At 40.3% G+C, this 57,671-nt stretch carries 48 protein-coding genes and 6 pseudogenes (1 of these 54 running past the window's edge); 22 read left to right on the top strand and 32 right to left on the bottom strand.

Annotated elements, in window-relative coordinates; translation table 11 throughout:
* Both TOL9009_RS37965 and TOL9009_RS0104095 read left to right on the top strand, forming a co-directional pair.
* Positions 1 to 516 (top strand): annotated as a pseudogene (locus TOL9009_RS37965) (IS481 family transposase); the annotation flags it as partial.
* Positions 506 to 1,477, top strand: coding sequence for an ExeA family protein (locus tag TOL9009_RS0104095; RefSeq protein WP_029631376.1), 972 nt, complete (start codon positions 506 to 508; stop codon positions 1,475 to 1,477). The pseudogene TOL9009_RS37965 and the gene TOL9009_RS0104095, both read left to right, overlap by 11 nt.
* 106 nt (positions 1,478 to 1,583) lie before the next feature.
* Here TOL9009_RS0104095 and TOL9009_RS0104100 read toward each other — a convergent pair whose 3' ends face one another.
* Positions 1,584 to 2,039 carry a hypothetical protein gene (locus tag TOL9009_RS0104100; protein ID WP_029631378.1) on the bottom strand — a complete coding sequence of 152 codons (456 nt, stop codon included), beginning with the start codon at positions 2,037 to 2,039 and terminating at the stop codon, positions 1,584 to 1,586.
* 410 nt (positions 2,040 to 2,449) lie between these two features.
* Here TOL9009_RS0104100 and TOL9009_RS0104105 point away from each other — a divergent pair.
* Positions 2,450 to 3,521, top strand: a pseudogene (locus TOL9009_RS0104105) (transposase); the annotation flags it as partial.
* An 84-nt stretch (positions 3,522 to 3,605) separates the two neighbouring features.
* Positions 3,606 to 3,989, top strand: a complete 384-nt coding sequence (locus tag TOL9009_RS45095; protein WP_144238145.1) for a VOC family protein — start codon at positions 3,606 to 3,608, stop codon at positions 3,987 to 3,989.
* A 161-nt stretch (positions 3,990 to 4,150) separates the two neighbouring features.
* On the opposite strand, the gene TOL9009_RS0104125 is transcribed toward TOL9009_RS45095, so the two are convergent.
* Positions 4,151 to 5,338, bottom strand: coding sequence for an RNA-guided endonuclease InsQ/TnpB family protein (locus TOL9009_RS0104125; RefSeq protein WP_029631384.1), 1,188 nt, complete (start codon positions 5,336 to 5,338; stop codon positions 4,151 to 4,153).
* A 194-nt stretch (positions 5,339 to 5,532) separates the two neighbouring features.
* On the opposite strand from TOL9009_RS0104125, the gene TOL9009_RS0104130 reads away from it, so the two are divergent.
* The gene (locus TOL9009_RS0104130; RefSeq protein WP_029631386.1) at positions 5,533 to 6,165 is read left to right on the top strand and encodes a glutathione S-transferase family protein; all 633 of its coding nucleotides are present in this window, start codon (positions 5,533 to 5,535) and stop codon (positions 6,163 to 6,165) included.
* Positions 6,166 to 6,350: 185 nt separating this feature from the next.
* Here the strand turns inward: TOL9009_RS0104130 and TOL9009_RS0104140 are convergent, their stop codons facing one another.
* From TOL9009_RS0104140 to TOL9009_RS46850, 7 genes are all read right to left on the bottom strand, one after another.
* Complete coding sequence (locus TOL9009_RS0104140; protein ID WP_029631388.1) at positions 6,351 to 6,989, bottom strand: hypothetical protein; 639 nt, start codon at positions 6,987 to 6,989, stop codon at positions 6,351 to 6,353.
* A gap of 169 nt (positions 6,990 to 7,158) precedes the next feature.
* Positions 7,159 to 7,419: a hypothetical protein gene (locus TOL9009_RS0104145; protein ID WP_029631390.1), complete on the bottom strand. Its 261-nt coding sequence runs from the start codon at positions 7,417 to 7,419 to the stop codon at positions 7,159 to 7,161.
* A gap of 475 nt (positions 7,420 to 7,894) precedes the next feature.
* Positions 7,895 to 8,710: a DISARM system phospholipase D-like protein DrmC gene (drmC, locus tag TOL9009_RS37970; RefSeq protein WP_051502786.1), complete on the bottom strand. Its 816-nt coding sequence runs from the start codon at positions 8,708 to 8,710 to the stop codon at positions 7,895 to 7,897.
* Positions 8,707 to 10,596, bottom strand: coding sequence for a DUF1998 domain-containing protein (gene drmB / locus TOL9009_RS0104155; RefSeq protein ID WP_029631392.1), 1,890 nt, complete (start codon positions 10,594 to 10,596; stop codon positions 8,707 to 8,709). The genes drmC and drmB overlap by 4 nt, the downstream gene beginning before the upstream one ends.
* Before the next feature lie 79 nt (positions 10,597 to 10,675).
* The gene (gene drmA, locus TOL9009_RS0104160) at positions 10,676 to 14,704 is read right to left on the bottom strand and encodes a DISARM system helicase DrmA (RefSeq protein ID WP_029631394.1); all 4,029 of its coding nucleotides are present in this window, start codon (positions 14,702 to 14,704) and stop codon (positions 10,676 to 10,678) included.
* 130 nt (positions 14,705 to 14,834) lie between these two features.
* Positions 14,835 to 16,835, bottom strand: coding sequence for a UvrD-helicase domain-containing protein (locus TOL9009_RS37975; protein WP_242055189.1), 2,001 nt, complete (start codon positions 16,833 to 16,835; stop codon positions 14,835 to 14,837).
* A gap of 216 nt (positions 16,836 to 17,051) precedes the next feature.
* On the bottom strand, positions 17,052 to 17,225 hold the full coding sequence (locus tag TOL9009_RS46850; protein ID WP_186227471.1) for a type II toxin-antitoxin system RelE family toxin: 174 nt from the start codon (positions 17,223 to 17,225) through the stop codon (positions 17,052 to 17,054).
* Between the two features lie 280 nt (positions 17,226 to 17,505).
* On the opposite strand from TOL9009_RS46850, the gene TOL9009_RS0104170 reads away from it, so the two are divergent.
* Both TOL9009_RS0104170 and TOL9009_RS0104175 read left to right on the top strand, forming a co-directional pair.
* Positions 17,506 to 18,330 (top strand): DUF4351 domain-containing protein, encoded by an 825-nt coding sequence (locus TOL9009_RS0104170; RefSeq protein ID WP_029631396.1) that lies wholly within the window; start codon positions 17,506 to 17,508, stop codon positions 18,328 to 18,330.
* Positions 18,331 to 18,507: 177 nt separating this feature from the next.
* Positions 18,508 to 18,786, top strand: a complete 279-nt coding sequence (locus TOL9009_RS0104175) for a DUF4351 domain-containing protein (protein WP_029631398.1) — start codon at positions 18,508 to 18,510, stop codon at positions 18,784 to 18,786.
* A gap of 28 nt (positions 18,787 to 18,814) precedes the next feature.
* On the opposite strand, the gene TOL9009_RS0104180 is transcribed toward TOL9009_RS0104175, so the two are convergent.
* The 4 genes from TOL9009_RS0104180 to drmD all read right to left on the bottom strand — a co-directional run bounded on the left by TOL9009_RS0104180 (position 18,815) and on the right by drmD (position 27,276).
* On the bottom strand, positions 18,815 to 22,924 hold the full coding sequence (locus TOL9009_RS0104180; protein WP_029631400.1) for an Eco57I restriction-modification methylase domain-containing protein: 4,110 nt from the start codon (positions 22,922 to 22,924) through the stop codon (positions 18,815 to 18,817).
* Positions 22,925 to 22,998: 74 nt separating this feature from the next.
* Positions 22,999 to 23,529 carry a hypothetical protein gene (locus tag TOL9009_RS0104185; protein ID WP_029631402.1) on the bottom strand — a complete coding sequence of 177 codons (531 nt, stop codon included), beginning with the start codon at positions 23,527 to 23,529 and terminating at the stop codon, positions 22,999 to 23,001.
* Positions 23,530 to 23,605: 76 nt separating this feature from the next.
* Positions 23,606 to 24,088 (bottom strand): hypothetical protein, encoded by a 483-nt coding sequence (locus TOL9009_RS0104190; protein ID WP_029631404.1) that lies wholly within the window; start codon positions 24,086 to 24,088, stop codon positions 23,606 to 23,608.
* Positions 24,089 to 24,129: 41 nt separating this feature from the next.
* Complete coding sequence (gene drmD, locus TOL9009_RS0104195) at positions 24,130 to 27,276, bottom strand: DISARM system SNF2-like helicase DrmD (protein ID WP_029631406.1); 3,147 nt, start codon at positions 27,274 to 27,276, stop codon at positions 24,130 to 24,132.
* Positions 27,277 to 27,876: 600 nt separating this feature from the next.
* On the opposite strand from drmD, the gene TOL9009_RS42005 reads away from it, so the two are divergent.
* Complete coding sequence (locus TOL9009_RS42005; RefSeq protein ID WP_144238146.1) at positions 27,877 to 28,230, top strand: hypothetical protein; 354 nt, start codon at positions 27,877 to 27,879, stop codon at positions 28,228 to 28,230.
* Positions 28,205 to 28,381 (top strand): hypothetical protein, encoded by a 177-nt coding sequence (locus TOL9009_RS46855; protein ID WP_157162752.1) that lies wholly within the window; start codon positions 28,205 to 28,207, stop codon positions 28,379 to 28,381. The genes TOL9009_RS42005 and TOL9009_RS46855 overlap by 26 nt, the downstream gene beginning before the upstream one ends.
* 198 nt (positions 28,382 to 28,579) lie before the next feature.
* Here TOL9009_RS46855 and TOL9009_RS0104205 read toward each other — a convergent pair whose 3' ends face one another.
* From TOL9009_RS0104205 to TOL9009_RS0104235, 8 genes are all read right to left on the bottom strand, one after another.
* A complete protein-coding gene (locus tag TOL9009_RS0104205) occupies positions 28,580 to 29,269 on the bottom strand; it encodes a macro domain-containing protein (RefSeq protein WP_029631408.1) in 690 nt (229 codons plus the stop codon).
* Complete coding sequence (locus tag TOL9009_RS0104210) at positions 29,250 to 35,123, bottom strand: DUF4433 domain-containing protein (protein WP_029631409.1); 5,874 nt, start codon at positions 35,121 to 35,123, stop codon at positions 29,250 to 29,252. The genes TOL9009_RS0104205 and TOL9009_RS0104210 overlap by 20 nt, the downstream gene beginning before the upstream one ends.
* A complete protein-coding gene (locus tag TOL9009_RS37985) occupies positions 35,116 to 37,131 on the bottom strand; it encodes a hypothetical protein (RefSeq protein ID WP_242055491.1) in 2,016 nt (671 codons plus the stop codon). Before TOL9009_RS37985 ends, TOL9009_RS0104210 begins: the two co-directional genes overlap by 8 nt.
* Before the next feature lie 329 nt (positions 37,132 to 37,460).
* Complete coding sequence (locus TOL9009_RS48820; protein WP_242055493.1) at positions 37,461 to 37,784, bottom strand: hypothetical protein; 324 nt, start codon at positions 37,782 to 37,784, stop codon at positions 37,461 to 37,463.
* A gap of 164 nt (positions 37,785 to 37,948) precedes the next feature.
* On the bottom strand, positions 37,949 to 38,197 hold the full coding sequence (locus TOL9009_RS0104220; protein ID WP_029631411.1) for a helix-turn-helix domain-containing protein: 249 nt from the start codon (positions 38,195 to 38,197) through the stop codon (positions 37,949 to 37,951).
* Positions 38,198 to 38,474: 277 nt separating this feature from the next.
* A complete protein-coding gene (locus tag TOL9009_RS0104225; RefSeq protein WP_029631412.1) occupies positions 38,475 to 39,326 on the bottom strand; it encodes a hypothetical protein in 852 nt (283 codons plus the stop codon).
* Positions 39,327 to 39,366: 40 nt separating this feature from the next.
* Positions 39,367 to 39,528 carry a hypothetical protein gene (locus tag TOL9009_RS45100; protein WP_186227472.1) on the bottom strand — a complete coding sequence of 54 codons (162 nt, stop codon included), beginning with the start codon at positions 39,526 to 39,528 and terminating at the stop codon, positions 39,367 to 39,369.
* A 36-nt stretch (positions 39,529 to 39,564) separates the two neighbouring features.
* Positions 39,565 to 40,788 carry an RNA-guided endonuclease InsQ/TnpB family protein gene (locus tag TOL9009_RS0104235; protein ID WP_029631414.1) on the bottom strand — a complete coding sequence of 408 codons (1,224 nt, stop codon included), beginning with the start codon at positions 40,786 to 40,788 and terminating at the stop codon, positions 39,565 to 39,567.
* A 61-nt stretch (positions 40,789 to 40,849) separates the two neighbouring features.
* On the opposite strand from TOL9009_RS0104235, the gene TOL9009_RS0104240 reads away from it, so the two are divergent.
* Positions 40,850 to 41,032 carry a hypothetical protein gene (locus TOL9009_RS0104240; RefSeq protein WP_029631416.1) on the top strand — a complete coding sequence of 61 codons (183 nt, stop codon included), beginning with the start codon at positions 40,850 to 40,852 and terminating at the stop codon, positions 41,030 to 41,032.
* Between the two features lie 24 nt (positions 41,033 to 41,056).
* On the opposite strand, the gene TOL9009_RS37990 is transcribed toward TOL9009_RS0104240, so the two are convergent.
* From TOL9009_RS37990 to TOL9009_RS45105, 3 genes are read right to left on the bottom strand one after another with little or no spacing between them, the layout of a single operon-like run.
* Positions 41,057 to 41,689, bottom strand: coding sequence for a hypothetical protein (locus TOL9009_RS37990; RefSeq protein ID WP_242055494.1), 633 nt, complete (start codon positions 41,687 to 41,689; stop codon positions 41,057 to 41,059).
* Between the two features lie 20 nt (positions 41,690 to 41,709).
* Complete coding sequence (locus TOL9009_RS37995) at positions 41,710 to 42,960, bottom strand: GIY-YIG nuclease family protein (protein ID WP_144238147.1); 1,251 nt, start codon at positions 42,958 to 42,960, stop codon at positions 41,710 to 41,712.
* Positions 42,957 to 43,133 (bottom strand): plasmid partition protein ParG, encoded by a 177-nt coding sequence (locus tag TOL9009_RS45105; protein ID WP_144238148.1) that lies wholly within the window; start codon positions 43,131 to 43,133, stop codon positions 42,957 to 42,959. Before TOL9009_RS45105 ends, TOL9009_RS37995 begins: the two co-directional genes overlap by 4 nt.
* Before the next feature lie 138 nt (positions 43,134 to 43,271).
* On the opposite strand from TOL9009_RS45105, the gene TOL9009_RS0104260 reads away from it, so the two are divergent.
* The 4 genes from TOL9009_RS0104260 (at position 43,272) to TOL9009_RS0104275 (ending at position 45,871) form a co-directional block, all read left to right on the top strand.
* Positions 43,272 to 43,859, top strand: a complete 588-nt coding sequence (locus TOL9009_RS0104260) for a hypothetical protein (protein WP_029631418.1) — start codon at positions 43,272 to 43,274, stop codon at positions 43,857 to 43,859.
* Positions 43,860 to 43,921: 62 nt separating this feature from the next.
* A complete protein-coding gene (locus tag TOL9009_RS0104265) occupies positions 43,922 to 45,133 on the top strand; it encodes a hypothetical protein (RefSeq protein ID WP_029631420.1) in 1,212 nt (403 codons plus the stop codon).
* Between the two features lie 46 nt (positions 45,134 to 45,179).
* Positions 45,180 to 45,608: a DNA cytosine methyltransferase gene (locus tag TOL9009_RS44300; protein ID WP_242055497.1), complete on the top strand. Its 429-nt coding sequence runs from the start codon at positions 45,180 to 45,182 to the stop codon at positions 45,606 to 45,608.
* A gap of 56 nt (positions 45,609 to 45,664) precedes the next feature.
* The gene (locus tag TOL9009_RS0104275) at positions 45,665 to 45,871 is read left to right on the top strand and encodes an MOSC domain-containing protein (protein WP_029631423.1); all 207 of its coding nucleotides are present in this window, start codon (positions 45,665 to 45,667) and stop codon (positions 45,869 to 45,871) included.
* On the opposite strand, the pseudogene TOL9009_RS38000 reads toward TOL9009_RS0104275, so the two are convergent.
* The 3 genes and pseudogenes from TOL9009_RS38000 to TOL9009_RS0104290 all read right to left on the bottom strand — a co-directional run.
* Positions 45,870 to 46,569 (bottom strand): annotated as a pseudogene (locus tag TOL9009_RS38000) (IS701 family transposase); the annotation flags it as partial. The gene TOL9009_RS0104275 and the pseudogene TOL9009_RS38000 overlap by 2 nt on opposite strands.
* 240 nt (positions 46,570 to 46,809) lie before the next feature.
* Complete coding sequence (locus tag TOL9009_RS0104285; protein WP_029631425.1) at positions 46,810 to 47,235, bottom strand: hypothetical protein; 426 nt, start codon at positions 47,233 to 47,235, stop codon at positions 46,810 to 46,812.
* Positions 47,236 to 47,333: 98 nt separating this feature from the next.
* Positions 47,334 to 48,158: a hypothetical protein gene (locus tag TOL9009_RS0104290; protein WP_029631426.1), complete on the bottom strand. Its 825-nt coding sequence runs from the start codon at positions 48,156 to 48,158 to the stop codon at positions 47,334 to 47,336.
* Positions 48,159 to 48,578: 420 nt separating this feature from the next.
* Between TOL9009_RS0104290 and TOL9009_RS43010 the strand changes: the two are divergent.
* The 3 genes and pseudogenes from TOL9009_RS43010 to TOL9009_RS48830 all read left to right on the top strand — a co-directional run.
* Positions 48,579 to 48,820 (top strand): annotated as a pseudogene (locus TOL9009_RS43010) (hypothetical protein); the annotation flags it as partial.
* 82 nt (positions 48,821 to 48,902) lie between these two features.
* Positions 48,903 to 49,205, top strand: coding sequence for a peptide-methionine (S)-S-oxide reductase (locus tag TOL9009_RS48825; RefSeq protein ID WP_260675836.1), 303 nt, complete (start codon positions 48,903 to 48,905; stop codon positions 49,203 to 49,205).
* Between the two features lie 49 nt (positions 49,206 to 49,254).
* On the top strand, positions 49,255 to 49,581 hold the full coding sequence (locus TOL9009_RS48830; protein WP_260675845.1) for a peptide-methionine (S)-S-oxide reductase: 327 nt from the start codon (positions 49,255 to 49,257) through the stop codon (positions 49,579 to 49,581).
* Between the two features lie 49 nt (positions 49,582 to 49,630).
* Here the strand turns inward: TOL9009_RS48830 and msrA are convergent, their stop codons facing one another.
* The 3 genes and pseudogenes from msrA to TOL9009_RS44305 form a co-directional block, all read right to left on the bottom strand.
* Positions 49,631 to 49,981, bottom strand: a complete 351-nt coding sequence (msrA, locus tag TOL9009_RS38010) for a peptide-methionine (S)-S-oxide reductase MsrA (protein ID WP_313770043.1) — start codon at positions 49,979 to 49,981, stop codon at positions 49,631 to 49,633.
* Positions 49,950 to 50,123, bottom strand: a complete 174-nt coding sequence (locus TOL9009_RS49985) for a peptide-methionine (S)-S-oxide reductase (RefSeq protein ID WP_313770044.1) — start codon at positions 50,121 to 50,123, stop codon at positions 49,950 to 49,952. Before TOL9009_RS49985 ends, msrA begins: the two co-directional genes overlap by 32 nt.
* Before the next feature lie 579 nt (positions 50,124 to 50,702).
* Positions 50,703 to 51,670: pseudogene (locus TOL9009_RS44305) on the bottom strand (IS701 family transposase).
* Positions 51,671 to 51,846: 176 nt separating this feature from the next.
* On the opposite strand from TOL9009_RS44305, the gene TOL9009_RS48835 reads away from it, so the two are divergent.
* The 3 genes from TOL9009_RS48835 to TOL9009_RS48840 all read left to right on the top strand — a co-directional run bounded on the left by TOL9009_RS48835 (position 51,847) and on the right by TOL9009_RS48840 (position 53,548).
* Complete coding sequence (locus TOL9009_RS48835) at positions 51,847 to 51,969, top strand: hypothetical protein (protein WP_260675837.1); 123 nt, start codon at positions 51,847 to 51,849, stop codon at positions 51,967 to 51,969.
* A gap of 127 nt (positions 51,970 to 52,096) precedes the next feature.
* Positions 52,097 to 53,302, top strand: coding sequence for an AIPR family protein (locus TOL9009_RS0104315; RefSeq protein ID WP_029631430.1), 1,206 nt, complete (start codon positions 52,097 to 52,099; stop codon positions 53,300 to 53,302).
* A gap of 120 nt (positions 53,303 to 53,422) precedes the next feature.
* On the top strand, positions 53,423 to 53,548 hold the full coding sequence (locus tag TOL9009_RS48840; RefSeq protein ID WP_260675838.1) for a hypothetical protein: 126 nt from the start codon (positions 53,423 to 53,425) through the stop codon (positions 53,546 to 53,548).
* Between the two features lie 35 nt (positions 53,549 to 53,583).
* Here TOL9009_RS48840 and recD2 read toward each other — a convergent pair whose 3' ends face one another.
* Both recD2 and TOL9009_RS46860 read right to left on the bottom strand, forming a co-directional pair.
* Complete coding sequence (recD2, locus tag TOL9009_RS0104320; RefSeq protein WP_029631431.1) at positions 53,584 to 55,896, bottom strand: SF1B family DNA helicase RecD2; 2,313 nt, start codon at positions 55,894 to 55,896, stop codon at positions 53,584 to 53,586.
* 101 nt (positions 55,897 to 55,997) lie between these two features.
* A complete protein-coding gene (locus tag TOL9009_RS46860; RefSeq protein ID WP_186227473.1) occupies positions 55,998 to 56,162 on the bottom strand; it encodes a hypothetical protein in 165 nt (54 codons plus the stop codon).
* Positions 56,163 to 56,223: 61 nt separating this feature from the next.
* Between TOL9009_RS46860 and TOL9009_RS0104330 the strand changes: the two genes are divergently transcribed.
* Together TOL9009_RS0104330 and TOL9009_RS43025 are read left to right on the top strand one after the other, a co-directional pair.
* The gene (locus tag TOL9009_RS0104330; protein ID WP_029631433.1) at positions 56,224 to 57,447 is read left to right on the top strand and encodes an RNA-guided endonuclease InsQ/TnpB family protein; all 1,224 of its coding nucleotides are present in this window, start codon (positions 56,224 to 56,226) and stop codon (positions 57,445 to 57,447) included.
* A gap of 222 nt (positions 57,448 to 57,669) precedes the next feature.
* Positions 57,670 to 57,671, top strand: a pseudogene (locus TOL9009_RS43025) (ParA family protein); its annotated part runs 124 nt beyond the window's last position; the annotation flags it as partial.

Here is a 57,671-nt window from a genome sequence, read left to right on the forward strand (position 1 = left end):
TACGAGGTAGAGCCAGACTTGGCAGGTGAAACCGTCGTCCTTTGGTGGGGTTTATTTGACAACGAGCTATACGTTGAGTTTAGCGATCGCCGCTACGGGCCATTTTACCCGGTTGATGGGCCCATCCCACTACATCGCTATCGCAAACACAAGAAAACTAAAACCGAAGAAAGGGCAGATAAAATTGCCGATTTGGCTAAAAAGTTGGGCTTGCCACGGACAGCCTTAGACAAAAACGCGGACTTACAATTTCTAGTAGATAAGTACAAGGAACTTACGCCAACTGCCACACCTTTTAACGACCCCGACCCATATCAAGAATTTACTTATCCCACTGTATTGTTTGCGAAGAGGGCGATTTCGGATTATCTAGCTAAACCTTTAGCGAAATTGTCTACCGAACAGTTGGCATTTATTGATGCACTGCTAGCTGAAACTTTGACTAAAAAAGTGATTATTGAACGAGTACGGCAATATTTCCACTCACATAAAGGAGGGGAACAAAATGCTCACTGAGGTTATGGAACATTTTCGCTTAGTTCGGGAGTTCTCCAAGTCTGGGTACTATGAGACGGAACATCAAAAGCAAATGTTTAAGGACATTAAAGTCGCAATCCATTCAGGGAAGTTGGTTGCTATCACGGGAATTATCGGGTGTGGCAAAACAACGACTTTACGACGTTTGTTTGAAGTTTTAGAAAAAGAAGGCAAGATTTTAGTCTCGAAATCCCTTTCTGTTGATAAAGACCGAGCGACCCTACCAACACTGATTGCTGCCTTATTTTACGATTTATCAACAGATAAAGAAATTAAAATCCCTGTACTTGGAGAAAAACGGGAACGGGAACTACGCGACCTAATTAGAAAAGGTAAAAAGCCCGTTGCACTGTTTGTGGATGAAGCGCACGACCTTCACTACAGTACTTTGACGGGACTCAAACGTTTAATTGAAGTAGTTGAAGACGGTGGTGGCACACTTTCGGTAGTGTTGGCTGGCCATCCTAAGCTAAAAAATGATTTGCGCCGTCCAACTATGGAAGAAATCGGTTATCGGGCAACGGTCTTCTCCTTGGAGGGTATTGTTGGTAGCCAACGAGAATATATTGAATGGTTGGTATCTAAATGCATCACTGAAGATACTCAAATAAGTGACATATTGTCGGTGGAAGCCATTGATTTACTCGCCATGCGCTTGAGGACACCACTACAAATCGAGCAACATTTGACACTTGCTTTTGAGGCAGCGTACCTCTTTGGGGAAAAACCTGTTACCACGGCGATTGTTGAGTCCGTTTTATCTAAGCAAATTGACGATTTGGAACCCACCCTAACCCGGCATGGCTACGATGTAAGGGGCTTGGCGGAACAGTTCAATGCCAAACCGGCTGAAATTAAATTACTGTTTCGCGGGCAACTTGACCCAGCGCGTTCGCGTGAATTACAGGAACAAATGCTGGCGGCGGGACTGCCACTTTGAGCGGATTGAAAATGCAATAAAAATGGAAGTATTTTGTTCGTATTTATAGTTGCAAATAATCCTGGTTGAAACCGATGATTGCAGGTTGGTTGCAGTTAATCCTGGCTCAGTTGCAATTAATCCTGGTTGAAGTGTAATTATAGTTGCAAATAATCCTGGTTTGGAAATGCGTTGATTGCAGGTTTGAGTGATTAGTATTGCAGGTTATTACACCTACCGATTGAATTTCTTCCTTATAAACAAAGGTGCGAACATCCAAACTGATAGAGGTGGGTCTAAATTTGTGGATTTGTTTAACAGCCTTAGCGTTACCAATAACTCTTCTGATAGCCTGACAAACATGGTTAGCTTTCAATCCAGTCGCTTCACGCACAGGCTTATAAACCAAATGGTGAAGCTTAGTAGTATTCCAGCAATTCTCACGTTTTGCTACTTCCAAAATCTGATTACAAGCATCAGCAAACCCCTCCATTGTGCGGTCGATTTCGCCGACAAAGTTAGATGGGACTATAAGCTTGCATTTAACAGATATGGATTGAGTCATAATAGTATTGTAACTCATCCACTTAAATTATTAATGACAACTCGCTCACCCCGCGCATTGTCTGAACGTAGTTCAAAGTTATTTGGGGATGAAGCTCATTGCCGTTCCTCCATTCTTCTCACCGCCAACTGTTCCAGTGTGGCGGGAGTCTCCTGGAGGTTTAGATGAGTACTCAAATTTTCGTCAACTTATATCTTGCACCTCTGAGGATAAACCACTAATAGGCAAATAGGAGTGTAAAAAAAGTGGCTTCAACAGCGAGCAAGTGTTTAAGTAGACAAAATAAATTTATATAACCAAACAAAGGGTGAGATTACGTAAATTACTAAGGAGCAAGCGATCGCTAACTTGAAAGAGTAGATGGATTTGCACTTAATAGCAGAAATATGAGAAAAAGGGCGTGAAAAGCATATATCAAAGCAAGAAAAATGGTTTTAATTCTTGCCCACGCCCAAAAGCTAGTCTACACTCTGCTGTCGTTGATGCCCTCTAGATATCAGCAACAGAACTTAGAAGCAATGTTGGGATTGTTCCTACAGGCACAAGGACATCCTTTACCTGAACACTCCCAAAGTAAGTCTGCCAGTGCATTAAGCCGATTTCTGAATATTTATCATTGGTCAACCCGTAGTGTAATTCGTACTACGCGCGCTCGTATTCTTGAGGAGATTTTGTCCTACTGCCCAAAAGGACGCAAACCTTGTCTGCAAGTCATCATTGACCTGACAACTTTAGAAAAATGCGGCAAATTTCCGCAATTTAAAGATTTAATCCCTGTCTACAACGGAAAACGAGGCTTGCATTTGGTTGTGGTGTATTTGGTTGTTGGTCAGTGGAGAATTCCCTGGAGTTTTCGTGTATGGAGGGGAAAAGGTACTTCCTCTCCTGCACAGTTGGGATTAAAGCAGATTTTCTGTTTGCCGAAAAAGTTAACCCAGCACTTCCAGGTGATGATTCTCGTAGATACTGCATTCGGCAGTGTGGAATTTCTACATGCTGTGCGAAAGCTGAAGTATCACGTCATTGTTGGTATCGCAAGGACGCGGCAATTAACTTCGGGATACAGCGTTTCTCAACTACATAAACGCGGACAACACCTGCGCCTGAAAGGTTTAAAGTTTCCTGTTTATGTGTCTTGGTATTATTTTAAACGTGATGATGGTAAGTACGAAAAACGATTTGTTGTTTCCACCAAAGCTCTTAAAGCCAGCACTATTTCTTGGTGGGGTAAACGCCGATGGCTTTCTAGTGGGCTGGTTTAAAACTGCCAAGCATCGTTTTGGCTTACACCGCTTTGGGCAAGGAACACTTTTAGGTGTTTACCGTTGGTTGATACTGTCTTTAATCTCCTATATCTTGGCCCATTGGGCTTACTTATCTACAACCAGAGCATCAACAAGTTTACCCAATTGGGGACAAGCCGCTGAAATTGCATTCCAAACTATCTTTCCACAATTATTGCTGTTATTTCTTTTACAAGATATTGAACGCCTGAGAAACTTGGCACTTAGTCAGGGAATTGACATCCAAGTTTCCAGGTGCAAGATATGAGTCAACCTACCCGTCAAAGATCTCCAGCAATCGATCGAGTTTTTCACAAAACTTGGCTTTCAGTTCAACCCCCAATTTACCGATGAAACGGCCACCTGCATGATTGTGTCCGAAACCATCTTTGTGATGCTTTTGACGCATGAGAAATTCAAAACATTCACGCCAAACCCGATTTGCGATGCCACAAAAAGTACCGAAGTGTTGACGTGCTTATCAGTTGAGAGCCGAGAAAAAGTGGATCAGCTGGTTCGTGAAGCCGTTGCTGCTGGTGGCACAACCTACAACGAACCTCAAGACCACGGATTTATGTACGCGCATGGATTTCAGGATTTAGATGGTCACATTTGGGAACTAATTTATATGGAACCCGAAGCAACCCATCCAGTTGAGGCCCAAAGGGAAGGAGCAGGAGTTTGAACCACAACAGAACAACCAGTGGAACACAAAGAAAGCGAACTCATCGAAACATTAGCACACCCATTCATACAAGAAGATGAAAGATATTTGCACATCACTGAGGTTGATTCTTGACATCCTCTCCCGCTAACAAAAGCGGTGTAGCGGGAGATTCCCAAAACTCACGATTTGGGTTTCTGTTTCTTTCCATTACTGGATTTTCGCAACTGCCCTTTAGACTTATGCCTATCAGGTCTTATGTTCGCTCCACAGACTGCAACGGTGTGTCCCACCGCCAAGATATTCCGGCTGGCGTTGATATCACGGTCGTGGTGTGTTCCGCAGTTTGGACAATCCCACTCTCTGATACTCAACGGCAATTTATCAACGATATGTCCGCAGCTACCACAGCGTTTAGAACTGGGAAACCATCGGTCAATCTTCACCAAGGTTCGACCGTACCACTTGGCTTTATATTCCAGTTGCCTCACCATCTCGCCCCATGCAGCATCACTAATAACACGGGCAAGTTTGGGATTTTTGACCATGTTTTTAACTGCCAAATCCTCAACTACTATCGTTTGGTTTTCACGAATCAGTCGGATTGTCAGTTTATGCAGATGGTCTTTACGTCCGTCAGAAATTTTAGCTTGAATCCGAGCAACTTTGAGTCTAGCTTTATCACGATTGCGAGAAGTTTTTTGTTTGCGACTCAAAGACTTTTGGACTTTCCTCAACTTTTGATAGTGCTTGTCAAACGCTTTTGGATTCGCAATCTTTTCACCCGTACTCAGGGTGACAAGGCTACTAATGCCAACATCCAAGCCTACAGCACTATCAACTGGTTGCATGGCTTGGTCGGTCAGATCGTCAATCCGCAAACTAACAAACCAGCGTCCAGAAGGTTCAAGTCTAACTGTGATGGTGCTAGGTTCACATCCTTCGGGAAGCTGCCTAGACCATTTAATTGGCAAACTTTGAGAGCATTTAGCCAAGTAAACCTGTCCATCTTTCCACCGGAAAGCAGACTTGGTAAATTCCGCGCTGCCACCACTTTGCTTCTTTTTGAAGTTGGGGTATCTTGCTCTACCAGCAAAAAAGTTAGTGAAAGCCGTTTGCAGATGTCTCAGACCTTGTTGCAGTGGTACACAGCTAACCTCATTCAGAAATTGGAGATCATCAAGTTTTTTCCAAGAAGTCAACATAGCAGAAGACTGAACATAATCAACTTTCTGCTGTCTCTCGTACCAAGCCTCGGTTCGGGAAGCCAAAGCTTTGTTGAAAACCAACCGCACACAACCAATTGTCCGGCGCAATATCTGTTCTTGCTCGGTGGTTGGGTAAAAACGGTAGCGGTAGGCTTTTTCCATACCTCACATTTTACCATTAAATTTGTGAAATACGTACAACCCCCCATGCACCAAAGTTTAATTACTCACTCGTCGTTCACCCCGTCGCCTAATGTCGCAAAGCGACAATTCGTCTCAGGGGTGAAACTTCTCGCTCGTCCCCATTCCTCTCGCCGCCAAACTGCGTTGTGGCGGGAGTCTCCTGGGGGTGTTAGATGAAACTCTATGAATTTGCTCCCACACGATCAATTCGGGTTCGTTGGGTTCTCCAGGAACTTGGGGTGGAATTTGAAGCAATCTCTATCAACATGCGGGCAGGTGAACACCGTACACCCGATTTTCTCACCATTAATCCCACTGGCAAGCTCCCTGTGCTCGTCGATGGCGAACATATCATCACTGAATCCGTAGCCATTGCTTTGTACCTCGGTGAGAAGTACCCAGAATCTAACTTGGTACCTACAGACTTGCTTCTGCGAGCACAGCTTTATCGTTGGCTCCTCTTTACTGCCACCGAATTGGAACAGCCGCTATGGCGTATCGCTCGCCACACGTTTATATACCCAGAACAGTTGAGATTGCCTGCTGAAATACCTCTCGCTCGGCAAGACTTCACCAGTATGGCTGTCGTTTTAGAGAACCATCTGTTGGATCGGCAGTTTGTAGTGGGTGAACACGTCACAGTGGCTGATTTTGTGCTTGCTTACACACTGGATTGGGCGAACGAAGTTCAGCTACTCGCCACTTTCCCCACGCTGGTGGACTACATGGAACGAATGTACAAACGACCAAAGGCATCTGGGCGAATCGCAGCTGCACTTGCAAGTCTCAATCAGACCTCACAATGATTCGCGATCTGATCAGCCGTTTGGGTATCAGCCAGAGTGAAGTCTGGTAGATATTGTTTTACAGAGACATCCAGGACATCCAGGTTAATTTTTCCAGCTTCTACGAATTGCAGCGCTGCGATCGCTTCTAGACGCAATCATTGTCTAGCAAAAGCCAAGTCACTTCAACGATATCATCAAAGCTGTCAATCTCCTGAACAGTCTTCTTCATCTACCCAATCTTCATCCCAGAGAAGTTCATTGTAAACCTTAGTTGCTTGAGATATTTTTAGGTTGTGAGCTGCTGTCACACAATTTCTTGGTTGCCAGCCAATGAGGGCATATCTTCCATGTAAATGTCTGACAGCATCTTTGCAGTCATTAATTACTGGAATATCTTCTTTGATGTATTTCCGCAATTGGACTCCTAAACGAATTGCCTCCATTTCATAATTTTGAAAGTAGGGTTCTTCAACATCAGGTGTAGAAATCAGCAATGCTCTCACCCAGGCATGATTTTTATAGATAGCCTTCGCTACAACTAAATTGACTTGTTTTGGTGTCCAGTTGCTCCTTTGTAAAAAGTTATCTATTGCTGATTCATCATCTAAATCTATATCTACGTTAGATTCTGAAAGTATTTCCGAGATATCTGTATTTTCTAGGAACAGTTCGTACCATTCTTGAAATGTTTCGGGACTAAATAGTTTTCGCGCTTCTTCAAATGAAATTTTCTCCCATCCAGCATCTGTAACTATTTCGTTACCAGTCTTTGCAATGAACAGATTTTCTTCTACCATCCAAGGGAAGGATTTTTTCTGATGTTTTCTCTTTCGTTTACCCATTGAGCCATTGCAATGTCTATCGCCTTGCCGCCTAAACGTCTACGCACTCAACTTTAATGCTATCGTCGATTATTTGGTAGGCTTCTTTACCAAAGAGCAACTCCTGTTTGTGACAGTACGTACACCACAGGAGTAATGTATTCTTTTTTACCTATGCTTAACAGGAGTATCACCCACAAAAATCATCCACCCGGATATCCCGCCAAATGTCAGAAATCTGCCAACCAGAGTTGCCAACAGACTGTACTGGAGGATTGTCAAGGAATGGAATATAGTCAGGTTCTCTTGGAAGAAGAATTGCTGCTGGTTGCTCATCAACTACAGGGGCTGAAGAATTGACGGTATCAGCTTGAAGATTTTGGTCTTCAGCGTGTTGGATTTCCATCATTTTCTTCAGAGTCAGCTTGTCGGATTTTTTGATGATCTTCATATCTATCTATTAAAAGTTTTCATTCACTGCTCCCCAAAGGCATCGGCTGAAAATCTGGATGACAGCAAAGTTGTGAGAAATTGGGTGTTAATAATTGCACGGAATAAACAAGATACAGCAAATCTATAGAAAATACGAGTCCCTTGCTGAGGAATTTATCAATTAGATACAAATTTCTTTTTCGCGCAGATGCCACAATATTTTACACAGATGTTTTGGGCACTCGCTAGCCTCATAAAAACCATTAATTCTCAAAATCAAACTGGCATATATCAGTTCAGTAGGAACTATTCAGTTTCACATCTATGTTTGTATTACCTAACCTGCACACTTGCCAAGTTACAAACGTACTTGTTGAGAATGCAAGCACCTTTGTATATATGAGTAGAAGAAATAGAAAAATAACTTTTTAGGTAAAAAACTGCTTTAACAGAAATGTATAGCCAAAAATTAGTTGCCTACTGAATACTTATGCCTACAGCGAGTTTAAAGATACGAGAAACTCTTCCTGAATTAAACGGTCGATATGTTCTGCCACTTGATGAGCTATATCTTCACCGTGAACTAGTAGTCCCATTTCCATATTTAATGTCAGAGCGTACTCAGTGAGGTTAGCACTGGAAATAAACAAGTGCTTTCTATCAGCGATCGCACATTTAACGTGTAAGGAACCATACCTTCCTTCTGAATCTGTAAGCCGCTTATTTCGTGGCCAAATAAAAATGTGTGCTTGTTGGGCAATTTCCAGTCCCAATGCTGCACTGACTCCAAAAGGTATTTTACCCTTGCTAGATTCGGGGGTTTCAGCAATAATTCGCACAGTGACTTCTCGTTTCATTGCTGTTAATAATGCTTTTGCAATCTCTGGAATCTTATAAACAGCAAAACTGACAAGAATTATTTCCCGTTGTGCTTCGTGAATTAATTGTAGTAACACTTGTTCTGTTCTGCGAAGTGGTATTCCCTCACTTGTGGGGCCAGTCCAAACTAACTCAACAGACAACTCATTCTTTGCTGCCACCTCACAGTAAATTGCTGTGGCTAATGCAGACGCGATCGCACTACTGTCCAAATAAATAGCTTCCCGACACCAAGTTTCTAACAATTCCCCTACTAGTCGGCGAAAATTAGTATTGGGCAGTTGTTTCAAGATTGATGCTTTCAACGCAAAATCACAATATCTTGCTGGAGTAGCTATCAACAAATTAATTACAGCATCTAAAACAGGAGATGGAAGTTGTTTGGCACAGGTACGAATTTGAGCCAATAAAAGCGGTGGTAAAAAGCTCACGTTTTCTCCTCTCTTAAGAACGCTAAGTCTGCGGATAGTACAGTGGGAATAAGTACCGCGCGATCCAGATACTTATTGCCGCGTTCACAGGAGGTTTCTGGGCTAAACAGACAAGCATGGCAAGCTGCCCAATGTAGTGATGTAGCTCCTTTAAAGGGAGTATGTTCTGCACACAAGGGATCAGAAGCACATAACCGCATTTGTTCTAAAGCTTGGTCTATATGGTATCCAAGTATTTTAGGCTCTCCCAAACTGACTAAACCACCCAAGGTACCTTCACTATCAGGCGCGGCGGTATAAATTAGTATGCCTGCCATTGGGCCGCCTTCTTCTTCTGGTCGTTTGGAGTAAATTCGCTCCTTTAAACTGGCAGCATTGTAACCACACTCAAGGGCCATTTGCCGCATCAGGGCGTGAGCAAAGGAGTGTAGTAAAATGTACCGTACACCGGGAAATTTAACTTTGTCTGGATCGAGAGAACGAACATTACACCACTTTTTATGAGCATCGAATGCTTGACGCTCATAATCTCGCAACAGTTGATTTTGCTCCCATTGATGAAGTGTCGTTTCTTTGAACTGGATAAAGATACCCTCGCCTTTGACTTCACTTGCCGGTACCCATTTAGGTTTGCTGCGACTCAATGGAACCCGATGCTCTGTGAGAATTTCTCCAGAGTCGATAAAATCACCTGGGGATTGAATGCGTGTAAAGCCAATTAAGGCACGAACTTCTCGCAATCTTTCTACCAACACCACCTGCGAAAAGTAATTTTTATACCCAGATGGTGGGTTTACAGTCCGCAGTTGAAAATCTGGGGTATTAAGATTTTGGTCTGCTGCTGAGAAAATTTGCCATTCAGGTGTTTTCAAGTCCCTGACGCTTTCATCATCAAAATTGTTTTGCTGCTGAAGTTGTTTTTGTTCAACTAGCGACCAAATTTTGTCTGTTGTGTATTTAGATAATTCCTGAAGTTGCCCCATAGCGAAGAAAGCTTGCAGCACAGCATCTAAGGCACTAAAGTTACTCGCTTTTCCCAAAATAGTCCAGTTTTGATTGACCAACTGCTCTAATTGATTGGAGGTGATGGGAATTGATAAGGCTGAGAGTGTAATTGGAAACCAACTATTGGATGCTCCCAACAAGATGGTTTTCATCTGTTCGTCGCAGCTATCATCGAAGTTACGTAGATGCGGGTGACGAGCGCGACAACGCGGCATATTTTTTTTGCCTAATTCACCAAAAGCATCGGATAATCGACGTTCGGTGTTGCAGCCATTGCATTTGACTACAATATCTGTAGGTGAACCAGATACACCGTATTCCTCCAGCCTGAGTGATCCCTTGCAGGCTGTATTACCACGATGGACAAAATATAACCAAGGAAAGTCATCTAAATGTCCGCGTTCGCAGGAAACGAGGAACCGCGATGGTATTGCTGTTGGGTCTTTCTTTTGACTTTTGGGACAGTTTAGATGAACGTAACGGATTTGATCTGGACGAGAATAATTTTCTTTTTTAAGTTGGAAATAAGGATATAAAGGGGCTAGCAACCGACATCTCGGACATACCATCCATCCAGGAAAGGGAGCGACGGGAATTCCTATTCTGGCATATTCGTCAAAAGGACTAGATGAAGAGGCATCTTCAGCAGGTATTGGAGGTGCAAGTAGTTTTTTAACTTGTTGACCCAATTCACGACGAATGGCTGCAAGGAGACGCTGTTCCCCTAATTCAACTACTCCCTGTTGGGTGTTCCAGTCCTCCAAACCCATAACCATAACTGAAAGGTTTGGCAAGTCGAGTACAGCACCTACACCGAAGGAAAATAAAATCTGGCTGGGTCGCAGTTCGCCTACTCTGTATTTATAGTTAGATTGGCTCATTTTGGGGAATTGATTGAGAATTGGGGATTGGGCATTGGGAATTGGGAATTGGGAATTGTGGACTATTAAACTGTATTTTTTACATATTCCCCATTCCCTCTTCTTTCATTGCTTGAGGTAAGCGACTAAAGTCATCATCAGGTACTTGATCTTGAAAAATTAACCCTACTGTCGGTTCGACGTTTCGCAGGGAGTTCAAACAAGTAAATTCTTGCCAAATTCCTTGACCTGCTGATTCTAATAGTTCAATGGTTAAACCATCACGCTTGTCTGTCTGATATTTGAGAGTACCGCCTCCAATCAAGTTTTGTGCTTTACTCAACCAAATATCTAATTTGGCTTCCAGTGCTTGTTTAACGAGTTTTTGGGCTTCTGTACCCGCAACTAAATTAGCGCGATCGCAAATTGTATTAATGGCAGATTGTATATAAGGATGGTTGCGTTCAATTCGTCCTGCTTGGTTGTTACCGTTAAATTCTCTACCCGCCAACCGCACCAGTGATATAAATAACGCGGCTAAACCCCTGTCAATCGCACGGGGCGCAAAGGGAGTTAAAGATAGCGCTTCTACGTGTTGATAAAATGTAGCGTGGTAATGCTCAAATCTTTCGTAGTGGGATAAATCTCTAGGACGCGCCCAATTATAAACTGTAAATACGATACCAGGAAATGTCCGCCCGACACGGCTGGTAGCTTGAATATACTCGGCGGTATTTTTGGGCTGACCTGTAACAGCCATCACACCCAGGCGTTTCACGTCTACACCCACGGAAATCATATTAGTAGCAAGTAAAACATCGAGCGGTTCAAGCTGATCGACTTTTTCCCCAGCTTTGCGTTTGGCTTTGATTTGTGCTTCTCGCACTGGATCGAAGGATGTTTCTAGCCTATCTAGAACTACAGGAATATCTGTAGAATCCTTACGGGATGTAAGTTCCTCCAAGTTAATCCGCAGACGCTTTGCTAGTCCCCGACTATCCATTTTCCCAAGGCGGATGCGAATATCATCATCCACTAAGCGTCGCATACCCCCTAATTCCCGCATAGAATTGAAGTAACCGACCAACGTCATCCAGGGGTCAGCACGATTTCCGTATTGTTTGTTTTCATACAAATCTTGAGAAGCAGCAAGAATAGCAACATAAACTCGAATTAATGCAGCTTTTAGCCGTCGCCCTGTGGCACAAATACCGACATAGCGCCGCCCTGGATTAGTCTCATTTGGTTTCCTCTGGCGTGAGAAGAAATTATCCTCTACATCTAAGCCCTGGGGTGGAAAAACCTGTACTTTCCGCAGAAATAGGTTATGCATCTGAGTTTCTGCTTGACGTATTGTTGCAGTAGAAGCTATGACTTTGGGGCGAACCTTTTTACCATCGACTTCCCAAGAGGAGAGTTGATCTACTGCGGTTTCATAAAGTCCTACTAACGTACCGAGGGGGCCACTAATCAAGTGCAACTCATCTTGGATGATTAAGTCAGGTGGGCGTAGGGGGTTGCTGTGAATTGTTTTAGCACCGGGTAAATACGCAGTTTTTTTATGTGAATTAGTATCTTCAATATCTGATGTCCGAAAACCATGCCGTTCACAGTAACCATCTACTTGCCCAAATAGCATTTGAATTTCCCCTTTCCAAGGCATTTGGGCAAATTTATCTACGGTAGCAATCAACAGCGTGGGTAAACGACGGTAGATTTCTTCGTCAACTACAAGGATGGGTAAACCTTCAGTTGAAGATTGTTTTTTACTAAACAGACAACGCCCCAAAGAGTCGCCGCAGTAAATTAGAGTACGGGCGCGACCTTTACTAAAAGATTCGACTTCAATGTTTTTACCTGGATCGATTTTAGAACCACACCACGGGCAATTTGTGAGTTGGTGAGGGGAACCGCTAGCACTTTGCTGGTACTGCCCTCGCGCTTGTTTGCAAAATTCTTCGCTTTGGTCGGTGTGGTTGGGGGTAGTGCGCTGACCTACCCACAACCCAATACGGAATGGTTCTTTTCCCCATTTAGTTGGGTTGTCTCTACGAATAGATTCGCAAGCACAAATTAAGGTAGTAGCACGTTGAAATTGTTGTAGGGTAAGCAGGCGTAGGGTGTAGCGCATGAGGACTGCAACGCCATATTCTCCAGAACGTCCCGCAATTACCCCTTGTAACCTCCGCAAGCCGATGGTGTAAGCGGTTAATCCCAGGTAAGCTTCAGTTTTACCACCACCAGTGGGGAACCAGAGTAAGTCTGCAACAGCATCGGTTTCGTGACTCCGATCGCAATGGTGTAAGTCGGTTATGCTGGGTAAGTTCAACAAAATAAAGGCTAATTGGAAGGGAAACCAAGTAGGATTAGGGATTTTGTCTAATTCTGGCGCTTTGCCTTGGCGTGCTTCTTCTGAGTAAATAGAACGAAGACGCTGCAAGTGCATGGCTTGATTCATAAATCGGAAAGCTTCGGCTGCTTCAGGGTTGGTTTGCAGCAGCGTTAAACCTGACTGAATGCGTTGAAGAGTGCGATCGCAATTTTTAATTGCATCCTCAGCTACATCTTGGTAATCTGTCAATCCTTCATTAGGATTAGAAATCCGTTGTGCTTGTTCTTTAATCCAGGTTTCGTAAGCTGTTACCAAAGGATTTAGCTTACTGATAAAATCTGCGGTTGGAGTTTGTGCAAGTTCTTTCATATCCAAAACCAATCCCGCCAATTCAGGAATTTCATCTGCTTGAGGTGGAGAGGTTTTGGGAACTTCGTAGACAGGTACAACGTTGGTAGATAATTTAACAGCACATTCTGTAGTATTTTGTGCTGTTTCGGCATGGACGCTTACCCCATGACCAATGGCGAACTCTACCTGTTTACGATAAAGCATTGCCATTGCTTTTTCTTCAGCATAAATCACCGGGTCAAGCTTACCAGCCTGACGCGGTTTGTGTCGCTTTAGAAAAATATCAAGATGTTGAGAATCTGCTGATTGTACGCTTAATTCTGGTTGAAATAACCACGATTCATCACGTAATTTTGCGGGTTCTTTTTGCCCATTAATTAAAAACAAGCTAACAATCCAATCCCCGTTACTTTGTTGGCGAATTTTGCCTTGTACTTGCACCTGGGGATATTCTGAATGCACCGTCCATTTAGGAATTTCTCCTTCGATTAGAGGAATAGGAGGTGAATTTCCTAGAATTTGTTGGCGCTTCCACACCATTTTTGGTGTATCATCTTTTTTGGTAATAGTTTCGCTTTTAGTGCGTTTATATTGTCCCCAACCTGCATTAATTTGCAATATTTTGGCTGCACCACTAACGCAAAAAGTCATCCCAAAAGATGAGGGAAACATCGTTTCAGCAGGTGGTACACTAACCTCAGTTGTGCCTTCCTCGACAGTACCTTTACCAACTACAGCCAATTCATCAAGAAGTTCTGGTTGTTGATAGTCAACTTCTCTAAATAATTCGTCTTGCACTTCGTCAGCCACAACCGATTTATTTACAGTCTCAGCAGTGATGCGGCGTTGTTGCGGTGCAAGTAACCCTACAAGATAGCGATCGCTTACACTATCCTCATCTACTTCTTCTTCCTCACCACCCGCAGGCCCAAGTAAATCTGCCAGTACTGCTTTTTCTAATTCATCACGGATTTTATAAGGTGTGGGTAACTGCGATTCCAGAATTTTACTAGTTTCATCTGCTTTTACTTCTAGCTTTTCCTCAACAACCGGATCAATCGCAAGTATAAATTTCTCTTCTAATAATTGACCTTCATTTGTTGAAGGTATAAATTGCGTTTCTAATAGTTTTCTCTGTTCCCAAAGTTGAGGAGTTACTTTAGTTTCTAGCGGCTTTTTCTTAGAACGCGATTTTTTAACTTTCGGCTTCTGCTTGTTAAAGAAATTGATGATATCAGTGGCAATTTTCTCTGCAATATCTCCATTTATCAAGCAATCAGCATCTTCTACTTGATCGATTCCGTCCAGCAAAACCACAAGCTGAGATTCTGGTGCAGACACAACCGCACTCCAATCAAGCTGAATTTGATGTTCCCGCAGTTGTTTATTGATATTTAGTAAATCTAATTCACCTGGAAGTACAGAAGGAAGCTTAATAATTTCCATATTGCTGATAAAAGTATATATATTTAGCCTAAATTATGCGTGTAAACTTCTTTCTTACTCCCTTATCCTTGGGGGAGAAGGGTTGGGGATGAGGGCAAATTTCGCAATTCAGCAATGCCATTTTTCTTTCTTATTCCCTATTACCCAGATTCCACAATTGAAAATCAAATTTTTCCAAGAGGAGAGAAGAGTTGCTTGCAGGAACAATAACCAACAATGCCCGCATAGCGCGAGTCATACCAACAAACAAAGTCCGGCGATCGCGTGCTAAAATTTCTGTAATTTCATCCTCCGGTGTACCTTTGGGAATTGTTGGATAGGTTGCATCCAAAAATCCGGCGATCGCTACAATGGGAAATTCTAACCCTTTCGCAGCTTTAAGCGTAATAACTTTAACACCTTGTTTATTTAAGTCCAAGTCTTTGCTAGACATGAAATGCGCTTCTAAACCTAAGTATGAAAGTTGACCAGCTATTTTTGTACCAGCATTTTCTGTCGGCACAATTACGGCACAAGCGTTAATACCCAACCGAAATTCACGGGCAGCACTTTTGCAAAATCGTACCAGTAATTCTGCTTCATCCCCTGGATTATTTACGGCACGGACAGCCGGTGGTGGGCCATTGTGGATATAGTCTCTAGTTGGAGAACGAGAAATTTCTCCGATTCCCAATTCCCAATTCCCCATTTCCTCATCATCTAAAATCGAATTTGCCAAGTAAGATATTGCAGCTTCGTTAATTTCGCGGGTGGTGCGGTGATTAACGCGCAGTACTCCTGTGCGTCCGACAAATTTCAAGTCTTGGCTAACGTCACTCCATCGGAAGCTACTACCATATATGGATTGATTGGCATCGGCGGTAATAAACAGGCGGTTAGGGTGACGGCAGACTTGAGTCAAAATACGTAAAGTATTGGGGTCTAAATCTTGGGCTTCGTCAATTACCACTGCATCATAAATCGGCGGGTTATCCATCTCCCGTAATGTTTCTAAGGCACGGGTACGGACTTGCTGCCAAGTTTCGAGTTCTTGTTTTTCTAGCAGCTGGTAAAATTGTTGACGCAAGTGCCAGATTGCTTGACGTTGCGTTTTGTTAAGGGAAATTGCCCTACCGCTTCGTGGCGTTGCTTGATATGCTTCGAGAGTTTTGATTTCGCGTGCTTCGATAACTGTAGCAATTTCATCGATGAGATAATCGATACTCAGACGTTTTAACGTTTGTTCTTGCGCTTGACGTTGTAGTAAATTGCCTTCTAGAGAATCAATTGCGTAGATTAGCGCTTGCTTAATGGTTTTTCGCAGGACATCACCAGAAGCAATATTGGGTTTTCCGGTACTTTGGGAAATGACTGACGCAATTATTGTATCGGCAGTTTTGACATTAACATACTGTATATCTTTGCCTAACAGACTTGCTAAAAGTTGTTGAGAAAACGCAACCAGTGCATTTGTATAGGTTGTAAATAGGATTTTAGGTTTTTCGATTCCGTTGGCTTGGAGGATTTCTACCAACGCACGAACACGGTAAAGTGCAACGGTACTTTTTCCTGTACCGGGGCCACCTTTTAGCAGTGTAGGGCCAGAAGCGTTGATTGCCCAACTGACGAACTTTTCTTGTTCGGGATTGAGTTTGAGTAAAAATCCCAGCAACTCACCTTCAGTGAAGCGCAATAAATCATCAGTGCTACCCGTAACAAAGCTGGGTTGGTTCAGAACTTGGTCAAAATTGGGTTCAGCGATACAATCAAAAATGCGTTCGATAATCGACTCCGTAGGAGTATCGCACCACTTACCTGGTAAATTGACTGCCATTAAATCATCTAATGTCCGACACGCGGTTAATGTTGTCCAATATTCTTCCGGTAGTCGCAACCGATGAAGCAAATCTTCGGTAATTTTCACGGGTAGCGGGCTTTCTGTGTTGGAGGTATCAGGCAAAACCAAGTTTGGGGTATAAGTTGGTTTTACAGCCAGTAATGCTTCTACATCTGGCAGAGTGCTGATATCAATATTGGTTGTTTCCGCAACTAGCTTATCGCCTTTGTATACATCTTTACGGGCATCTACACCCAGCAACGCTACCCATTGATCGCCAAAAGTATAAATTATGCGATAGTCGCCTGAACGCAAGCGATACACATCACCCTTATAGCCATGTAATTTTTTCTTTAAATTACCGAAGAAAGGCAGAGGGCAGGAGGCAGAAGGCAGAAGGAAGAAAATGCAATTTTTGCCCTCAGCAAGCGTGGGTTTAAAGCCCCTAAATTTATTTATGAACAAATGTAAAAAGATTTTTTTGAGACGCAAGGCGCGAGAAAAAAGGTGTCCTTATTGAAACCCCTCAATTTATTTATGGGGTTTCCCTTCTGCCCTCTGCCCTCTGCCTTCTGCCTTTTCATCGTGAGGTTTGGGATCATCCCGCAATACTTCGATTTTTTCTAAAATTTGCACTACGTACTCTTTAGGAATAGCCAAGAGTTGGTTAGTGAAGGTAGGTTTATGGATGATCTCGAAAGTCATTGTGCATAAGTATTTATACGTATAAAATATAAGTGTGTTTAAACACTATTAAAAATTATACTCCATCTTCAATGAGGAATGGGAAATTGGTAATGGGTAATGAGATAAAAAATCTTTTTATCTGCTTTCTGCAAATGATTTAAATGCCAGCAAGTTAAAGTTTTACTCATTTTTAAAATGTAATATTTAGTTGATAACTATAGTAATTTATTATTATAAAATTTTTATTTATTAGCCAGAAAATTATAAAATTGTAGTGGATAAAATTTGGGTATAATTAGTGCCATTTGACAATGTTTGTAAAATATTAGCAGAGAAATATCCAACGGATTTTGCCCGATGGCTGCTACCTGATGAACCGCGACAAATCAAAGTATTAAAGACTGAATTAAGCATCGAACCAATTCGAGCAGATTCTGTTACATTTTTACAAACAGAGAATCGGATTTTACATTTGGAATTTCAGACAGGAGCAAAATCTGATACTCCCATTCCCTTACGAATGTTGGATTATTTTGTTAGATTAGTGCGAAAATATGATGTTCCAATAACGCAAGTAGTGATTTTCTTACAAGAGACAAGTAACGAAATCGCTTTTACTGAAGAATATGTAAATGAGATGACACATCACCGCTATCGTGTTGTCAGAATGTGGGAACAAGATTCGGCGTTATTTCTGGATAATCCTGCATTATTACCGTTAGCACCTTTAACACAGACAGATTCACCCCAAAGGTTATTATCGCAGGTTGCCCAAAGTGTTGCTAGAATCTCAGATAGGGAAACTCGGCAGAATATCGCCGCTTACACAGAGATATTAGCAGGTTTGAAGTTTGAGAAGGATTTAATTCAGCAATTTTTAGGAGAGGAAATTATGCAAGAATCTGTAATTTATCAGGATATTTTGCAGAAGGGGAAACAACAAGAAGCGTTTTCATTTTGTTTGCGGTTACTCAATCAACGTTTTGGGGAGCTTAATTCATTCATAATTGAGAGAGTTCAAGTTTTATCTGTTGAGAAGCTCGAAGCTTTAGGTGCTGCATTGTTCAACATTTCAGAAGTATCTGATTTAGTTACTTGGTTAGATCAGCAGGAAAGTAATTAGTTTTAGGTTTTGATAAACTATAAAGTCGGAGGTAAAAACTCCGGTCTTTTATATGGTGATTGTTCATAATTATTAAAGTAAATTTAACTTAATTCATATTTTTACAACAATAGGCTATTTATTTTATAGTAAAAATGTACTATATTGATATCCAATCAATTATGGAGTGAGGATTTTATGCAAGAGTCAGTCAATGATGAAGATATTTTATATCCAGGTGTATATCATTTATTTAATTGTTTAGTTCGTAGTCGTTTTTGTGATATTGATGAACTTGAGGAAGAAATACCTGGAATATCCGAACGCATTCGCGGATTGAATCTGCAACAGTTAGAAGGTTTTGCAATAGCTTTTATGGAATTTAATGATGCAATTGATTTAAAGGTTTGGTTAGATGAATATGAACATGAAAGGGATTGGGAAAATCGGTTTGTAAAAAAGGTATTTAATTGGTGAAAGAGGATTCATCTTCCATATTCTCAACCTAAAACAAACTCAACTGCCCATTATCATTATCTTGCTTTTTAGATTCCGCTTGCGCCTTCTTCTTACCTCCAGATTTACCTTTTTTCTTGCCTTTATCATGTAAACCCTGTGCTACCTCTTCAGCATAGCGTTGGTGATTTAATTCTAATAATCTATCTAGTACTTCTCGCCGTGCAGTTTCGCTGATGGTGAAGCGTAAGCCTTGTTTGGTTTGGTGGAAACCATGAGATAATTCTAAATCTTGCCAACCGTAAGCAGCAGCTACAGCATTATCCATTTCTATGTGCAATTCGCGCAATTGTTGAATATCGGCGGCGGTTTCGTCGGGGTTGTGGAAGCGGTTGTAGGTTTTGGTTAATCCTTCTTGGCGTGTTTGCATGATATTTTGGCGATGGTTGTAGTAGCGATCGCCTATTTCTTCTAGGTTTGCGGTTGATGTGGGGAAAGGGAAGGTTTCAAAGCAGTCTGAGGGAGAATAATTCAGTCGTGTTTCAAGACTTGATGAATATTGTCTAGCCCAACATTCATGAATTGTAGATTGCAATATTGCATATTCATACCAATTATTTAAAGAAAAAACACAACATCTATGAGCATAAACCCATCCTGTAGGGCAGAATGCAGGTGCAAAATATTGAGTTACTATACATAGGACTAATACTCGTTTTTGGTTTGCGATCGCATTTTCTAAACCAACTGCATAATCTCCATAAATCCACCAACGTTCTGAACGAGCTTTACGTTTATTTTGAATTCGCTCAGGTTTAACCCTTTCCTCAACTATTGATAAAGCATTAGGATACTTTGATGCTTCCTCAAAAGACCAGTTCCGAAAATTAACTATCCATCGACTTGGTGACTGGTCTGGTCTAGAATTTACATCTTCACCAACTAGGTAAGGAAATAAAACATCTGTGTTATTATAATTTTTATCAATTAATGTTTGAGCTTCTTCTTCAGAAATGACAAATCCTATCCCATAAACATTATGACCTTTAAATGCTTTACTTTGATTAGCCACTAACTTATGAGGATTTCCTAGCGCTTTCCCTGGATTTGTCAAAAACGCTGTAATTCCATCAACAACCTTATCATCTAAAACAAACTCACCCAACCAATTATTTTGTCGCAACCACACATAAGCAACTTCTAAATTAGCAATACCCGACCATTTTCTACTCGGTACAGCACGAGTAATTACACATTTATCAGCAACTAATTGGTCTAATCCTACTTCTCGCGTATCACCCTGCGCTATCGTATTCGTAGCAATTAAACCAAATCCACCATTTACATTTAATAACTGCTTGGCGTGTAAGAAAAAGTAAGCACAAAGGTCAGCACTACCACGTTTATTATTCGCAATCCATTTAACAATAAAATCTCGATAATCCGTACCCAAAGCATCCGATATTTTTCCCCCACCCATAAACGGCGGATTTCCCACGATCGCATCAAATCCAACCCTCACCCCCGTCCCCTCTCCCTCTGGGCGAGGGGTGACTTTACTCCCTTTACTCTCTTTACTCCCTCTCCCCGTGGGAGAGGGCTGGGGTGAGGGCAAAAACACCTCTGGAAATTCCAACTCCCAATGAAAAGGACGCAACTTTTCAAAATCAGGTAAAGCCTTACCCATCCCATCAGGAATATCTGCACCATCCCGAAAAGTAGTTAACAAAGTCTTCCTTAAACCTTCCCTTTCCTTCTCCGACCAATCATTAAAATAACTCCCAACCAATAAATCGCAACCTCTGCGTAAATCAAAACTTCTCGCATTCGCTTCCGTCAATAAATACACCTTGCGATTTTGGTCTTCCCTCGTCAACACCGGAAGCGATGCAATCTCTCGCCGTAACTCAATCACCTTATCAACTTCCCGCCGAATCTCCTCAGCAAATAATTCCGGTGTCCCAGTTGTGTCTAAATTCCAATAACGCAACTGTTCCAAACTCACCCCAATCAGCGAATCCCCACACTTCAGGGCATGATCCACAAAGGTAAACGGACGATTCTTTTGCAACGTTATCAACCACAGCGATAACTTTGCCATTTCCACCGCCAAGGGGTTTTTATCCACCCCATACAAACACCTGTCCGCAATTATCCGCCGCGCCACCATCAACCGTTCATCCGCATCCTTGGGAATTACACACTCCTCTGGACGCGATTTAGATAAAGTTCCCTCCGGTGCAGTCACCACCTTCCCCGGATTCGCCTTTTCCGCATTTTCCCACGCTTCCACCAACCGTTCCGCCAAATAGCGACAAGTCTGCACCAAAAACGCCCCCGAACCCATCGCCATATCGCAGATTTTCAATTTTAATAATTCTGCTGCTGACTTGAGTTTCCACTGTTCCTTCGGCTTCCCCTCAGCCACACCCTCATACACCAACGGTTCCAAGGTGTACTGCACAATTTCTTCCGTCAAACTGCGCGGCGTGTAGTGTGTCCCCGTCTCCCGGCGATCGCTTCCCTGCGTCACATACACGCTTCCCGTAGGAATCACCACCGGATAACCTAAAGTATCTAATCTGACTAACCCAGCAAAAGGCAACACGCGGTTAAATAATTCCTGGTCATTATTACACGCCGTCAACAAACGTTGTTCTTCATACGCCGTCAACTCTTGCTTTAAAGCCTTCTGCAAAGCAGACTGCGATCGCCCAGCCTCCGCTTTCAGAAATTTAATTAATTCCCCATCCCCAATTCCCTCCAACCTCTCCAAAGAAACTTCTGGTTCCTGATACCGCGTTCCCATCAACCCCAAAACAGGCGCAATTGCCCTTACTGCTGTATGGTCGAGTAAACCTTCATAAACATGACCAATTTGTTCAATATCCAATGCCCGGAAAGATAGCCTACGTGGTTCTACAGTACCAGCCACCTTAACTTGTAATATTTGTAAAGCTTCCAATAGGTGCAGCACAATCCGGTTATTCACTGGAATCGGGTCGGCAGAAATTTCTTCCCAGCGTGTCCCGGACATTCGACCTTCTAAAAATGGGAACCTGTCAGGGTCAAATAAACTACCACCATAGGCGGGAAGCTGCAAAGTATCATGCTGAACACCGCCATAAACTGCCCGAAATGTCGCCAACAGCCGACACCAAGCATCATAACGCCGTTCTAATACTTCCTCACCTTCTTTATCAGCCCGTTGCTGCAACTGTTCCCGCAGGGTGGAAACAGCATAATACTGGTCGTAAAGGGGGTCGCCCAGTAGCAACAAACCCCGTTCCTCCGCCGAAAACAAAAACACCAGCCGCATCATCACCGTCAACGCAGCTTCGTAAAGGTCTGTTTCAGAAATACCTTCAAGGAGAGTGCGGTTTCTATCTTGGTCGATGCGGTCTAACGCCTCTACCAACACTTCCACCGCCTTGCGGACTTGATAGCCAAGTTGGTCGGTAACTTCTTGCTGGTCGGTAACACTTGCTTGCAGCAAAGCCTCCAAGCTTTCCGAGTCATCTACCCCAAAAAAGCGCTGTACACCCAGCAAACTCCGAAATGCCCGCAGTGTGATGTGTTCTTCCAGCCACAGCGCCCCATACCAGGAAATAAAACCAGTCGTTTCCCCCCGTGGGGCGTTTACCAGCAGCCAATGTTCTCCATTCGTCACCAATCCCAACCGCACATTACAAGCGTGCAGCAACTCCATCATCCGCGTCGCTGGACTTGCTTTCCAACGGCGGTCTTTAAGGGGTTTTTCTAAATTCTGCTGAGGCGATACAATCTGCACTAATAAGCGAGGTTTGTTCCCATCCGGTTCAACTACCACCCAGTCGGGACGCAAAGTTTCACCCTGTTCAGCAATTGTGGCAACTAGCCCCGTGAGAATGCGTTGACCTGTTAATAAAACTTCATCCGGCAATTCTAAAGTCTGCCGCAGCACAAAATCTACCCATGCCCGATGAATTGCTGGTTCAGGTTTTGCCCCTAATTGATTATCTTGCCATTCTTCGTATGCTAATCGTAACAGCTTTAAGTGTTCTGGATCGTGGGCATCTAAGCCATTAGGAAATACTTTGAGGAGTACAGGTAGACTGAGAAAGGGGCCAGAAGCTTCAACTAGCGATAACCATTCGGCGTGGTGACGGGCTGTAGACATGGGAATTGGGAATGGGGAATGGGGGATGGGGGATGGGCTGATGTTTTGAAAGTTAAAATTTAGCTAATAGAGATTTATTGTTTAGGTAAGAAAATAGAATAATTCAAAAAATTAACACACCAATCATTGAAACTTTCCCATAAGTCATCATCATCTTCTAAATACACAATAATATAATTTGCTTTTGATATTTTTAATCTTTTTATCATTTCTTCTGGTGTGATAACTTCGTAGTCTTCCATACTAGCGCAACAAAAACAATCTCCCGGTTCAGGGATTTCAAAAGCTTCATCGGTAGCAGGTAAATCCACTCCTGGGTTTTTTACAGTTCCTGGATAACCTCTATCTTCCCATTCTTGTGCTGTTGAAATTGATGACGAGAAAGTTACGTATGTGCATTGACAAGCTTCGTAAGCAACAGCCATTAAAGCTAAATCCCGATCTTCTGTTTCAACATAAACAGGAAGATAAGCTAAATTCTCATCTTCATCCGCTTCTAAAAAATCTTCATTTTCTTCATCGTCTCCATTTTCATAATCATATTCGGAGTAAAATTCTTGTCCTGTCTTGTAAGGTACTAAAACAATAAGTCCATTTTTGCTCATGTTTTTATTCTTTTTAAGATTATGTGTTAGGAACTTGAGATGAACTATTAATAAATATTTATCTAGTTAAAAAATCTCAGGGATATTCAATTAACAATGGCCCTTCAGGAATAAAGCGAGAATTATAACAAGACTTTTTACCTAAACCTTTCAAAGAGCCAATTTTTCTAGGAGAAGTTAGTGGTTTCAAATCTTGCACTTCCCAAAAACTAGCCCAAGTCGGCTTATCAGTAGCAGTAGATGGCGGACGAAATTGAGCTTTACCTGGATATCTGCCATTGCGAGAATTGACATGACCAATGTACAAACCATGCCAAGATGCTTCTGAGTCTAAAGGTTGATCTGCATCTGAATGGGAAGCATAAATTAATACTTCCACACTTTTATCTCCCCGCAACTCATCAACTTTACGAAATAGCTCAAAATCCATACTTCCGAAAGCTGTTTTAACCGTTTCATCACTTAATTCATGCTCTAAGTTAGCTATTGTCTCCATCGCTGAAAGCAAGTGCATTTCTGGAACAGGTGCAAGCATTGCAAACGAATGTGTTTTAACCATATTTCCACAAGTTAATTTTGTAATTATATTTACAGTTATACTCACCGTGCTAGCTTTTGGGGAATTAAGTAAGTAACCGCTAAGGGAAACAGTCGCGGTGTCGGATTTGCAAACCTAGCTTGAATTGCAGCCACTTCACGCTCAATTTCTGCTGGAATTTGCTCTACTCTCACCTTAAGACTGTTGACATTGCGCTCAAACTGTTCTCTTTCTGCGGTATTAAACAATTCCAACTGCTTAAACTCAGGTTCATCCAGTTCATTGAGAATGCTTTGACGCAATTCCGTTAAAATTGCTGTAATATCAGCCGCTTCTTTTTGAGCGCGATCGCTTAAGTCTCGTTGTAAACTTTTACTACGGTCTTGAAGCCGTGCCTCCAAAGCTTGCATCAAAGCTGATGCGTGACTATCCCATAACTGGGCTAATTTCTCTGTGATATTTTCTGGTGCTAATTCTGGTAAAGCCACTGAAACAGCTTCTTGAATTTTCATTACACCCAAACGGCTAAATTTCCCTTCTTTAAGCAACCCACCCGCCATGATTACTTCCTCATGTAACCGTTGCTGGTCACTTCCTAAAATCACCAATCGACCGTAAGCTATAACCGCAGGTGTATCCAAAACCGAATTAGGAACCAAACGCGCCGTCACCCGATGCAAAGCTTTTCTACCTTCCTTTGACCAAACTTCAGCGCGTAACAAGCGCAAGCACATTTGCACTAAACGATGATTCAAGTGGGCTAAGACTACATCATCTCTACCATGCGCCAATTCCGGGTCAAAAACAATCGGACGAATTTCTTTGGTGTGGGGATGGGCTAAACCTTCGCTGCAAACTGCCCAACTGCTTTTTAATGGTGGTAGGTAAAACACCTTCCCAGCAACTCCCTCTACTTTCCCTGCAATCAAAAGTGGTTGTTGAGCTAATTCCAAACCAATTTTGACCACCGCCTCAATATTATCCGGTGTCAATCGCAAATGCTGGCGCGTCTCATTCAACTGTTCTCGCAGCTTTTCAATTTGCTCCCGCACTTGGCGTTCAAATTTCAACATTCGCCGCACAACTTCAGACTCTCTCTCTGCGACTGAAGTATCCAAAACGCTGCGATACCCCATCATTGCTTCTTCCACCTGCGCCGCAATCACTGGCCCCACCTTACCTAAATCTTCGCGGATGTTGTTAATTTTCAACGCCGCCCGCATAAGAAATTCTAAATCGCCTTCTAATTCACCAGGACGTAGCCCAGTTGTATTATGTTGATAATCTTTGCCGACAAAGTGGTAAATCCTCACTAAAGAGGCTTTTTGCCCATGACGGTCAATTCTACCGTTACGCTGTTCCATCCGGTTCGGGTTCCAGGGAATTTCATAGTGGATAAGGCGCGAACAAAAATTCTGCAAATCCAAACCCTCACTCGCCGCATCCGTCGCCAGCAAAATCCGCACTGGGGAAATATCAGGAGACGCTTGAAACGCCGCTTTTACCTGTTCTCGGTCTTCCGACTTCATCCCGCCGTAAAGTGTCATTAGGCGATCGCCTTCTACTAACCCTTCTGTGGCAAATAAGTTATATAACCATTTCTGGGTAGCTCGATATTCTGTAAAAATTATCACCCTTTCATTTGACCATCTACCATCAGGTTTAATGTGAGTATGAATCCAGTTAAGTAGTTCTTTGGCTTTGGCATCAGACACTCTCGATGTCGTTTCTGCCCATTCCCGCATCTGTCGCAGCAAAGCCTGTTCTTCTGCACTCAGTTCTCGAAATAACCTAGTTGTATTAGTAATTGCCTCATCTGTCGATTCTTCATAAACTTCATCATCTGCAAAATCTTCTTCAATTTGTGCCAATTGGCGGCGCAAAATACCTTCTGTCGGTCGAGATAAACTGCTATAAGTGCGGCGACGGGCATTTTTTAGCGATTCTTCGTGCTGTGCCAAAGTAGTTGCAAACGCTTGAGGAGACGAAAACAACCGTTTTTTTAACAACTTGAGGACAAATTCAGTCGCATATTTTTCTGTATTATCTGCCACTCCCTTGCAGCGCAATTCAGTATATCTTTTCAGGTTACTGTGTGCTTGTCGTTCTGCTTCAGGATAGTCTACAGGTATAGCTTCTAACTGACGCTGTGGAAATAAGTCAGAACCATCCCAACCTTTCATCTCCGATTTGAGACGGCGAACCATGATTACTTGTAACTGCTTGCGATCGGGTGATACCCCCCGTGCAAACCGTTGGCTATCAAGTAATTCCAATAGGGCTGTAAAACTTTCGGGGTAGCCGTTGTGTGGTGTCGCCGTCAAGAATAGTTTGTGTTCAAAATGCGGTACTAAAAGCCGGATAGCCGCAGTCCTCAAAGAATCAACAGCATAGTTTCCACCGCCAGAGGGAGCAACATTGTGCGCTTCATCCACAATCAGCAAATCAAACCGCCGGGGATACATCGGTTCGCCTTCTCCTGGTAAGATTTCGCGGAATAAGCGCAGAGGGCGATCGCGTTTGAGAAAATCTATTGAGGTAATCAACCTGGGAAAATGCTGCCAAGGGTTGACGTGAATTCCCCGCTTCCTTCGCAGTTCCTTCATTAAGGTACTGTCCACGACGCGGAAATCTAAACCAAACTTATCGCGCATTTGGTCTCGCCACTGAATTTGCAGTGAAGATGGACAAACTATCAAAATCCGCCGACAGCGATGACGGATAATTAATTCTTGAGCAACTAACCCCGCCTCAATGGTTTTACCTAATCCGACATCATCTGCAATCAATAAATTAACGCGAGGCATTTGAATTGCTCGCACTACTGGATCAAGCTGATAATCTTCAATATCAATGCCACTGCGAAAGGGGGATTGTAAAGTGCGAATATCAGCTATTGATGCTGCACCCCAGCGCACAGCATCGAGAAATGCATCTAACCTTGCGGGTGCGTCAAAACCCGTGGGTTTGGGCAACTCCATCTTTTCATAAACTAAAGCCCCAGGCTCTAATTCCCAAATTACTTGTAGTTCTTCACCCAAACCATCATCTTCAACGGAGGATAGACTGACCAAATGCTGAGTTTTTTCCACTGCACTCAGCATTGGATTGGTGGGTAAAGTCGTATTACGCACATCCGTGACGACGAATTGCCGGGAGCGAACGTTAACCAGTTGACCTTGTTCTGGGATAGCTCTGACTATAGCCATGATTTGGGGAATTGGGGATTGGGAATAGGGAATGGGGAATTATCAAAAACAGGTTTGTGTTGTTATTATTGTTACTTCTCTTTTCCTATACAGTCAAAATTATCAGTGATGTGTTCTCAAGATAGTGGTGCAAAGCATCTGTCGTGAAAACACACTCAGTATCTCAAACTGTGAAATGTATGATAAATTTTTTAATTGGAATTTTTGTAGTTTGCGTAGGCGCAGCCCGCACTTCTCTACGAGAGGCTGCGCCAACGACAAGCTCAGTGACCATCGTAGACATCGCTGTGTACGTCAGGAGGGCAGGTTGCTGAACTGTGCTGTTTCTCGCTTTTAGCAGAGGCCAATAAACCAGACCTTTGTTGATCTGTAGATACCTGTAGGCGAAGCTTTCGCTGCGATCGCTTATCCAGCCACAAAGTAAAACTTAGAACATAAAAAAAATCTAGAGAATGGCGTATTCTTCCAAAAAGTGTAAATAAATACGCTAAATATAGAATAATTAACCAGTACTAATGTACTTGCCTTAGTTCAGATAACCAAGGGCACTGAGGTACAAACTGCATCAAAATTTTCACAGATATAAAGTAAGTGCTAGATATGTCCATTTGCTTCAACGGGTTTAAGGTAGAACTTTCCGCTAATATGTTCACCGCCTATGTTCAAGACATGCCAGATAATAGAGGGCTACGAGAATTACGAGAAAAACTCCAGTCGGACTGGTTTCTTCATTGGCGCTCTGGCAAAGTCTACGGAATTCCTAAAGTTAACGTATCTCAACTAACACAAAGTTTTGGCAAACCCGTTGAACTGAAGTGTGACGAACACTTGCAACTCCTAGCAGATCGCATCAACAGTGTCTTGCCAGATACAGCAGCTTCTGCAACAGCTAGAGCAGACTTACCCCACCAACACCACAACAGGGCAGATGGTAGTAGCAACAAAAGTTATTGAGCGTATAGAAAGTGACCAAATTTGGAAACAACGGGTTGTAAACGCAGTTAAAGAAGGTGGTCTTCAAGCGTTCGAGAAAGCCATTGATAACCCTGTAGGTGCTTTTATTGTAGGAGCGATTAAAGGTTGGCAGGAAGCTGAAATTGAGTGATGTCTACTGCTAATTTAACAAACACTCCCAGGTTTTGAGCATTTGGTCAAGTTGCTCCTTTGTCGCGCGATTCCCTTCGGGATAGCTGACGCTCGTTCCTCGCTATCGCTAATGTCGTTTGTATTGCAATCTGTCTCGTCAACTAACAAAACCCAACTCGAACGCTCATATTTCCGCACCTAGATTTTGAATGAGAATTTATTGGTCAGTGTTAGGTAAGATAGTTGGGTAAAATTTTTGGAGTAGGAGTAAAGTTTTTTGTACTGTGGTAATCCCTATTCCTTTCGTTGATAAAAATTTAGATAGATTACATATACTTTCCTCTTGCATTGCTTGCTTGACTTTTTTAATGTATGTTTTCCCCAAGCCAGTTACCTCTACAATTTCTCTATCTGATAGTGAAAGAAAAACAGTTTTTAATTCATTAAATATATCATCAGGTGCATGAGGATCGTATATATATATTTCTATAGGTAATTCACATTGACCTAAATACCTATTCATAATTTCTAGAGATTGCTCTTGGGGAATTCCTCCATTTTGTGTTCCAAGCAGAGGAAAAGCGATAGAAGTTATCTTTTTTTCTATGTAGGTATCGACGAATTTTTGCAAACCCAATTCCAGATATTCTAACTTTGATGGTTTCTTCCAGTGCTTTTTAGTTGGGAAGTTAAGAACCCAATGTTTGTCACATTTATACAGCCACAGCTTACCAATATCCATCAAATTTTGATTACATATTTCTACATAATATGTATACATTTCTTTATATCTTAAGCGAAATTCCAATGCAATACCAGCACCCATCACCCCCACACAGTTAACAGTGTTGACTAGTGTTTGACAATTTGAAGTAAATAAATTGCCTTTAATAACTTTGAGACTCATTTGTATAAATTAACCATCCTTGACCATTTTCTTGAAACCTAACACTCATAGGAGTATTAGGCTTATATTGTAGCTGGATAAAACGAGATGAACTAACATTAATAGATTGTCCAAAGTTAATTTTTGAAATATCTTTAAACGGCGAAATAATTTCTCTATTAAATGGAAGCTGCTCTGTAAAGCTAAGAATTAATTCTCCATTAATGTTTCCATATTTATCGTAGTTATCAATTTGGATATCAATAAAATTCCCCCGATCGTTAATTGTTACATAAGGATTATTATGATAGAACAAACTCCCTTCACGAACAACTTCCAATTCTTGAAATACGCGATTAGCATATTTTGATTCTGTACCAATGAGCTTTAGTAAAGTATCTTTATCCTGGGTTGTACGACAAATAATACTTATATCCTCTAAATTAAACTCAGTAAAATCGAGGTAATTATGAACGATAAATTCTTGTTGGGATGCTCTCAGAAAAGTCTCTTTGCCAACTTCCGTAGAATAGACATGATCAAAATCAAAACACTGCTCCAAGAAAGTTGTACTGTTACCATAATGAGAGCCTGAAGCTGCAAGATTCCCACTACTTATACCACATTTGCTGCCATGAGTTTCCAGCACTCGCTTTATATCGAAGCGGAAGAAAATTGGTACAGGACAAAGAGCATAAATATTTCCTCTACGTTTGCCTAATCCTTCATTATGCCACTGAGTTGGAGTTTTTGGTCGGCAATAGAAACGTGCAAAATCTTTTACATCGCTTCTAGTACGGTCGATAAGGTTTGCGCCGGCTGAATTGCTGAAGTTCCCACAAAGATTTCTGGCTAGTAGTTTCTCACCTGTGAGAATTGAAACAGCATTTTCAACATGGGTAAAGTGGTAGATGTATCCTTTCCAAGAGGAATTTTGACGATTTAGCCCCGCTTGAAGTTTACGTGCAAATTCTTCTATTTGTTCTGATGTTCTCTGTAAAGAAAAATCATCCTTGGTACAATTAGTATGAATTTCAAAGAAAGGATTATAGTCATCTGTTTCTGATATAGGTACTGGAACATCTATATTTATCGGTGGTAAAGTTTCTCCTCTTTCAATGAGAATCAGTACCATAAGCTCAAGTATGTCTATTATCTGTTTATCATTGGCAAACCAATAAAGCTGTCGATTAGCATATAAGCTAGATGCTATTTCTTCTCGTTGCTCTCCCTGCAAGAGATAGATATATACAGCTTTACGCTGCTCTTCAGTTGTTGCCTGTAGCGCCCACCTAATAATTTCGTCTTTGGAAATACTGTCTCTTCGGGAACGACAAGCATAGAAGAAATTTAAAGCAGTATCTTTATATTCAGTGTGGAGGATGCGGCTATCTGGTGCAAAATCAACTAACAATTTTTCCTCAATAGCATTGGAATTACTGATTAATAGTTGCTGACAAGGCAAATAACTACCAGCTTTAGACATAAAGTAAACTGTCTCTAAAAAATTCTGAAGTTCATTAAATTCATAAGCTGCACTGAAGTTATTAAGAAAATCTTTGGAAATCAGACTACCAAGATATATAGCTTGGGATGCTCCCACTCTTGGCTGACTCTTTCCTATTTCATTTTTTAATATATCAACTAACCGTAAATCATTAACAACATAACGTGTTTGAACCAAATCTTCTCCTAATAGTTTCTTAACTTCTTGCCATTTATCATGGGCGATGAGATTATTTTGATACTGTTGCTGAAAACCTGTCCAATTTGCAACTTGTAAAAAAGTGTTTTGCTCTGAGATTTTACCTGTTAATTTATAGTTCACATTATCAAGTGAGACGAGTTGACGGTAGCGACCATACAAACCACTGGGTAAAGACTGACAGCGAGTGATGAGATAACCCATAGCGCGATCGCCCGCCAACATATTACTGATAATATCAATTCCTTCACTGGGGTCTTTTTGCTGCCAACGAACTGCCAACTCCTTCCATAAGAAGTTCCAAAACTCATATTCATCAATATTCGTAAAACCAAAAGTTTTTGCCAAAGCCTGCCAGTTACCCTCACTAGCACAAAAAAGGCTATAAAGAACTTCTCCTAAATTCTCTCCTATAAGTTGCGCTAACTCACGGTTACGAACCGAAGACTTCACTAAACTTTCTCGACCTGTAGTAATGTCAAAGTTAGCATTTAATATAAAACCTAGAAATAGCTCTTCCCTTGTGGGCGCTGTCACCCAAAAAGTTGGTATCTTTTCTGGTAAAGCATTATAAAGGCAACCATTCTTCTCAAAAAGACCTAAAACTAAACTGGCTTTTGTTTCTTCGCCAGTTTTTAGGCATAGTAGTATAGAATCTTGAATATTACTTGCAGCTTGATATTTACCTGTTTCCACTCTCGAAAGATTCAGAACAGTAGAAGGATTCCAATATAAAGTAATTTCTTGACGATAGTGATCAACAAATGTACAGGTTTTGATAGCTTTAGAAAAAACTAACAGAATATTAGCTACAGATTGGAAATCTTGAAGTACATTTTGCCAAGATAGATTCTCTTCAAGATTCAATTCGATAATTGTTGCATCAGATAAACCGATATAGCGTTTAAAATCGCCTCGAAGTTCACTAGCTTTTAGTGCATTTAATCGTGATGGTATCAGCCCACCTTCAACGGTAAAACCTAAATTTTTGCTTAGTACATAAGGTTTTCTGCAAGCAAGATAAATACTCTTAAATCCTAAGCCAAATTTCCCTGTGACTCCTTCTCCTTTATCAGAAATATTAAAAGTTAACATTTTTTCTAAGTCGCGCTCAAATCCCTTATCTCTATATTGTTTCTCTGGGTGGTCAGGATGTTGAAAACAACCAATTGGTCTACCTGCGTGAATGAATTGAATTTTATTGTCCTCAAATTTAATAATAAATTGCTTTCTGCTATCATTCAGTTTTTGTTGGGATGACATAAACTGCCATTCAACTACTGCATCATCAGCATTTTGAAATAACTCAAATGGAATACTTTGACATCTATAGCCGTGTAAATTTATCTTTGCTCGCACAGCTTCTAATAATTGCTCTCTTATCTCTTCACTTTCTGAAGATTCATCTTCTAGTAAATGAGATAATTCAGAAATCAGATTTTCAATTTTTTTATCGATATTATCTACGGAGCGATTTTGCTGCTTTAATTCTGCTCTCTGATGACGGCAGTTATCCCAATTTGTTAAAAGCGTTTTAATCAGAGGAATATGTTGATGTGCGCCTAGCATTCTCATTACATAAGGCGCACCTTCTAGTAAAAAGTTTTTTGCTACTTGGATATCTAGTTGATCGGACTCTAATAAATCTTCCCAAATCTGATTTAGTGATGAGGGAGTTACTTCATAAACTTCTTTGAGTAAGATTTTTGTAGAGTTCTTTAAAATATTTATTAACTCTGTTGGAAGAAAGTGTTGAGCTTGAATAGGTAATAATTCAATTTCTGTAACATCAGGTGCAAGTTTGTTAACAAAAAGATGAGGAGGATTTTTAGTATTTACAAGACTTGCTTTAAAAGTAAAGCCCATTATAGATTGTACTTCTCTAGTGCGATCGCTTGCCTGACCTACATAGATACGAAAGGTGCGATTTGCTACGGGTTGAAACTCAAATAATCTTTGGCGTAAGATGCCTAAATTTCGTTTACCTAAATAGAGATGAGCAAGGTTTTTAACACTGCCTTCATTACCATATAATAAAGTTAAAAATGCACCTATTGGTTCTGTAGGACAATATTGTTCCCAAGCCCGAAAGTAATTTTGCAGAACATTAGAGTTTGTTTCATCTGTTGCTGTTACAGAAATTTGTAAAGCATTTGAGGAATTATTTTTCTGCATATCTTTTAAATAAGGGTGCAGAATTGCTGTTTGCTCCTTATTGAGAAGATAAGCACCATCAATATTTTCTCTATTTCCCCAAGTTAAGCTATCAGGTGTTTGCCACTGATTGTGATGGTTAAGTAAACGAATTTGACCTATAATTTGTGAAAAGCTATTATATTGGACTGCTAATTTTAGGTAACAATTAAAAACTTTAATCGTAATTGCTTCAGGTTCATTATTTAAGTCAACAAGATTTTGAAGAATTTTAATTAATTTTTCTTCATCTATTTTACCTAATAAATTAGGAAGTAGATATTTTTCAAATTCTTCTGAGCTAACTCTTTGAACGAAGTTCCAAGCTGGCAGAAAACTAACATTAATGGTGTTAAATACTTGCAAAACTTCATCTAACGGGAATTCATCTTTTTCAAATTGTCCCAGTTGATACTCATCTGCTTGTTTCAAAAGTGTCCCAATTTCTGACAATACTTGCTCTTGAGTTAAAAATAATTCTTTAGATAACCATTGCCAACAAGTTTCATAATTACGTATTTGTTGATTTAATTGTGAAGATGCTATGTAAGAGCTAGAAATTTTTAATAGTAACTCTTCAATTTCTATTTTTATATCTGGATAATGTAGAATATTTTCGGGATAAACAGCATTTCCATCTATATCTACAAGCCACGGTGCTATTTTCAGCTGTTCATGATTCTCTTTAAAGAGCCTTTGATTTGCATTATTAAATAAACTACTTAAAGCATCCAGAATAATATCAAAATATAAGTAAGGTTGAGACTGACTCAGAATAAACTCAATTACATGATTTTCATTCCACCGAGAAAACAGCTTTTTGACTATTTTCAAGCTATCGTGATTTTGGACATCTGGCGATAGAAGTGATAGTTCTGCATATTCACCTTCACTGATCTCAACCAATGTAAATAAATGTTTACTAATTTCTTTAGATACAATCTCAATTACCTGTTGAGGAGCAATTAGCTTATCAGTAGAAACTAGCCATCTTTCTATTGTAAGCAATCTTTCTAATGCTGGGATTTTAGAAATATCTATATCTTGCAATGCGTCTAAAATTACTGGAGAAAAATCACGCCAGTAATCTAATGTTTTTTTGGAACGAGCAAAAAATTTTTCCAGGATAGTTTCTGTCTTCCAAAAGGTAAATAGGTTTTTGACATAACTATATGCTGGATGATTTTTTATCCTGGCATTTAAAGAGATTTCACTATATTTGGTATTATCTAAAGTACAGATCATCTGTTGATGTCGTACTAAATTTATTGGTAATTTGATTACATCTCGTGGTTGTATTGGTTTACTATCTACATCCACTAACCACTGAAGATTTTTTAGTTCATTTTCCCATTTATCTTTTTCTAATGTAGACAATTGTTGCAGAGCATTCAAAATCAAATCACAGTATTTTTCAGGATTGGCAAAATTTACAATTGTTGCTATTGCTTCATCAGGAGTCCAAAATGGAATCCACTCTTGGTCTATTTCCTGTTTGTTTTGGCGAATCAGTATAATATATTCTTTAAGGCGTTCATCAAGGAAAAAATCTGGATTTTCTAAATACATTTTGCCAGATTCAATACGAACTAGCTCACCATTAAGTGTTTCATGGAGTTGTAGAGATTTCCATAACTCTTGATTACTAGGTCTTTGCCTAATATGCCGCAATAGCTCATATCTCTCAGATGGTTGTAGCAAATTACCATCTACACAGCCTGCTCCTAACTCACGAATTAAATCTACAACTTCTTCCGTTTGTAATAATTTAATTCTTACTATTTGGCGTTTAGCCGAAGGAATATACTCAACAATTAACGGATCAATTAATCGCCAATCTTCACCTCGTATTTGTAAAACTTGTTGTCCAACTTTTTGCCATACTGTACTTTCTTGCGAAGTGATATATAAAGGAGTTGTAATATCTTCGTATTTTTCTTTATTTTCATGCAACAAGTAACGCAATTGCTTAGACATGATTAATTAACTCCTTCAATAAATTAGTTCGTTGCCTGGAATTGCCTAAATCTGGTTTTGTGGCTAAAAGCTGTAAGCAAGTTTGAGGTTCCAATTTAGGGATAGCTCTTAAAGTGCTAGTTTTTTCTAAAATCATTGAAATTTTTGGTTCTATGAAAATCAGTTTGCATTCTGGTAATGCTGCTTTTACAGCAGTAGCAATAGGTGTCTCATAGTCTCTTTTATCACCTCGGAATAGCAAATATTTTTGTTTGTATTGTTGTAAACTTAAGTATGAGTAAATATAGGTTTGATTCTGCTGATGATTATACCCAAAAAATAAGGCAATATTCGACACAAGGTTTAAAACAGTTTCTAGTGAATTAATCTGCTCAAGAATTTGCTCAAGAATTTTTTTAGCTACCTGCTGGGTAGTTGCTGTTATCAATAATTGGCTAAGACAAGTCAGAATAAATTTTACTTGTTCATTACTCAAAGAACCAGTACTAACAGGTGAATTTGGCTCAAATAATTCATAAATTAATAGTGGTTGTTCAATATCTAGCTGATATAATGCGTTTAAAACAAGTTGGATAGCTTGCCCATTGTAAGTAACTTGTTTAAGTTTCAACCTTTTTTCAGGATGAATTAATGCAACTATTTTTTTAATAGTTTCATTGTATTGCTCTTGTTGGAGGTTTTCGATACCAATGGTTATAAATGCTTCTCGAACTATATTTATTAGGCAGGTTTGAATTTCCGATTTTCCAATAAGTTGTTTATTTTGGATGAGAAAATTCACAAAGTAGTTGACATTTTTAGGTTGAGCAAAAAGCAAATTTAAATCTAACGATGTCAGTAGATTAATAATTTCTTGCTTTTGCCAATCTACAGATGTTTCATTTGACAGAAGATTAGGTTGTTCTTTGTCAATTAAATAATATTTTTCTTCTAAATTGCTTAATCCAGGGAAGATTTCCCAGTTGGGGGGAACACCAGGTAGCGATCGCACATTTGCATTAACCGGAATTAGTTCCCAAGCACTACGAGATGCTTTAATCCTAAATACCCACTGAGTCTCGCTACAAATACTCTGTTTGTATACTTTACTTTTGAATAACTGTGAGCGAAAAATTGCTTCTGAAAGGTTAGATATATCTGGAGTAGATAAACTATGAATTTTCACAAATTTCTCAAGGGAAGGAAGAAAAACTTTTAAAGTTCCTTTAGTAGCCAGCAAATAATTCCACTGAGCTATCATTTCATCTTCATTCGTAGGAGTCTTTTGAACAAACCCACCAGTCCGAATTTTTTGCAATCCCTCAATATACTTTCTACCAGAATCAAGAAAGAAATAACCATGTAGAAAAATTGTATAATCTTGCTCACCTTTGCAATCAATTACTTCATAGACTTCTTGTTCGGCTCCTTCTGTACTATAACTAGTTTCATCACTAGCTAAAGGTAGAAAAACCGACCATTGCAGCATTAATCTAGCTTTATGTCTATTGTTTGGGGATTGCTTGGTAAAAACCACAGCACAATGAGGGATTGATTTATCAGGTATACTTTCTGATTCCGCCGATTCATTAATTGATACTCTTTTTGTCCAATAAGATGATTGTTGTAAATCATCCCAAAAAGTATTTGATACGCTTTCTGGATCTTGACCTAGTAGTAATGAAAAGTCATTAGCTGGTAAAATTCGTTCTTTACCTGCAAACCGGATTCCTGTTGCATCTGTACTAATGATAATTCTTCCTTGCAAATCATGTTCATCTTGTTGTATTATTTCACTTTCTGAATTGGGATAAATACAACGTTCGCAGGGATTATGGCTATCTAAAGTAACAGAAAATTGTGCCTGAAGAGAACCACGATCATTTTCTAGCCAATATCTAACCTTTCTAATATGACGTAACAATGGTAATAACTGCCCAATCCTCATTTTCATGTCTTCAGGTAGATTGGATTCCACTGATTTGGCATCATTATAATAGTTAGCCAAAATACAACGTTCATCTGGCATTATTTGGCGCAGTGGTATCCATAACAGAAAGTAACTATACTTAGGTTTTACTAACTTTTGTTGAATCAAATAATTTTCTAAAAACTGACGATCTTCTAGAGAAAGTTCTCCCCACTCTGGGCGTTTAGAATCAATTCCATCACGATTAGCCCAAGGATTAATAAATTCACCGCAACCTTCTTGAATATCCTGAGAACGAGCAATATAAAAGAAGGCTTCACAAAAATGAAAAATACTCTTTTGTCCAAGTCCAAATTTACCGATTTTACCTTTATCTTTAGCATTAGCATCAATGCCAAAGCAAGATATAGATAGGACTTACGCACTTGTTACGAGAAAACAAGACTTTGAGATTGCTTCCTTGCGTCGCAATGACGGAAATACGTAGTCCGTGCGTAAGTCCTGATAGATTCTTTATCAGATTTAGAAAATGTACCATTATTGAGGAAAAATAGTCCCGGTATCTTTAAAAGGGGATGCTTAACTGCATCTCCCAGTTCTTTGACTATTCCAAATTCTAAAGTTGTGGCTCGTCCATCATTGGCATTTTGAATTATTTCTTTAATGATAGGAAACCCTTGCTTATACCTCTCCCGCAATAGACTTTTGATATTATTGACAATTGTTCCGGGTGGAATTTGATAACCTGCCATAGTTAATACTCTATTTTGTAATTGAAAATGGTCAAAAATTTTGAAATTGGGTTTTTATATTACTTAGGGATTTGATAATCTCTGCTATGGCATATACTCCTGAATTTGCGGCTTAAATCTGCGATGGGCAAAACCCACCGCCCATACCAAAACTGAGCAAACAGCTAATTCGGTAAATACTTAGCCAATAAATCCTGACCCTGACTGCCCATCTCATCAAGCTTCAGCTCAATAAGCTTCATCGCCATTGGTGACGGTTTAGAGCGTCCATTTTCCCAACGATTAATCGTGGTATAAGTAACGCCTACAGTGGCTGCAAATTGTTCTTGCGTAAGCCCGAAGGCAAGCCGCAAATCATGAATGATCTGCCCCACCTCTGGCTGGTTGATAGCCAAGGGTTTTTTGATAGTCATTTAACTTCTAAACTTGATCCACTAGTTTAAGTAGCCGATGCTATATTATTTGCTACATATTAACCATACGAAACCTGAATATTCATCAGTAAATACGCGATATTTGTGTTTTTTATAGTAAAATTTCATGCTTTAGTTAAGGGAATTTTTTAAGTGATGTTGAACTTGAATTTAACCTAACGGTTTATTGCTGATGGCTCCGTTTCATTGGTGAAACAGGTATTCACTGTCAAGTAAAATAACCTTTTCGTTGATTAGCTCGATTCAAATGAGTATTCTATCGTTTAAAAAATAACAACATTCCATGTGGATTATCTAAAAATACATCTTTATTACTATTGTGATTCTGCGACTCATTCCCTTGTAAATCCTGACTTGAAAGTGAGTACACATCAGTTGCAACAAGCTGATATCCTTGAGTATTGAAATAACCAATTAGTTTATCAGGCATTACATGAGATGCGCCGTAACTTGGTAACAAATTATGTTCAATTTTATCCTGATCTAAAATATTTAATTGCACAACACCTGTACGACAAAATATATCAAAATCAATCGACTCGACTAAGCCACTGGTAGTAATTTCTATTGAATCTAATTCCATCGCCAGTTGCTCTATACTTGCAAAATTCCGCGACCACGGGTTGCCCATTAAAAATAACCGTATCGATATTGCCTCTGGCTGCACCTTCACGATATCAAGTAATGTTGTTGTAACCGCATTTGGTTGCAAGTAATCTAATACTCCATGAACTGAAACTAGCCGCAGGCTATTTGGAGCGTAAAGTTTTGTCAGTTCTAATTCTGCTAGATTGCGATCGCAAAAATAATTTAACTGTAGGTTTGGATATTGGCTGCGTAAAGCTAAAAACTTTTCTGGCGGATTAGTAGCAATGTCATAACAGTCGATTGTCGGAAGTTGGTAGCGCGTTAAGTCAACTCCCTCAAAACCAAAAAAAACTTCACGCTCGGCAAAACCTGCACCCAAGATAGCTGCACTATCACCATTACCTGAAAGAATCGCTTCCCAGGTGAGGGGATAAACATTGGGGGTAAGTTCTAAAAGCCTAGCTCGACTAATTTCTAAGATATTGCCACTGCCCTTATTTTCTAGGAATCTGACTGCCATAAAACCTCGCTGTATTATGAAATAACCTTGGGACGACTGATTAGGGTAATATCTTTACCTTCGCCCAAACGGTACACTTCGGTGCGATCGCCAACATCAATTTCAAAAAACCGATAGCTTGTAGTAAACCGCGCCCACGGTGCCAAAGGATTAATTTTTGGGAGATTGGTTGTTGCTTGGTAAGTAATTTCAAACCGCTCATAAAAATCTAGACAAAACTACCCAAAAATAGCCATATCTAGACAACTACGTTTGTAATCTTAGTCCAAAGTCCTAAAACTACAGGGATAAACGGCAATCCCACTATCCCATCCATAAAGTTTGGGATTACTTTTCTAGCAATATTTAAGCTTCCATTGGTATCAGCATTGATTGTCTTGCCAGTGTCCGTTTTATATAAACCGCGTTTAATTCGCCTACCGCTAAACACTGGTTTTGTTTCTGGTTTATCACCGTATTTTGGTAGCTCATCACCATCTAACGCACTAGCTTTGGAAGTGTAACTTTCTTCAGTTACAATTACTTCAATACCGATTAGTTGCGCTTTGTAGGTTAATAAGTTAATTAATTTTGCGTGTGGAATATTAGTAAACTCTTGGTTATTCTTTTTGCCGATGTTTATATCTTGTTTCCACAGATAATTATTACCAATTATTAGATGCCCGATATCGTTTATCTGACACCAATCAATTACACGACGACTAACAGTGTGAAGATAATTGTCTATCCTTCTATCACGTTTTCCGTTCAGTTTTTTGATTTGGCGGTAGGCATCAATTGATTGCGATGCAGCTACTCGTTTATTAAAAAATTGGTTAATACTTTTTAATGGTCTACCATTTATCAGCAGCGGTCTTACACCGGGCTGGTTTGATGTTATAGCCATTAAATTGTTTAAACCTAAGTCAGCACCTGCAACATATTGTCCAGTACTTTTAGGTGCATCCTCAACTGTGTAAACTACTTCAAGAACGTAGTGGTCAAGCTTCGGTACTATTCGTACTTGGTCAACGCTTGCAGCACGAGTAGGAAATTCGATACTAGTCTGAGACAGCTTAACAATACCTTTCAGTAAAGCAGGTTTTGATATTGCATCAATCGGATATATTACAACATTTCTTCCGCGTTCTTTATGTTTATATCCAGGCATTTTTGGCTTGCCTAGATATTTATCGGGATGTTTAAACCAATCTTTAAGTGCTGCCGTCCAACCTTTCCAAGCATCCGTTACTCTACGCACAATCTGTTTACTAACTTTAGTGGGGAGATATCGATAAGCTACTAGATTTTTGGTTTGATGATAGATATCAATTGAGTTGTAATATTTCTTGGTTTCAAAATAGTATTGACGCTGCACATAGTTAGCAGTGTTGTATAGATGCTTGGATTGCAATGCCAAATAGTCGCATTCTTTCCAAAACCTATGTTGACGACTTACTATGTGTCTTTCTACTAATTGCATTGCTTACGACCTAAGGCATATGCTATAAATGTTACTATAGCAACACTTCAATCAATCTGCAATGACTTTTGAAAAAAGAAACAAACTTGGTGCAAGACCTTTAAATGCAGAACCGATGGATAGGTCGCCAGTATGCTTTAACGTTCGTTTGGGTGTAAGAGAAAAACTAAAAACCGTCCCTGACTGGAAAGAACGGCTTAGAGAGTTTGTCGATAAGTTGATTGAGGATATGGACAAACAATAAGCTTTGTCTAGATATGGGGAGAAATTACCGAACAGTTTCAAACCCCGCTCCCCCATCTTGCTTGAACATCCGCAAAAAACATTCGTAGTCTCTAGCGTGCCAAAAATCAGTCGTTCGACGACGCACCACATCTTGTGAGTCAGAACTCATCGCCCGTGCTGCTGATGCGGACACGATCAATTGCAAATTGTCAGACATTCGCGTTAAAGCAAGTTTCTTGTCTGGGTTTGAGAATATTTCATCAACAATTGGTTTAAGCTCAGGGTGCAAACAAGTTTCGGCAATGTAAAACCCTGAATACTTGCTGATATCATTCTCAAATTCCCGATTAACTAGTCTTTCTGAATCACAACTAACCGACTTTCGTAGGCTTGCAAAAATCAAGTCTTCATATAACTTCTGCTGCGATGCTGGTGTTGCTGCAATAATTTTGAATGCAGACCCACGCATTCCCTGAATTCCAATTAAAGCACAGGTACAATCGAGGGATGCAGCCCACATTGCTAGAAATTTCCGATAGTTGGTATAAAGCATTAATGCTTCCTGGTAGTCAGGAGCTTTAATTTTGAGTAGATGCTTTACTGGGTTGGGTTTAATTTCCCATCCAGGCTTGCATAGTAAAGCCCATAACGCAGAAGAATCTTCAATGGCATCCATGCATTTATGCCCCAAGCTTATTAATGACAATTATTTATCTGTCCGTTCTTGTCAAACTTCATGCGGGATATGAGTTCCTTCAGATGCGCTGGGTCTACACCAAACCTATGAGCAATGTCATATTCCTCATCTTCAGTTGGTGGTGCATTTAGTGTCAATAAATGCTCCAAAAAGGGTTGCGACCCCCCTAAAGGCAAACCATCATCCGTAAAAGGTAACCTATGTTCGTGCATTGGCTCCTCAAATACCGCAGGGCGGGTATTTTGTAGCCACGCTACAACCTCACTCCTTTTTGGCGGATCTATCCCCAGTCGATCGCATTCTTGCAATAACTCGTTTGATAATTGCGATTCTACCGTGGAGAGGCTGCGCGATCGCTCCACCAAATCCTGCAACCATTCCTGTAGTTTTCCTGTCTCTGGTAACTGCAAATCCAGCGCCCGACAAGCAGCTACAAACTCTTGTCCAATAGCAGCATTAGCATATAAATCCCCCAACCAAGTAGCAAATTCCTCATTTTGAGGTAATTCTATCCCTTGTTCAAAGCTAAAAGTTTGCAGTTTCTTTCCTAAACGAATTCTTTCTAAAAGCTTTGTACCAGTATCTTCTTCATCATTAATAATTTGAGGGTCATTTGACCCAAAAGCCATTTTGTCTAAAAGCCAAATAGCTATTTGTCCTGGTTTTGGATCTGACAAATTTAGAGTTTCACAGGCAATAAGCAGCTCAGTTCCCAAAGACGTATAACTTGCAAGCCACTCCTCTAAATTACCTGACCGAGGAGCAGTAAGTCCCTTTTGAGATAAACCAACAAGCTCTAAACTCAAATTCACCAAGTTCCTAACTACCATTGACAAGCTTTTACCCATATCAGGTATTAGCTTCTCAATTTGACCTCGCATCTCAACACGATTATGGAATGTCACGCGGTCTTTGTCCGTATTTACGGGATGACCATCCTTCGTAGCTTGCTTCACCTTTGACCCATTCATCCAAGGTTTAAAATGAGCAATCATAAGCTTTTCTAGCTGATCCAGAAATTGCTGGCTGTCACAAATCAACCAAGCAATACGGACTTCACCTGGTAAACTATTCAACTCTTTTAACCTGTGGTGAACTGACCAGCGCTGCATTAGTGCGTTTGACTTACCAATGTAAATAATCTCGTCTTTATGTAGCACAAAATACACTGCACAAACTGATGGTAACTGCTTACGCTGTGAGAGTGAGAGCGATGGCAAGGTTAGAGGGTCAATGTCTGTTACGTTCATTCACTATTTTTACTTGTTTTACTTTTGACCCATTGATCAATAAGCTCCCTAGATTTTTCACTCATATTTGTCCCTTCTTTGGCGCACCAGACCTTGAATTCTGTCCGCAAAGATTCAGGAAGAAAAACTCGAAAACTTACGGTGGGGTCTTCGGTTTTTTTATCATCTGCCATAGATAGGCCATGTATACCACACGCCTATTTTGCGTCAGACAAGTCAGTTTGAGAATACCCCACACGACCTTATTGATATATATGACCTATATGCACTATCATAGCATTATCAGTAAAAGCTTCCACAAATAAGCGAAGATGAAAAACTGCGAAATCCTCAAAAACTTACCCAAAGAAGGCTTAGAACCCAGACAATTTCTACGCCACTGTTTTGATATCGCTGAACTCACCCCCAGAGAACTGCTCGAAGAAGAAACCGACTCACAATACCGCAAAAAATGTATCACTGTACTATGTGCAGTCTTAGGTGTACAAAGACCAACAGTTCGCAAGTGGGGAAGTGATCTCAATTTTGATGGGATACCCAACTACTCCAAAGTTTCACTTGCTTACATTCATGCCGCCGAAATCGTGCCAAAACAGCTTCATAGCATCTTGAGAGGAGAATACAACGCACCAGAAGTAGATGCTCAAACGTTTCTAGAAAGAATACTCCTCGAAGGGTTAAGCGAACAACAAGTATTACAAACTGTTTCTCACGCCAATTTTCGCGCAACTTGTGTCAAAACTCTTACGCAAGTATTACATATTGGCACCAAGTCAGTCCAAGATTGGGGTCAGGATATGTCGTTTCACAAAATGCCCCAAATTCACAAGCACACCTTGGGCTATGCCTTGGCTGCTATTTCTAAATCATCATCAAAAAATTGGGAAAAAGCGGCCTGACTTATTTAACTAGTCGAATTAGGAAACTTGGTCTTAGAGATTAAGACCGCGCATACAATATCATGACTACAACAACTTTTGCAAATAAATTATACGTCGAGCAGCATCAGGTAGACTCCAATCCTACCACCCACATAGAGCAAAGTAGCCTAGAGTACCTCCATACGGCTTTCCTACTCTATGAGTACAAGCAGACTTACACCAAAAAAGAATATCGCGCACTGTTAGAAGAGTACGGTTGGGATAAGGGCAGTACTGAGGAAAGGCGATCGCTCCGAATTGCCGAGAATTTTCAAGCATTTATCAGTTGCCCGGAACACTTAGCAGTTTTACCAATATCGGTACTACTTCGGTTATGTTCTGTGAACTACAAAATCCTAATTGATGAATTAAAAGATATTCCTATTGGTGGATTGACTTGTGGATTAGTGTTAAAACTGATTGAAGAAAGAAGATTGTTTCTCAAGGCCATGAATCAAGAAAAAAAAGATGGCAACTGGCGATCTACACCAGATGGAAATAGATATTACACCTTCGGCAAAATCTTTGAGGATGACCACCAAACAGGAGTGTTTACCGAGAAGTTAATAGAGGAATTGGGACTGTCACCACAGCGAATTGTCAGAATGGCGATCGCTGACTTATATGAAAAGCATCAAGCTGAGATAGGGAAAGCTGAAATTGATGATTTTGTTGAACCAATCCCTGTAGAAGAAGATTTGACAAGCGATTCGGAAGATGGAGTCAACGACGCAATAAGCTGGGAATCCAAACAGCAAGAGTTTGAAACCCTATGGCAGAGGGATACAGAGGAATATACTGGTTCTGAATATTTAGAAGAACCCCAAGAGTCGGATATTGACTGCGAAGAGGATGAGTTTGAAGTATTGGGAGATACGCCTTCCGAAATCTTAGTTACAAATCCAACACCAACTAAAGATGCAGAAATCCTTGCAGGCATACTGCGTCAAGCATCAAATTATGCTGATGTGCGTAGTGGTTTGTATCAATATCAACTAGTTAAAGAAGAAGCGTGGCAATTGCTCTCAAACTCGGAGCGTAAATCTGTATGTGAAATGCTTCCAGAGCCAATTAAAAAGCTGAGTCATGCCAGACGCGAAGGATTAATTGTTAATTTTTATGAAATGGAGTCGGGGGAAATCTATAAAATCTTTACTACAGATTGCCCACTGATTGAAAAAACCGTTAGTGTCCATAGCTTGGATAAATTGTTAGAAGATTTGAGAGCAAGGCAGAATTACGATTGTAATTAACAGCCATGTGTAAAAACTTAACATTGATTTAATCGTGGCAAATCTGATGATGAACTCAACAGCACCAGCCAAAAAGATAGCTGTGAGTCTATTCTCCGGGGTGGGTGGGTTTGACTTGGGATTTAAAGCAGCAGGATTTGAAATTGCAATCGCCATTGATAATAATCCCATTGCCCTAGCAACATACCAACATAATTTCCCCCACGCCACAGTCTTATGCAAAGACATTCGGAGAGAAATCGGAAATTCGGTACCCCCATTGCTTGCATATGCTGTGGGAATGCAGGTTAGAGAACATCTAGAATGCAATACCACTTATCAAATTAAGTGCCAAAATTGGCAAAACTGCCTATTTTTACCAATTACTTGCAATTTTAAGAATCTATTCGTTTTTGTCAATGAAATACTGTCTTTAAGTGGGTTAAGCAAAATCAGCAAAGAGCGACCCCCTCCACATCTGGAAGTAGAAGTGTAACAGTATCTACGGATACAACTGGGATTTTTAAAGAACCAGTTGAGGGACAAGTGATGATGCGATCGCTCAACTTAGATGGGGATAGACAAGCTGATTTGAGCGTCCACGGAGGCAAAGACAAAGCAGTTTATGCTTATCCATTCGAGCATTACGACTATTGGCGACGCAAGTTACCTGATATGGATTTGCCCTGGGGAATGTTTGGTGAAAACCTTACTACAGTTGGACTGTTAGAAGATGAGGTTAATATAGGCGATCGCTGACAGGAAACTTCAAACCCTGAAGGCGAAGCTGTTGCCCTCGCTTATGTAGTTGAGCAACACAGCGACCATCAACCAACTTACGGGTACAAGCGATACCAGCAATTACATTGTATTTCCGCTTTCGGACACCATCTAGAAATTGCACACTACCGAAGGCTGTATCTACCAGAACCATCACCTGGAAGTTCCTGGTTAATTTTTTAGGCAGACTATTGACCATTTTGAGTGCCAATTGCGCGGGGGAAGGAGTCCCTTTTCCTCTCCATATACGGAAACTCCAAGGTACTCGCCACCTACCAACAACTAAATACATCACAACCAAATGCAAACCGCGTTTTCCGTTGTATACGCGGATTAAATTCTCTAACCCCTTAAATTTTCCAGCTTTCTCGAGAGTTGTCAGGTCAATAATCACTTGTAGAAATGGTTTACGTCCCTTAGGACAGTCAGACAATATCTCCTTAATAACACGCTTACGAGTAGCACAAATTACACATGAATGTTGACCAATTGTAGATGTTGAGAAATCGACTCAAGGCGCTGGCTGACTTACTTTTACTATGTTCAGGTAGCGGATACCCCTGTGCCTGCAAGAACAGTCCTAACATCGCTTCCAGATTTTCCTGCTGGTAAGTAGAAGGCATCAATGACAGCAAGGTGTAGACTAAGTTTTGGGCGTGGGCAAGAATTGAAACCATTTTTCTTGCTTAATTCAAATATATTTCAACGCCCTTTTTCTCATATTTTGGCTACCAGCGTAAACCTTGGTCAAATCATGAATATTTACGATCGCCTGAGTTTATGATCACGCAAAACGTGTCGCATCCCCAAGCGGGCATTTTTTATCTTCTCAGAAACATCACAGCTTTAGTAGTTGTATTAATCACACCAAACTACTTGATTTTCTCTGTTGTTCTGATGTCTCCCTTTTGTGTTCTTTATGTGCATCTTCTGGGTTTATCCTTATAGGTGCAAGATATAAGAAATATATAATTAATATTTGTTTTTAAGAAGGAAATAATTTCCAGATTAAGATGATCGATGTCCCCACACATTAGACGTTTGGCAAACGGCAGAAAGTCTTTCGGGATTTGATTCCCTGATGAAGCTGTTTGCTGACTTATTCGACCCAGCAGTAGGTCAAGCAATTCTCGACTGTTAAAATAAATATCTCTAAAGGCGGAGAGTAGATTGATCTCATTTCCAAAACCTTTCAGAAACAATGCTGTGTGTTCGTCAATTTTGTGTAGATATGGCTCTTTCAGCTGTTCAGCAGAGAATTTAAATTGAGCGATTGCCCTGTTGATTAAGGCCAATCGAACATCGTCTTTTTCTAGAAATTGGTGATGTTGACCGAAGCGCATAATGAAGTTTTAATTATTTATTTAGTGGTATGGTGCGTTAGCGTGCAGCATAACACACCCTATTATTTGTTAAACTGTGCTTTTGGAATGTTTATGTATCATATTTGCGATGATTCTGTTTTATCTGATTCTGAAATTTTTATTAACTCTATACCTTGACATTTACTCGCCACTTCGTTGTATAAAGGTACAAAGGCTTTAATCTCACTCAGTACACCATGTTTGGGTGATTTTACAAGAGTTACATTTATGATGGCTACTGGTTCACCATTTTGCATATAAAAATCAACTACTGTGCCATCAACACTCATTAAGCTCCATACATCAGGATGCCCACTGTCCCTTGTCCAACCGTAAACATCCAACGACAGAAGGTACAAGATTTGCTCTAGGCAACTTTTCATACACTTTAAGAAAGATAATATATCTACGTAAATCCAGTAGTCTTCTGGTCTAATTACAGCGATTTTATCTATATGTGAATCAATCTTATCTCTTACAATACGCAAATTACTTTTATTATCTGTAGGCACTTCTACTATAAATTTTTTTTTCCTACTGATGATCTCTTTGTGTTGACTAGATCCTATCAGTGTGTAGTCTTTGGCATTACTTTCTAATTCGTTAAACATATCCAGAATGCCAGATCCCAAAGCAAAAAGCGGGGATGCAAGTTGCTTTACTAGTCGCTTCTCGGAAGTAGGATCATTAAGTTTAGCTAGACCTTCCATGCTTTTTGAAAGATCCCGCATCGCTTCGAGGCATCGGAGTAATTTAAAAGATATGTCATTTGAGCCACGCCAAACTGTAGTGGCTTGTGATAAAGCTGGGTCATTAATTTCTGGTTCACTCCGATCAGCATATAAAGGAATACCTCTTTTTGGCTCTTCTCCACTTTTTGTTTCCGTATTTTTTTCCGACATATTATACTTCGATCTGTGTTAGATTTATAGTCTAATATAGCAACTGAAAAACGATTTGATTGGGCTACTTATAATTTAAGCTTGATTAGCAATTAAGATTCTAGTTGAAACAAATTCAAAAATTGATCTTTCATCAACTCTTAATACCACTCTCAGCACATTATAGGATTCATAACTGATAATCCAAATATCGATCGCCAGAAAGAGTGTTGACTTATGTGTATTGAATTTGGACAGTAAATCTGATTTATTTTGATAATAAAAATTAATATAAATTTTTCCTGAGTTTATCCTAGATTTTTATTTATCAATTCACCTAGCAAATTTTAATCAAAATATCAGCCCCATCTTTGATAAAAACGTGATACTCAATATAGCAAATTAATTAAAATAAAGTGCAGATATGCACGGGGTGAGATGATGACAACTCCAACCCAAGAAGAAATCAGATTAGCAGAAGCCCAAAATCACATAGTCCATTGGCGTAGATGGGGGACTTATTTAAGCGATCGCCAGTGGGGAACGGGGTACGTGAAGACTATAGCCCAAACGGTACAGCTTGGGACTATTTCACCCACGATCAGGCTCGTTCTCGTGCCTACCGTTGGGGTGAGGATGGGATTTTTGGTATTTCTGATAACCATCAACCGCTTTGTTTTGCGTAGGCGTAGCCCGTCGTAGACATCGCTCTATAGCTGAATAAACTCGGTTCTTCTTCTATTAAATAAAGGAGTTCACAACCTCATGTCAATTCATAACTTTACTCTCTCCCGTCAGTTATTACGCAACTTGTCCATCATTTCGCTGACTTTTTTACTCCTATACGGTACGTCTCGTGTGATGCTTTCTGCTCCCGCCACTGATATCTCGAATGCTGCACCGCAGGGAAAGCAAGTAGCGGTTTTCGCTGGTGGGTGCTACTGGGGAATGGAAGCAGTTTTTGAGCATCTATTAGGTGTTTCTGAGGTCGTTTCTGGCTTTTCTGGAGGCGATGCAAGAACCGCAGACTACACACTTGTCAGTGCTGGATTAACTAGGGTTTGCTGAATCCGTAAAAATCACTTACGATCCATCAAAAATATCATATAACCAGCTTCTGAAGGTCTACTTTTTGGTAGCGCATAACCCAACAGAGTTAAATCGACAAGGCCCAGACTCAGGTAAGCAATATCGTTCGGCGATCTTTTTTGCTAACGATGAGCAGAAACAAGCTGCACAAGAATATATCGCTCAACTCAACAAATCGCAAATCTTCGACAAGCCGATTGTGACGGAATTAGATCCTTTGAAAAGTTTTTATCAGGCTGCGGCATACCATCAGAATTATATAGTGCATCATCCGAGCGATCGCTATGTTGTAATGAATGACTTGCCGAAGCTGGCTAAACTTCAAACAAAGTTCCCTGATATGTATAGCAAGTAAGGGGATTTGCAGCATTCGACTTTTAATATCCCCTCAATCCGGTGAAAGATTAGCCTATCCTGTAAGATGCTCGTCCATGCTTCTCCAGATATTGCTGATGATACTCTTCTGCTCTATAGAATTGTGATGCAGGTACAATCTCCGTCACAATTGGATTTTTGTGATAGCGAGAACTATTTTCAAGCTGCTCCTTGGAGGCTCTTGCTAATAATTCCTGCTCTGGAGTGTGGAAAAATATCACTGACCGATATTGATAACCAACATCTGGTTCCTCGTGGTTTGATGCTGTGGGATTGTGCTTATTCCAAAACACATTTAGCAGTTCATTATAAGATACTATTGCTGGATTGTATTCCACTTCCACTGCTTCAGCATGTCCAGTTATTGCCTCTACAGACATCTTCGTAGGTTGGATTATCAAGGTGTCCGCCACTGTAACCAACTGCTGTAGAAGTTACTCCTTTTACTTGACGAAATGCTGCTTCAACTCCCCAGAAACAGCCTGCTCCAAATGTCACTTTTTGTAGATTAGCGTTTTGCATATCTTTGACAACTATTTTGTGATAATTTTAAATGAAACTCATCAAATCAGACAGATACTTGAGAAGGAAATATTTTCTAAATACTGCCTGATTTATTTTAATTATTAGAATTACAGATTATCCTGATACGAGTATGATATAAAACTGAATATTATCTAATAATTAATTGGAAAAAATAGTTTAATTTAAAATTAATATACTACTACAGCACGGCGTAAATAAAACACCCATTCCAAATCAATGAAAGGCTTGCAGTATCCGAATTACGAACTTGTACTGAGCGTAGCGTCTCGTAGAGAAGTATTACGAATTACGAATTACGCATAGCGGTACTAGCTTTTGCTAACTAAAGGCATGATTATCATCTACTATTCTTGTTGTTTTTATACACGTTAAGCCATCCGTTCAATGAGCCGGGAATAATCCGTTCAGCACAAGTGGCGCAAGTGTTTTCGCCGCTTAGTAGTTCGTACAATAACGGCTTGAAACTGAAGCGATCGCGCTGTTCAATTAAAACAGGACTTACGCAACTGGCACAAATAGTGGGCAGGGCACAGCCCTGACACGCAACAATTTAAATCAAACCAAGCACATAGGAATACTTGGGCGTTTTAGTTGCTGAATTAAATAATTAGACAGCAAATTATGCTTGATTTGATAAATAGTTTGGCCAGTTCTATAGGCTAAATTTTTTAACCTAACCCAAACCAACATTGCACAAGCAATATGATTTCTTTGAAGACGGGCTTTACGACACTGACAAGATTCAATGCCAGTTAGTTGTTTAATCTCCCTGTGAAACTCCTCTATTTTCCAACGAATTTTACACACTTCTTGTACAACATCCGTGGAACTTTGAGATAAATCGTTAGTTGCGACATAATCCGTTCTGTTGGTAGAAACAGTAACCCGGAATAGTTTCACTTTTTTCTCAGCGGGAAATGCTTTTATTTTGATTATTTTACCACACTCTAATTCTTCTTGGTTCCATTCTAATAATTCAATACGTTTATATTTTTCTTTACCAAAACTGTCATCAACCAAACGATTAGTCTTTAAAGGACAATAATAAACTTTATCTAAACTATCGATATAAAGCATTAAACTGTGTACCGCATACCATGTATCCATCAAAACCGTATCAAACGGTAAAAGCTTATGATACACAAGGCTTTGGAGCATGTCTTTTACATGGTCTATCTTGGTTTTGCCATCAACATCAGGATTAAATATTCGATAATCTATGACCCAAAATCTTTGAAGTGTAGGGTTGACATACACGCAGCTAACTACACCAATGCCTTTAAGGACACCATGCTCATTACCACTATATAGTATAGCTGACTATTTCTATTTCTTCAGAATACCTTTTATCTAAAACGCTATCATCAAATATTATGTAACCATTGGCATCAGACTCAACTACCTCTTTTACGTTATCCCATAATAAACGAGGTGTTAACTTTTCTGTTTTCAAATAATAGTTAATTGCATCATGGCTAATACTCTCGCTGAGGCTCTGCCAAATTGGTAATTGTATAATTAATTTGACTACTTAATAAGTATTGGCACTAATTAAGCTTGAGTTATCTCATTACCTTAAGCAACATTTATCTAATACAACCTCTACCTATTTTCTCATAAATATTTCACTCTTTGTTTCCTTTTGCAGCGACTTCTCATGCGTTGACTAAGCTTTCGGAATCGGATTAAATTAATACTCATGTACTATCAACTAGCGATCGCCCTGTGCCTGTTGCGTTACTTATATAGTACAAAAGCACTACATTTTAGCGATCGCCTGTGTCAGTTGCGTAAGTCCTGTAAAATAATCGGATGGGAATAATTTTGCTGGCTTAAGTGTAAAGCTGTAAACAGTCCAGCGAAGCCACCACCCAGGATGACTGTGAGATGAGACTGAGACGCTCGAGAAGAATAATTGAGAATGTATCGCTAAGATGCAGAAACCACCCATGCCGAAAAACTGGATTATTAAAGTAGACAACTATTTCCATGCAAACCCCAATTGCATTATCGCCACCGCCCATGTGGACACGTTTCCCACAAACCTACCCCTAGAACCCAACATCCGGGAACCAAACCGCAAAAGTGCAACCTACAGACAAATCTTCGACTCACTGACGACCGAACCTGTAAAATTCTTCTCTCGTCACAGTGGAATCGTTCTGTCAGCCAATAAAGTTAAACCTAGCAAAAACAAAACCGAACTGGAGTTAGAAGTCTTAGAAGCTAGCGAGGGGGGTAGCGATGGCATTATCAATGGAGGTCACACAGTTTTAGCTTTTGAGCAAGCTAAAAATTACAAATATGACCTCAGCCTTGCCAGAGTCAAAGTTACCATCCACATTGGCCTCCAGGAAGAGGAAGCTAAAGATATAGCCCTCGCCTCAAATACCACATCGCCAGTGGATTCTCGCTCCAAAGTCAACGCCAGGGGAGATTACAAATTTATCAAGCAGTATTTAGCCCAGTTAGAACAGAAAGAAGATAGAAAATTTAGAATAGCCTATTACCAAAACCAAAGCGGCGCTCCTAGAAATGCTCAGTGTAATGTTAACCACTTATTCAAGCTTCTAAACTGCCTCGACAGAAATAGATACAACCCCGACGGCAATAAACGAAGCAAGCACCCTACAGGTACGAATACCCCAAGCCAAATCACAGACACTGAGAGGGAAAGATTAACTCTTCTACTGCCTCTACTTCCCAAAGCTCTGTGGATTGAGCAAAGACTGTACGAAATCATCCAAGAACATATCAGCAACCCCAGAAGAAAAGGTGTCAACGACTTAGCATCAATCGATACGCGCAAAAATACCCTTCTCCCCGACAGCAAGTACTCGTTTGGGTTTGGTGCGCCAACCGACCTGGCACTACCCATAATTGCATCCTATCGGGTATTCCTAGACCAAGACTATAACTGGATTATCATGTTTGACGAATTCGCCGAAAACTTTCTCCAACACCTGTGGGTTAACTATTACCGTAAATACTTGATATCGGAGAAAACAGCAGGAAATACAGTGGGGACTAAAATTTGTCGCAATCAAGAAATTTGGGAAAGTCTGTACATTTCGGCCCAAAGTTATTTAAACCAACATTTGGTGAAAATTGTCAATTCCGCCAAGCGTGAAGAATTAACGCTCACACAAGGCTAAAATCTCCACTAAATAATTACAGCAGATGTGGATTATTATTTTCCCAACCGCTAGAGAATTAATTCGACGGAGCAGCTAATTGAGCTATGGGTGCATTCTGTCACTATTAAAAGCGACCAAATGCGACGAGCATATCGGCAAATTGGTTATGAGCTTGGTGATTATATGCAGTCGCGGTTTGGGATATCTGATTTATGGCAGCGAACGCCGCTTTCTAGCGTCGGCTGCGCTCCCGTTCAACCCTAACGTCAATGCCTAAGCAATAACCCGCCTGGCTCCGATTATGACCCCTCTCGAATCACCAAATCAATCGCAGAGTCAATTAACTCAACCGCATAGGTCTCATAGTGATAAGTCTTAAACCGAAACTTGCCCACAATTTCGAGTTGCTTGGACGGGCAATGTCCATATTTGTCCGAATACAGTTGTAGTACGATAGTACCAATAGTCGTCATCTGTCCTGGGGTGGCAGCAGTGAGTCCGCGTTCGCGCAGTCTAGACGCGACGGTGATGGTAGAAGGTGTTGCACAAGCAACTCCCCTAGCTTTGCCTAAGCGCGAGCATATTTTGATAAGTTCATCTTCTTGTGAGATGAGTAGAGTCATTAGCCCAGTAAACCTTTTTGCTGGTTTATCTGTTGCCACGGCAATCTTTAATGCTTCTGGTTGTCCAACCACGATAAATGTACCCTGAGCGCGAGTCATGGTAGTGTAAAGCAGTTGACGGGTTAGCATACGTGCGTTAGACATGAGTAATGGGAAAATCACATACGGAAATTCACTGCCCTGGCTCTTATGGCAAGTTATACAAAACGAATGCATGATTTGCTCAAAGTGACCAGGATAGTAGTCAACAATCGCGCCTCCCTCAAATGAAATCCTTACCTTTTGTTTTTCCTCTTCTACAGCAGTAACCCTCCCTGTCTCGCCGTTCATCACTGCCGGAACAGTATCGTAACGATTTTTTAGTTGTATCACCCGATCACCCACTCGGTAGACGACTGACCCGGAAACGACTTCTTTTTGGTCGGATTTTTTTGGATTGAAGATGGGTCCAAGCAGCTTATTGAGATTGTGAACTCCAGCTGCTCCTTCCTTTTGGGGTGCTAACACCATCACTTGTTGATTTAAATCGACATTCTCACGGCTCATAGCTTGGACTAACTCGACGATGGTGTTAGCCGTTGCTTGTGGTGAAGGAGTTTCCAGCATGGCGCAGTCCCCCACATCCATCCACTCCGATACCTGATTAAATTTGTGCAGTGTCGGAACTGTGCCAAAATTTACGTCGCTTGCGGCATAGATAATCGGGCTTTCGTGTCGCTGTCGATAAATGGTCTGCAATCTCGTTGTCGGTACTATTTCAGAATAAAGCAAGTCTCGCAATACCATTCCAGCCCCGACACTAGGTAATTGGTCAGAGTCTCCTACCAGCAAAATTTGGGTTTTTGGCGGTAAAGCTTTTAGTAGGGAATTGAATAGGAATATGTCCACCATTGAAAATTCATCAACAATTAGCCAATCAATTGCAAGAAGATTATGCTCGTTATAGTGAAAGGTTTGCCCAAGTCCCTGCCATTGAAGTAGACGGTGAATGGTAGTTGCTTCCATGCCAGTTGCGTTTTTCATCCGGTTGGCAGCCTTCCCCGTAGGGGCTGCAAGAGCTATACTTGCCCCAATGGATGTTAACCATTGCACTCCTGTTTTTAGCACATGGGTTTTGCCGCGTCCTGGCCCGCCTGTAATTATACTAATAGGATGTTTAACTGCCATCAATAAGGCGCTAATCTGTTCATGACTCAAGCGTGAGAGTTGACGATATTCAGCCCCTTCAAATTCGGCGAACCAGTGTTCTAAATGTTCTGTCGAGTAAGTTGGTTGGTTAATTAAAGTTTGAATTTTTAACGCTACAGAGAGTTCAGCGCGGTAGGCGGCTCTTAGATAAACACTATTGGCTACTTCACCATAAACTAAAGTTTGGTTCTCAATTAACTTCAGAAGAATGGTACTTAAAGATTTATAGTCGGGTATGTGGTCAGGACGCTCTAACAAAGATACAGCACGTGCTAGTAATTGGGATTCAGGCAGAAAACAATTGCCCTCACTTAAGGCATCCTTCAAAACATGGAGCAAACCTTTAGAGTACCGAGTTTTACATTTTACCGACATACCGAGGGAGAGTGCTAACTGATCAGCAGTTTTAAAGCCGATGCCTTCAATGTCATCAATTAACTTGTAAGGGTCGCTTTTGAGTACTGAAGAAGTTTTGTGTCCGTAATGGTCACAAATCTTTAAAGTTAACCTCAGTGATGTTCCCACTGCCAAAAGCTGGGCAATAGCTGCTCTTAGAGGATTAGCTTTACTCTGTGACCAAACTTTGGTAATTGCAGCGATTCGATATTTACCAAGTCCAGGGACTTCTTCAAGTCTTTCTGGATTGGTATCTAACACCAATAAGGTGTCAGAGCCAAAGTGGTTTACAAGAGTTTGGGCAGTTTTCTTTCCAATTCCACGAAAAAGTCCACTTTCTAAATACTGCTGGATTTCGACCAAGGTTAGTTCTGGAAGTTTATCGATTTTAGGGAACGAAATCATGAGTATTTAGCAGTTGAAATTGTCAAATGTCGTGGGATGAGCATCAATTGAAAAAAAGGGTAAGAAACTGTAACTTAATTTCTGGACAAAGCTAACCATTGCTACTCATTTTTGGGTAGCTTTTCTCGTGCCATACGTTCTATAACATCACTCAAGCTTCCAGCCAGCATTTCTATCTGTTTTTCTTCTAACCACTCAATAGCTGTTTGAGTCAAAGTCATGGTAAACCTACGTTTTGGTTCTGCATAAATCTTTTTTCTAGCCATGTTACCAAGTTCTAATAACTCATGTATAATACGAGTATAACAACATTGAACGGTCGAATCAATGCAACTTGTAGAAAAACACGTAATTAACCGACAGCATAAGTTTTGGAAAAAGTGCGACTATTTGGCGTTACAGTCCAAACATCTTTACAACGCTGCTAACTATATTCAACGTCAATATTTCTTTGAAACGAAAAAGTATTACAACTCGATTGACATCTACCATCAAACCAAGAATTTAGAAGCGTATCGGTATGTACCGACCAAAGTTAGCAAGCAGATTGTGCGTAAAGTTTCAGAAGCCTGGTCATGTTGGTTAGCAGCGTTAAAAGATTGGTCAAAGTATCCAGAAAAGTATTTAGGTAAGCCGAAAATGCCTGGATATAAACATAAAGAACGTGGTCGAAACATTGTAGTGTATCCAAGAGACGCAATTTCAAAACCTGCTCTGAAAAAAAGAATAATCAAGCTTTCTCAAACTGATATTGAGTTTCCAACTCAAGCTAATAATGTAGACCAAGTTCGGATTGTTCCTAAGCTAAATCATTATGTTATTGAAGTTGTTTACACCGTTGAAGATACCGCTAAATCAGATGGTAAATATATTGCTGGTGTAGACCTTGGTTTAAATAATTTGATGGCTATAACATCCAATCAGTCCGGTGTCAAACCGTTACTGGTAAACGGTAGACCATTAAAAAGTCTTAACCAATTCTTCAATAAACGAGTTGCTGCATCACAATCAATCGAAGCTTGGAGACAGGTTAAAGAGCTAAACAGCAAGCGTGACAGAAGAATTGATAACTATCTCCATACTGTCAGCCGTAGAGTAATTGATTGGTGTCAATTAAATGGGATTGGTCAGTTAATTATCGGCAATAACCAAGGATGGAAACAAGATATCAATATTGGGAAAAAGAACAATCAGGAATTTACCAAGATACCTCATGCAAAACTAATTAGTATGTTGACCTATAAGGCACAATTAGTAGGGATTGAAGTAACTATTACTGAAGAAAGTTACACTTCAAAAGCTAGTGCATTGGATAGTGACGAGTTACCGAAATATGGCGATAAAAAAGAACACAAGCCAGTATTTAGTGGCAAGCGCGTCAAACGTGGTTTATACAAGACGGACACTGGTAGAACAATAAATGCTGATACCAATGGAAGCTTAAATATAGCTCGTAAAGTAATCCCAAACTTTATGGATGGGATAGTGGGATTGCCGTTTATCCCAGTAGTTTTAGGACTTTGGACTAAAATTACAAACGTTATTGTTTAGTATTGGCTATCTATGGGTAGCTTTGTACAGATTTTCACGAGCGGTAATATCTATCAAAACACCATCTTCCCTAATGCCAGCGTCCTTGCCTGATTGAACCAGCCATAACCTATATCATCACAATTTTAAATAAAATAGCAAGCACGAACAAAAATATACATTGCCAATTAACATATCACCGTTATCTTAAGTTGTAATGGGGCAGGTAAACAAACTCAACTTAT

Source organism: [Scytonema hofmanni] UTEX 2349, from assembly GCF_000582685.1.
Classification (GTDB): domain Bacteria; phylum Cyanobacteriota; class Cyanobacteriia; order Cyanobacteriales; family Nostocaceae; genus Hassallia; species Hassallia hofmanni.

What these genes read in the sequence shown, in the direction of transcription:
- TOL9009_RS0104095 (WP_029631376.1), top strand. Translation starts at nt 506, where the DNA reads ATGCTCACTGAGGTTATGGAACATTTTCGCTTAGTTCGGGAGTTCTCC.
- TOL9009_RS0104100 (WP_029631378.1), bottom strand. Translation starts at nt 2,039, where the DNA reads ATGAGTTACAATACTATTATGACTCAATCCATATCTGTTAAATGCAAG.
- TOL9009_RS0104125 (WP_029631384.1), bottom strand. Translation starts at nt 5,338, where the DNA reads ATGGAAAAAGCCTACCGCTACCGTTTTTACCCAACCACCGAGCAAGAA.
- TOL9009_RS0104130 (WP_029631386.1), top strand. Translation starts at nt 5,533, where the DNA reads ATGAAACTCTATGAATTTGCTCCCACACGATCAATTCGGGTTCGTTGG.
- TOL9009_RS0104140 (WP_029631388.1), bottom strand. Translation starts at nt 6,989, where the DNA reads ATGGGTAAACGAAAGAGAAAACATCAGAAAAAATCCTTCCCTTGGATG.
- TOL9009_RS0104145 (WP_029631390.1), bottom strand. Translation starts at nt 7,419, where the DNA reads ATGAAGATCATCAAAAAATCCGACAAGCTGACTCTGAAGAAAATGATG.
- drmB (WP_029631392.1), bottom strand. Translation starts at nt 10,596, where the DNA reads ATGAGCCAATCTAACTATAAATACAGAGTAGGCGAACTGCGACCCAGC.
- drmA (WP_029631394.1), bottom strand. Translation starts at nt 14,704, where the DNA reads ATGGAAATTATTAAGCTTCCTTCTGTACTTCCAGGTGAATTAGATTTA.
- TOL9009_RS46850 (WP_186227471.1), bottom strand. Translation starts at nt 17,225, where the DNA reads ATGACTTTCGAGATCATCCATAAACCTACCTTCACTAACCAACTCTTG.
- TOL9009_RS0104175 (WP_029631398.1), top strand. Translation starts at nt 18,508, where the DNA reads ATGCAAGAGTCAGTCAATGATGAAGATATTTTATATCCAGGTGTATAT.
- TOL9009_RS0104180 (WP_029631400.1), bottom strand. Translation starts at nt 22,924, where the DNA reads ATGTCTACAGCCCGTCACCACGCCGAATGGTTATCGCTAGTTGAAGCT.
- TOL9009_RS0104185 (WP_029631402.1), bottom strand. Translation starts at nt 23,529, where the DNA reads ATGAGCAAAAATGGACTTATTGTTTTAGTACCTTACAAGACAGGACAA.
- TOL9009_RS0104190 (WP_029631404.1), bottom strand. Translation starts at nt 24,088, where the DNA reads ATGGTTAAAACACATTCGTTTGCAATGCTTGCACCTGTTCCAGAAATG.
- drmD (WP_029631406.1), bottom strand. Translation starts at nt 27,276, where the DNA reads ATGGCTATAGTCAGAGCTATCCCAGAACAAGGTCAACTGGTTAACGTT.
- TOL9009_RS42005 (WP_144238146.1), top strand. Translation starts at nt 27,877, where the DNA reads ATGTCCATTTGCTTCAACGGGTTTAAGGTAGAACTTTCCGCTAATATG.
- TOL9009_RS46855 (WP_157162752.1), top strand. Translation starts at nt 28,205, where the DNA reads ATGGTAGTAGCAACAAAAGTTATTGAGCGTATAGAAAGTGACCAAATT.
- TOL9009_RS0104205 (WP_029631408.1), bottom strand. Translation starts at nt 29,269, where the DNA reads ATGAGTCTCAAAGTTATTAAAGGCAATTTATTTACTTCAAATTGTCAA.
- TOL9009_RS0104210 (WP_029631409.1), bottom strand. Translation starts at nt 35,123, where the DNA reads ATGTCTAAGCAATTGCGTTACTTGTTGCATGAAAATAAAGAAAAATAC.
- TOL9009_RS37985 (WP_242055491.1), bottom strand. Translation starts at nt 37,131, where the DNA reads ATGCCAGATGAACGTTGTATTTTGGCTAACTATTATAATGATGCCAAA.
- TOL9009_RS48820 (WP_242055493.1), bottom strand. Translation starts at nt 37,784, where the DNA reads ATGGCAGGTTATCAAATTCCACCCGGAACAATTGTCAATAATATCAAA.
- TOL9009_RS0104220 (WP_029631411.1), bottom strand. Translation starts at nt 38,197, where the DNA reads ATGACTATCAAAAAACCCTTGGCTATCAACCAGCCAGAGGTGGGGCAG.
- TOL9009_RS0104225 (WP_029631412.1), bottom strand. Translation starts at nt 39,326, where the DNA reads ATGGCAGTCAGATTCCTAGAAAATAAGGGCAGTGGCAATATCTTAGAA.
- TOL9009_RS45100 (WP_186227472.1), bottom strand. Translation starts at nt 39,528, where the DNA reads ATGAGCGGTTTGAAATTACTTACCAAGCAACAACCAATCTCCCAAAAA.
- TOL9009_RS0104235 (WP_029631414.1), bottom strand. Translation starts at nt 40,788, where the DNA reads ATGCAATTAGTAGAAAGACACATAGTAAGTCGTCAACATAGGTTTTGG.
- TOL9009_RS0104240 (WP_029631416.1), top strand. Translation starts at nt 40,850, where the DNA reads ATGACTTTTGAAAAAAGAAACAAACTTGGTGCAAGACCTTTAAATGCA.
- TOL9009_RS37990 (WP_242055494.1), bottom strand. Translation starts at nt 41,689, where the DNA reads ATGGATGCCATTGAAGATTCTTCTGCGTTATGGGCTTTACTATGCAAG.
- TOL9009_RS37995 (WP_144238147.1), bottom strand. Translation starts at nt 42,960, where the DNA reads ATGAACGTAACAGACATTGACCCTCTAACCTTGCCATCGCTCTCACTC.
- TOL9009_RS45105 (WP_144238148.1), bottom strand. Translation starts at nt 43,133, where the DNA reads ATGGCAGATGATAAAAAAACCGAAGACCCCACCGTAAGTTTTCGAGTT.
- TOL9009_RS0104260 (WP_029631418.1), top strand. Translation starts at nt 43,272, where the DNA reads ATGAAAAACTGCGAAATCCTCAAAAACTTACCCAAAGAAGGCTTAGAA.
- TOL9009_RS0104265 (WP_029631420.1), top strand. Translation starts at nt 43,922, where the DNA reads ATGACTACAACAACTTTTGCAAATAAATTATACGTCGAGCAGCATCAG.
- TOL9009_RS44300 (WP_242055497.1), top strand. Translation starts at nt 45,180, where the DNA reads ATGATGAACTCAACAGCACCAGCCAAAAAGATAGCTGTGAGTCTATTC.
- TOL9009_RS0104275 (WP_029631423.1), top strand. Translation starts at nt 45,665, where the DNA reads ATGCGATCGCTCAACTTAGATGGGGATAGACAAGCTGATTTGAGCGTC.
- TOL9009_RS0104285 (WP_029631425.1), bottom strand. Translation starts at nt 47,235, where the DNA reads ATGCGCTTCGGTCAACATCACCAATTTCTAGAAAAAGACGATGTTCGA.
- TOL9009_RS0104290 (WP_029631426.1), bottom strand. Translation starts at nt 48,158, where the DNA reads ATGTCGGAAAAAAATACGGAAACAAAAAGTGGAGAAGAGCCAAAAAGA.
- TOL9009_RS48825 (WP_260675836.1), top strand. Translation starts at nt 48,903, where the DNA reads ATGTCAATTCATAACTTTACTCTCTCCCGTCAGTTATTACGCAACTTG.
- msrA (WP_313770043.1), bottom strand. Translation starts at nt 49,981, where the DNA reads ATGTCTGTAGAGGCAATAACTGGACATGCTGAAGCAGTGGAAGTGGAA.
- TOL9009_RS49985 (WP_313770044.1), bottom strand. Translation starts at nt 50,123, where the DNA reads ATGCAAAACGCTAATCTACAAAAAGTGACATTTGGAGCAGGCTGTTTC.
- TOL9009_RS48835 (WP_260675837.1), top strand. Translation starts at nt 51,847, where the DNA reads ATGTACTATCAACTAGCGATCGCCCTGTGCCTGTTGCGTTACTTATAT.
- TOL9009_RS0104315 (WP_029631430.1), top strand. Translation starts at nt 52,097, where the DNA reads ATGCCGAAAAACTGGATTATTAAAGTAGACAACTATTTCCATGCAAAC.
- TOL9009_RS48840 (WP_260675838.1), top strand. Translation starts at nt 53,423, where the DNA reads ATGCGACGAGCATATCGGCAAATTGGTTATGAGCTTGGTGATTATATG.
- recD2 (WP_029631431.1), bottom strand. Translation starts at nt 55,896, where the DNA reads ATGATTTCGTTCCCTAAAATCGATAAACTTCCAGAACTAACCTTGGTC.
- TOL9009_RS46860 (WP_186227473.1), bottom strand. Translation starts at nt 56,162, where the DNA reads ATGGCTAGAAAAAAGATTTATGCAGAACCAAAACGTAGGTTTACCATG.
- TOL9009_RS0104330 (WP_029631433.1), top strand. Translation starts at nt 56,224, where the DNA reads ATGCAACTTGTAGAAAAACACGTAATTAACCGACAGCATAAGTTTTGG.